The following is a 57,671-nucleotide window of genomic DNA, read 5'->3' on the forward strand; positions in this document are numbered from 1 at the left end:
TTTATGCAACGCTAGTGATTATATGCGAATCTATGTAATCATGTCATTTTTCACCTTTCATTCAAATACACACTTGAACGTTTGAATATATCTGGTATGATATTCCTAAACAGTTGAAGAAAAGAAGGGATATCACATGTTCGATTACGATGCGATCGTGATTGGTGGCGGTCAGGCAGGACTTGCGATGGGCTATTATTTGCAACGGATGAATAAACGGTTTGTCATGATAGATCAACAAGCACGTGTCGGCGATAGCTGGCGCAAACGATACGACACGCTGGTCTTGTTTACTCCTCGTCGTTTCAATGACCTTCCCGGCTTCCCTTTTTCTGGAGATCGGAATCAATTGCCTACGAAAGATGAAACGGCTGATTATTTGGAAGCTTATGCCAACCATTTCCAATTGCCGATCATGCCGGAAAAAACCGTGGTACGTGTAGAGAAAACGGAGTCAGGCTTCCAAGTATTCACGACGGATGAAGTGCTGAGCGCTCCCTCTGTCGTCATTGCCACTGGCCCCTTTCATACCCCGTACATTCCGGACAAACATATGGAGCTTGCCCAAGACATCGTTTCTCTGCATACAGCTGATTACCGAAATGGGCTGCAGCTGCAGCCGGGTCCCGTCTTAGTCGTGGGCGGTGGAAACTCCGGGGCGCAAATTGCGGTAGAACTGGCTGCTTCTCGTCCGGTTATCCTGTCGATGGGACAGTCACGGTCCTTCCTTCCCATCACGATCATGGGGGTGTCGATCTTCTGGTTGCTGAAAGCAGCGGGTCTTTTGACGCTCCCAGGTACCAGCTGGATCGGAAAGCGATGGAAGCAGCGACCTGATCCGATCTTTGGCTATGAAAAACAGATGCGAGAGCTGGAACGGTCTGGAAAGCTGCGGATTGCCGAGCGTACACTCTCCATACAAGGTGACCTCGCTACGTTTTCTGATGGGGAACAAGCCAGCTTCTCCAATGTCATTTGGGCAACCGGATTTCGTCCCAGCTATGAGTGGCTGCACGTACCTGGCGCCTTGAACGATGCAGGACGCCCTCTTCACGAAAGAGGGATTTCCCCGATTAAAGGCCTCTTTTATATCGGTCAGCCTTGGCAGCATAGTCGCACCTCCGCTCTGCTGGGAGGTGTTGGTGCTGATGCAGGCTATCTGATTCAACATATGGATTAGCGAGAACAATCCTGATCGAGTAACACAAAGAAAGCGAGCCCGTTTCAGGCTCGCTTTCTTTAATTGACCATCCGAAGACTTACAGCTTGATCGTGATCAGCTTCAATTCGGTCATTTCTTCAACCGCATACTTGATGCCTTCGCGTCCAAAGCCGCTCTCTTTGACACCGCCATACGGCATGTGGTCTACGCGGAAGGTCGGAACGTCGTTGATCATCACGCCGCCAACTTCCATCTCGTCCGCTGCTTTCATCGCCTTGTGGATGTCTTTGGTGTAAATACCGGCTTGCAGACCGTATCGAGAGTCATTCACGCTCTCGATCGCCTCATCGAAGCTTTGGAAAGGTGTCACTACCACGATAGGGCCAAAAACTTCCTGGCACGAGCACTTCATGTCACGCGCTACGTTCGTCAAGATCGTTGGAGCAAACAAACGGTCAGAAACCGGCTTGCCGCCTGTCACCACATTTGCTCCTCTGGAGATCGCTTCTTCCACCCAGTCCGTCATACGCTGATGGTCTTTGGGAGAAATAAGCGAGGACATATCAGTCGCTTCTTCCAGTGGATCTCCGAGCACCAGCTTTTCAGCTGCTGCCTTAAACGCCCCGAGGAATTCCTCGTATTTGCTCTCATGCACATAAACGCGCTGCAAGGAAATGCAAACCTGCCCACTGAAAGAGAAGCCGCCTATGACGCAGCGATCGATCAGAGCTTGGTTGATCTCTGCCGTTTCATCGATAATCAGGGCTGAATTGGAGCCAAGCTCCAGTGTTACCCGCTTCAATCCAGCCTTGTTTTTCATCGCGATGCCTACTTCCGGGCTACCTGTAAAGGTGATGGCCGCGATGCGGTTATCCTGGACGAGCTTCTCACCAACGATAGCACCTTTTCCAGGTAAAATGTTCAAGGCTCCTTTTGGCAAGCCTGCCTCTGTAAAAATTTCCGCCAACACGAGGGAGCTAAGCGGTGTTTGGCTTGCTGGCTTCAGCACGACCGTATTCCCTGCTGCAAATGCAGGTCCCAGCTTGTGGGCTACCAGATTGAACGGGAAGTTAAACGGCGTGATTGCCCCTACTACACCGATAGGCTTGCGGACCGTAAACGCAAGTCTCCCCTCTCCGCCAGGTGCTGCATCCAGCGGAATCGTCTCGCCATGTATCCGCTTTGCTTCCTCAGCAGCGAATTTGTAGGTCTGAATCGTCCGCGCGATTTCCGTTCTACCTGTGCGAATCGGTTTGGCTGCTTCTGTTGCAAGGATTTGCGCCAGTTCCTCCTGACGCGCCTCCATAATGGCGACTGCTTTCTCCAGAATCGCAGCCCGTTTGCTCGCAGGCATTTTCGCCATATCCTTGCTTGCTTTACCCGCAGCTTCGATCGCTTCATCTACATCCGCTGCATCCGCCTGCCCAATCTCTGCGATGAGTTCGCCAGAGAAAGGAGAATACAGGGGTTGGTACTCCTTTGCTTCTTTCCATTCTCCATTGATGAACAAATGTTTTTTCATCCTGCTTCACCCCATGCGAGAGATTAGTTGGTTACGTATATGCCTTTCAGAACATCGGTCATGATGTCCAAGCCTTCCTGCAGTTGCTCATCTGTGATGACCAGAGGTGTCAGGAAGCGCAAAATGTTGCTGTGCACACCAGCAGACAGGACAACGACACCATTTTCATAGCAGCCTTTTGTCAGCTTGCCTACCAATTCCTTCGCCGGAGCACCGGTTTGCGGATCTACGAACTCTACTGCGCACATCGCTCCGAGACCACGTACGTCTGCGATTACAGGGAGTTCTTTTTGCAGGTCACGGAAATGCTTTTGGATCGTATCACCAATGATTTGTGCGCGCTCTGCCAGGTTTTCACGCTCCATTTTTTCAATGACAGCCAGAGCCGCTACGCAACCGAGTGGGCTGCCGCCGTACGTGCCACCGATTTCTCCTGCCGTCGGTGCGTCCATGATCTCCGCACGCCCTGTAACCGCACTGATTGGCACACCTGCTGCGATGGATTTGGACATGGTGATGATGTCAGGCTCGATCCCGAAGTGCGTGGACGCAAACATCGAACCAGTACGGCAGAAGCCTGTTTGAATTTCATCAGAGATAAAGAGAATGTTATGTTTTTTACAAATGTTGTAGATGCCTTGGACAAAAGAGACTGGAGGAATAACGAAGCCACCTTCTCCTTGTACCGGCTCCATGATCACCGCAGCCAATTCCTCAGGGGACACTTCTGTCAGAAGGAAGTCTTCAAATTGATTGACGCAGTATTGAGCGTATTCTTCTTCCGTCATCCCCACTGGTTTGTTTGCCATGTAAGGGAACTGGGCTTTGTAGGTTGCTGGTGCGAATGGACCCATTTTGTATTTGTAAGGCTTCACCTTGCTCGTCAGGGACATTCCCAAAAGGGTGCGACCATGGAAACCGCGAGTAAAGGAAACGATTCCTTGGCGACCTGTGTATTTGCGTGCGATTTTTACCGCGTTTTCTACCGCTTCCGCTCCACTGTTGGCAAACATCGTTTTCTTTTCAAAGCTGCCCGGCGTGATTTCAGCCAGCTTTTCAGCCAACTGCACGTATGGCTCATACATGGCTACGTGGAAGCAGGTATGGATGTATTTGTCCAGCTGTTCCTTCAGCACATTTACGACCTCGGGAGCACAGTGCCCCGCATTAATAGTGCCGATCGCACCAGCAAAATCCAAGTACGTATTGCCATCTACGTCATGAAGCAAAGCTCCAGATGCCGTCTCAACGACTACTGGTGTGTTGTTTCCGACACCACTTGGTACTGCTTTTTCTCTTCTGGCAATAATAGACGCGCCCTTAGGACCTGGCACACCTGCAGATACATTGACGAATTTACGCTGTTTGGACATTCGATCCAACTCCTTTAGATAGGAAATGAATTAAGATTGATGAATACCTTCAGCTTTTTATTAATGCAAAAAGCATGCCAAGCACTAAAACCCGATAAAAGCTCTTTGTCTTGGCATCCTTTCCACCCCGTTATCCAAATTTGAATTAAAATCGCCGAATATCTCGATTCAATATTGAATTAATGAATTCATTTATGAATCAATGGCGAATTTGGTATTTTTGCAGCTTGCGAACGACAGAAGGCTGGCTGATTCCCAGCATTTGGGCCATCTCTGCCGTAGTCCTGCATCGCTCTTCGGCATACCTCATCCACTTTTCTTCCACCTGCTCCAGCGCTTCCTTCAGCGAAAAGCTGGTCATCATCGGGTCGATTTCCGTCTGTTCCGAGTATCCTGTCCGAACCTCTGGCGGCAAATGAGCAATCGTGATGTTATCCTCGTCGGTTGTGACCACCATGCGCTCCAGTACGTTTTCCAGCTCTCGAACATTCCCCGGCCAGTCATACTGCAGCAATGCAGCCGTCGTAGCTCCATCCAATCGCTTATCCAGTCCGTAACGCTCGTTCAGGTTGCGCAGCACGACCCTGATTAGCGCTGCAATATCCTCAGGACGCTCCCGAAGAGGCGGCACTTGTATCGGCACGACGTTCAGCCGGAAATAGAGATCCTGTCGGAACTTCCCTTCCTTCACCATCGCTTCCAGATTGCGGTTCGTCGCTGCGATTAAGCGAAAATCCACTTCGCGATAAGTCGTACTGCCGATTCGCTGCAGCCGTTTTTCCTGAATCACCTTCAGCAGCTTGGCCTGCAAGGTGAGCGGCAGCTCCCCCAATTCGTCCAGAAAAAGGGTTCCCTCATTTGCCATCTCGATAATACCCTGCTTTCCGGTCTTGCCTGCACCGGTAAAAGATCCAGCTTCATACCCAAAAAGCTCAGATTCGAGAAGTCCCTCTGGAATGGAGCCACAGTTGATCTCGACAAATTGTCCACCTGAGCGGCGACTATTGCGGTGAATATCCTTGGCGATCACATTTTTCCCTACGCCAGATTCGCCGAGAATGAGGACATTCGAATCGACGACAGACACTTTTTTGATCAATCGATTGATCGCAAGCATGGCTTCACTTACGGCGACGACACCATCCTGACTCTTTTCGCGCAGCTCTACTATCTCGCTCTCGAACTGTTTCAGCTGTTGATTCATACTCTCGTAGCGCTGCTTTAATTCCAGAATCTCAGTCAGATCGTGTGAATAATTGACGACCGCGATTAATTTTCCTTCTGTAGAGTATATAGGATAGGCAGAGACCATCAACTGCTGGCCCTTTCTGGTTTCCTGCAGGATCGTTTGCGGGATTCGCTTTTGCATAACCATGTGGGTGACAGAAGGGTAGAAAATCTTTTCTTCCTCCAATTCGATCACATTACGCCCCAAAAGCTCTTCCTTGCTTCTGCCGTACATCTCTTCACAGGAATCCCCAATCAGTCGGATGAATCCTTCGCCATCCGTGATGATCAGATGATCGCGAGAGGTCTCGACAATCCCCTCCAGTACCTGCTTGAGCCAAGATTCTTCTTGCTCGATTTGCTGGTAGACGTGCATGAAATCACACCACCGTTTCCTCATGTTGTTGAACAGCATCACCATCTGCGTACGGTCGTCAATCCCTTGTCTGAAAGGTATCGATGGCCTGATTGCAGCCTTTACGGAAAAGCCATCTCCCGGAAATGAGAGATGGCTTTGTACGGTTGATCGTCTAGTCTTCCATCGTGGAGAGATCGCCAGTCGGAAGACCCAATTCCCACGCCTTCAGAACACGGCGCATGATTTTTCCAGAACGAGTCTTCGGAAGCTTGTCACGGAACTCGATTTCACGCGGTGCTGCATGGGCAGCAAGTCCTTCCTTCACAAACTTACGGATGTCTTCCATCAGTTCTTCACTTGGCTCAAATCCATCGCGCAGAGAAATGAACGCTTTGATAATTTCCCCGCGTACCGGGTCAGGCTTGCCGATGACACCTGCTTCCGCTACTGCCGGATGCTCAACCAGCTTGCTTTCGACCTCAAATGGTCCTACGCGTTCGCCGGAAGTGTTGATGACATCATCGATTCTTCCCTGGAACCAGAAGTAGCCTTCTTCGTCCTTGTAAGCAGAATCGCCCGAAACATACCATCCTGGAATATTGAAATACTCCTGGTATTTCGCTGGATTGCTCCAAATCTGTCTCATCATCGCTGGCCAGCCTGTGCGAATGGCAAGATTCCCCATCCGGTTTGGCGGCAATTCATTGCCCTGATCGTCGATGATCGCGGCGTAAATACCTGGGAATGGTTTGCCCATAGAGCCAGGTTTGATTTCCATGCAGCGGAAGTTGGAGATCAGTTGACCACCCGTCTCGGTCATCCACCAGTTGTCATGAATCCGGTGGTTAAAGGCCCGAAGTCCCCAGTATACGACTTCTGGATTGAGGGGTTCGCCGACACTCAGGACGTGGCGCAGGCTGGAGAGGTCAAATTGCTTGATCACTTCGTCGCCAGCTCCCATCAGCATTCGGAATGCTGTCGGGGCACTGTACCACACCGTTACCTTGTACTTTTCAATCGTTTTGTACCAGTCCTCCGGCGTAAATCTTCCACCCCGTACAACCATCGTAGCACCGTTTAACCAAGGTGAAAAGATCCCGTAGGAAGTGCCAGTCACCCAGCCCGGGTCTGCCGTGCACCAGTATACGTCGTTCTCTTGCAGATCCACAATCCATTTACCTGTCTGCAGGTGCTGGATCATGGCATTATGAACATGGAGTACGCCTTTTGGCTTGCCTGTCGATCCAGACGTATAGTGAAGGATCATGCCATCTTCGCGGTCGACCCACTCAATCTCAAAATCAGATGTAGCGTCCGCCATCGCTGCCTCAAAGCTGACTTGCCCTTCCTCCAATTCTCCCTTTGCTCCGACCAGAATCACGTGCTTGAGCGCAGGCAGGTCTTTTACAGGCACGCGAGACAAGAGAGCTGGTGTCGTGACGATCGCCACTGCTTCACTGTTTTCCAAGCGATCGCGCACAGCAGCTTCCATGAAAGCTTCGAATAACGGTCCGACAATCGCGCCGACTTTCAAGGTTCCTAAAACGCTTACATAAAGCTCCGGCGTACGAGGCATAAAGACAAAAACGCGATCTCCCTTGGCAATACCCAAGTTGCGAAGAACGTTACCAAACTTGTTCGATAATTCACTCAACTGGGCAAAGGAGTAGCTTTCTTCTCGGACTGCATCACTATATAGCAAGGCTGTCTTATCTTTGCGTTCTGTCAAAAGATGACGATCAATGGCTTCATAGGCCATGTTCAATTTACCTGTTTCATACCAAGTAAATTCTTTTTCTACATCTGCCCAATCGAAGTTGGCGTATGCTTCGTCGTAGTTTTTCAGGTTAAAGTTCCCTGGTGCTACTGGGATTTTTTCTACTTTCATGAGCCCACTCTCCTTATACTCCTCATGGAATCTTTTTTACTCAACTTTCATAATATTTCTTTCTTTTTGTCAAAATTCCTGCTTCCATAATCCACCTTCTTCAAACAAGAATAAAATCTAGTATAATGAGCCTTGCTGACAATAAACCTGGAGGTGACAGACAAATGACCTGGATGTTCCTTATTGCTGCTGTCGCCCTTCTTTATTTGCGCGCAAACCGAAATACGCACGATCTCCAAACCAAGCATATTTCCGTCTCGCTTCAATCTTCTGCACACGTTCCGAAACCAGACGATTATGAACCGATGTCGGTTTTGCATTTGTCTGACTTGCATATGGAAAACCTATCGATCGATGCTAAACGGATCGTTGCTGATTTTTCAGATCACAATCCGGACTTGATTGCCATTACAGGCGATTTGCTGGATCGCCATAAAAATATTCCCAAGGCTGTCGCGTATGTAGAAACCGTTATGCAATTAGCTCCAAAATACGGAACCTTCGTCGTATTTGGCAACCACGACTACGTTCTGTCTCCGCCCAAGCTGGCGCAGCTGAAAACAGAGCTGGAAAGACTAGGCTGCCATGTATTGATCAACGAGCATGTAACCCTGAATCATCACGGTCAGCCCTTTCACATCATTGGTGTCGATGATTTTGCGACGCGCCGCAGCAGACTCGCGCGTTCGTTCCAGCAGGTGCCTGACAAGGGTGCGAGATTGGTCCTCACCCATGACCCGAATATTGTGCTTCATATGAAGGATTATCCTTACGACTACTTGCTTTCTGGACACTTTCACGGCGGACAGATCCATTGGCCCAAGCCGTATCATCTCGCGAAGATGGGCAAACTGCCCAAGTTAAACATGGTCAAGGGCTTGCATCGTGTGGATGGACGTCCGTTTTATATCAGCGAAGGATTGGGTCAAACCGGCTTGAATGTGCGCCTTCGTTCCCGCCCTGAGATTACGCTGCACACGTTGACGAGCAGTCCTTCTGTAGCCGAGGAGTTCCGATCCGTTGTTGCAGCCACATCGAAAGAAACTGCGCCCACACTCGCCATCGAGTAAGGTATAATAGCCTTACTCGATTTTTTATATCGACACAAAAAAGCATGGAGGACAGTCATGGACTGGCGAAATAAGGTCGAAAAAATTGCGCAATCTACGAACCTGCCGATACGTTATTTGGAATGTTCAAACCATGAAGTCGATCAATTGCATATGGAACAGGAGAAAGACGGTTGGGAAATCTGCAATGTCACACGAATGGATGACCGCACTATAGGGGTCATGATTCAGCCCGAGCACTGGCATCCTTCTGCCCGTTCTTTATTGGAGCTTCTTTTTACACCCATATCCAACGTGGACCCTTTCACAGGATGGTTGGTACAACTTCTGGAGGTCCCTACTACTCCGCCCCCTCGCTACGTTCGCGAGCAGGCATGGCGTGATCGGCGGCTATGCTTTTTCCTGCAGAGATGCCAGACGGAGAGCCGCATGGACATGGAATGGTCAGCCCTACAACCACTGTTGAAGGATTTTTTTCCCGGTGCCGACGCTTCACTCCAGCTCGTCCCACTTCAACCGGAGCTTTGCTTGTTGCTCGTCCCTCTCTCGTATTTGGATACGGACAACAAACTAGAACGTGAGATTGCTCTGGAATTAGCATTCGGTTTACATGAAATGCTCTCTTGCGAATGGATGGAAAAATTCAGGGTGCTTGTCAGCCTGCCAATCGAGCAGCCTGCTTCTGTTGGAGTATCGTTTCTCCAATTACATACCCTTTCTCTTGCCCTGCAACGATTTTGTCCCAAGATCATGGTTGCAGCGAGCTGGCAATACCCGTTGGAGCGCTGGGCATCCACTCTTTCACCAGAGACGTTTTCTCAGGTAGTGGATGGCTTGTCTGCTGTACTTCCTTTTTCTCCGTTAACCCATGAACAAAGAGAAACCCTTGAAACCCTATTCGCTCGCCAATTAAATGTAAGCGAAGCAGCTCGTCAGCTATTCTTGCACCGAAATACGCTTTTATATCGATTGGACAAGATCACCGAGGCCACAGGACTTGATCCGCGCCATTTTCCAGACGCCGTCCTGCTTCAGCTCCACCTCCTCTTTCGTCGGAATTGACTAAATATTTTGTGCATTATACCCGTAGTACTCCGAACCTCTAAACAGTACGATACAGATAGACACCAACGAATCTGCCTGCCTTATTTGATGGAGGAGGTGCCTTTTCTTGGCCAAAGTAACCTTGAATCACGTATATAAACGCTTTGCCAACAACGTGGTCGCAGTCGATGATTTTCATTTGGACATCCATGATCAGGAGTTTTTGGTTCTGGTCGGTCCCTCTGGCTGTGGCAAATCGACGACTCTGCGGATGATTGCCGGTTTGGAGGAAATTTCGGAAGGGGATCTGTACATAGGTGATCGGCTTGTCAATGATGTAGCGCCCAAGGACCGCGATATTGCGATGGTGTTTCAAAGCTATGCGCTATACCCCCATATGAATGTCTATGAAAACATGGCTTTCGGTCTCAAGCTGCGCAAATTCTCCAAAGCCGAAATCAATCAGCGGATCGAGGAAGCCGCAAGAATCCTGGATATTTCACATCTCTTGGACCGCAAGCCCAAGGCCTTATCCGGGGGTCAAAGACAGCGTGTCGCGCTTGGCAGGGCGATAGTCAGAGAACCGCAGGTATTTCTCATGGATGAGCCGCTTTCCAATCTGGACGCCAAGCTTCGTGTGCAAATGCGCACGGAGATCCTCAAGCTCCACCAACGATTGAATACAACTGTCATTTACGTTACCCATGACCAGACAGAAGCGATGACGATGGGAGATCGCATCGTCGTGATGAAAGATGGCCTGATTCAGCAGGTCGCCACGCCTCACGAAATCTACAACCACCCGGTCAATCAGTTTGTGGCCAGCTTTATCGGCTCACCCTCGATGAACTTTTTGAACGGAAGGCTGGTAGAAAAGGACGGCCAGCTGCACTTTGAAGGCGAGCACATACATTTACGCTTACCGGACGACAAGGCAAAAGTTCTCCGCGATCGGGGTTACGTAAACAAGTCTATTATTTTCGGGATTCGCCCAGAGGATATGTACAGCGATCATCAATTTCTGGAAGCCAATCCGTTCGAAAGCTCGCTTGATGCGCATATCGATGTGGTCGAAAACATGGGCTCCGAGCTGTATATTTACTTCAATAACATTGGGCGTACACAGATGGTCGCCCGCGTGGATGCCCGCGAAGGGTTAAAGCCCCGGATGAGCATTCGGCTGGGACTGGATTTGTCCAAGTGCCATGTATTTGACAGTGAGACGCAAGTAGCTGTATTCTAATAGTCAAACTGAGAAGGAATGTCTTTTCCCGGCATTCCTTTTCCTCTTTTTTCGGCATGAAAGAAGAGTGTAAAAAGGAGTGGAGAGAGAACATCATGTCTTATCAAATCGTCTTTTTTGACATCGACGGAACATTGTTAAATACAGAGCATATCATTCCATCTAGCACGGTTCACGCTGTACAGCAATTGAAAAAGAACGGTGTTCACGTCGCCATTGCCACTGGACGATCTCCCTACCATTTGCAAGCGGTCGCGCAGCAGCTAGAAATCGATTCATTCGTCAGCTTCAATGGCTCCTATACGGTTCACCAAGGCAGACTGGTTCATCACACTCCACTTGCCTCGCAAACCTTGGACCGCTTGGAGATGTATGCCGGTCAAAACAATCACCCTATGGTCTTCCTTAGCGCGGATTCGTGCTATGCCAATACAGAAAACCATCCGTATGTGCTGGAGTCCTTCGACTTTCTCAAATTGCCCAGCCCTGATTACCGCCAGAAATATTGGCAGGAAAAGCCGATTTACCAAGCCTTTCTATATTGCAACGAAACAGAGGAACGTCCCTACCTGGAAAATTATCGGGAGGTTTCCTATGTACGCTGGCATCCGCAGGTGCTGGACATCCTGCCGCCTCAAGGCTCCAAGGCCCGCGGAATCGAAGCCATGCTCCGGCATCTCGGCATGACCGCATCTGATGCAGTCGCTTTTGGCGACGGCCTGAACGACAAGGAAATGCTTTCCTTTGTAGGCATGGGAGTCGCGATGGGGAATGCGCACGAGGAATTGAAGCCACTTGCCGACATGGTCACGCAGCACGTCAATGAAGATGGTATTCATCACGGTTTAAAACAGCTTGGTTTGATCTAAAATGTAACTTTTTCCTTCATAAACACTCTCTCCATGCACACGCTATAAGCAGATAGCATAGAGGGAGTGATTTTTTTTGCGCATCTTGCCCCCGCTTGTCGTTGCCCTTGCCTTGATCGGATTGGTCGTGGTTCCCATGCGCAGCCAGAACGCCCAACAGGAGATGCGCGAACCTCATCCCCGAGTCACTTCCCGTGAAGCGTCCATTCCGCGTATCAACTACATTGAACAAGTCAAAGACATTCGCCGCAATCTGGAGAAGAAAGCACATATTCAAACCCTGCACCACAATTCGCGGGACCGGAGTCATTACGTGGAGCATGAGATCGTAGTGAGATTTCATCCCCGACCGGATCAAGCCAAGATTGAACAAATGGCCGCCTCACTGGATGCAAAGATAAAGCGTGATTTTGGCAAATTTCTCATCCTAAAATCGAAAAGCCTCTCAACCAAGGAACTGATGAAAAAATTGGCGGAGCACCCGGATTCTGTCTACGCCGAACCCAACTACCTCCTTTTGCCAAACCGCAAACCCAACGATACGTACTATACGGAGTATCAATGGAACCTTTCCTTGATCGGGATGGAACAGACGTGGGATGTGAGCAAGGGAAGAAATGATGTGATCGTGGCTGTTGTGGATACCGGTTTAGACATGGACCATCCCGAGTTTGCCGGCAAGCTCGTCGAGGGCTACAACGTCCTGGAAGACAACCATACTCCTCAGGACGACAATGGTCACGGAACCCACGTTTCGGGCGTCATCGCAGCCAAAACAAACAACGAGGATGGCATTGCCGGAATGTCCTGGAACAGCAAGCTGATGCCGATCAAAGCCATTGGTGCGGACGGCTCTGGTTCTGCAGTCGATATCGCTCAGGGCATTTATTGGGCAACGGATAACGGAGCCGATGTGATCAATCTGAGTGTCGGGAATTATACCTCCTCTGCCGCTCTGAAAGATGCCTGTCGCTATGCTTATGATCGAAATGTCATCCTGGTGGCTGCATCTGGCAACGATGCAACGGATCAGCCAAGCTATCCTGCAGCCTACGAGGAAGTACTCTCCGTCGCTGCTGTCGATCATCTCAAGGAGCGCGCCGATTTCTCCAATTTTGGGGACTACATCGATGTCGCTGCACCCGGTGTAGACATTCCGAGCACCTATATCTACAGTGATTACGCGTCCTTGTCCGGCACCTCTATGGCCTGCCCGCATGTTGCCGCACTGGCATCGTTGGTGCGCTCCGTCAATCCGCGCATGAAAAACAGTGAAATCATGGAGCACATCCGAAATTCGGCTGTAGATTTAGGCCCTCCTGGACACGACCAGCTATACGGATACGGAATGATTGACAGTGCACAAACCATTCGCAAGCTGAAAGCTGTAGAACCCAAGCAAGAATCGAAACCGAAATCTGTCGGAGGCCTGCTCAACAAATTCCTGCTGCGGCTTCGCAATGGATTTTAACCCCTATCTAGTTGCTGCATCTGTGGCCATGAACGAGGAGGAATTACCCATGAAGGCTTGCATTGTATTCGCGCATGATGGCAACACCAGCTTTAACCATGAGATTCTCAAACGCGTAACGGATGAATTCGAGAAGCATCAAATCGATTACACGGTGCGCGACTTGTACGAGATGAACTTCCAGCCAGTCTTCAACCAGTTGGACATGAAACGCGTAGAAAAGGGAAATGTAAGTAGTGATATTGAGGAAGAGCAATCCCTCATCACGGATTCGGATCTGCTCGTCATGATCTATCCCGTCTGGTGGTGGTCCGCCCCCGCCATCATGAAAGGGTATGTGGATCGAGTCTTTACAGACGGCTTCGCATTTCACTATGAAGCCAATGGACCCGTAGGCCTTTTGAAGAACAAGCAGGCTCTCGTCTTTACCACTACCCGAGAGTCTGCTGAAGAAATGGCAGCCCAGGGAATGGACACCGTAATCAGCAAACAAATCGTGGAGGGCACTCTCCAGATGATCGGCTATGAGGTAGCCTACCAGAATTTCGCTGCTGTTCCGTACGTCGATGATGCCACTCGCAAGGGGATGCTTGATTCGATCGGTGAAAAAATCGCTGCATTACGTCAGCCAGTCGGTGTCTAGTCCTTATTTAAGAATCAGCGGAACAAATAAAGAAGCACAGGCTGTTACGCCTGTGCTTCTTGCATCCGTTTTTTGGTGATATAGTCGGTTTCGTAATATTGGAGCTCGTCACGCATTTGCTCGAACACCTTGGACAGGGATAGAGTCAGCTGTTCAAGTTCAGGTGTTACTTTTTTACGAAAAATAATGGAATCTTGATTCGTATAAGCATATCTACCATCTTCGTCGTATACTTCGCCCTTCGGATAGTAGAAATTGTTAATACAGCTATGGTACACCTGATACAAGACCTCTTCTGCAAACTCCTCGTTAAATCGTGCTCGGCGCAAGGAAACCCCGAGCCTTTCGTACGCATTTTCACAGTATACCAGCAAGTGCCGCAGGTCAGAAAGGTAATTGCGATAGTAGGATTCATATTCCTCTGGGTCACCTGACTGAGCCACGAGGCTGTTTAAGGTTACTTGGTTCAAATAGCGTTCCAATTCCATGCTGACCTTTTTCAACTTCGTATACGTCTCTTCGCACAATTGTTTCAGATGAGCTGCTGACATAATGTCCCCCTTGCGTTGAAGAATCTGCCTTTTTTAAGTAAGTATAAGGATAGTTTCTTTGTAACACAAGGATTTCTTTTCAGAAAATATTGTCTATCCCACCACTGATTCGCTAGTAGGATGGCTTGTTTTCCTGTTTTGGTACAGATAGATCAGGTATGAAACAAACAAGCTAACCATTGTCATAATCGCGAGGATGATCAAGTCCTGAGACAATGAGGATATCCCGTGACCTTTGGACAAGATTTCTCTCGTACCATCCAAGAAATAGGTCAATGGCAAGGATTTACCAATAGCTGCGATGTATCCCGGCATCGAAATAAAGGGCCAGGTGTAACCGGACAGCATGAAGGAAGGTACGGCAATCAGCATCGCAATCTGTGTAGACTGCAGCTGATCCTTGAACATAAACGAGATCATGTAACCGATCGCCAGTACAGCCAGGTTGAAGAATGAAGCAATGATCATCAGGTCAACTGTACTGCCGTAATACGGGATGCCAAAGCCCTTCAGTAGTAAGGTGAAACCAAGGAACATATTCAAGGTTCCAGCCAGGAAGTATGGCAGCAGTTTACTTGCCGTAATTTCCCAAAAGCAGTATTTGGCTAGTGTCTCCCGCCAGGTGCCGTCTTCTTTTTGTTGTGTGACGGAAAGCGCGATGCCTAAAAAGAGCACCTGCTGCAGAACCGTGCCAGCTAAGCCGAAAACCATGAAGGACAGGTAGCTGAAAGTAGGATTGTACAAAACACGGTAACGAAAATCGATGCCCGTATAGAGGGCTTTCCTCTCTTCCCCCCAGCTTCCGCTTGCCTCCAGCTTTTTCAGAGTAGCCCCAGCCGAGACGGTTTTGATCACGCTGTTGGCTGCTCGCACCGCCGTGTTGGAGATCATGATATTGCTGCCGTCAATGACCGTCAATACTTCCGCTGCCCTGCCTGCCTTGACGTTCTTTTCCAGGTCTGGCGGGACGATCAAAGCGATCTGAGCTTCGCCTTTGTCTACCAGCGACATCGCTTCCTCTTCGGTATCCACCCTCCCGATCATGCCGAATGTGTCATCAGCGACAAATCCACGATACAATTCTCGACTGAGCTCTGTATGATCGGAATCCACGAAAACAGTTGGAATCGACATGACTTTTTTCTCACTGTAAAGGAAGCCAAACAAGGTCAGATACATGATCGGCACGATGAATACAACGAGTCGAATTGTTTTATTGGTAAATAATTTTTTCCATTCCATCCAGAACAGGTGGGAGAAGTTACTCACCGAGACCAGCTCCTTCGATCCCCCACTCCACAGTCAAGCCTGGGCGTATGTTCGCATCCGAAACGATTATTTTGACCGCAAAAGCCCGAATATCGCGATCACCGAGTTCTTGTGTCGCCTTTTTCACTGCGAAATCTGCCGCTGGAGCAATCGTGACCACTTTTCCTTCTACCTCCTGCTTCAAGGCAGGTACCGACAGCTTGACCGAATCTCCTGTTTTCAAATTCGCCAAGGCGTATTCATTCACATAAAATTTGACGTAATTATCCGCTTTGACCTGAATGGTGGCCACCGTGAAGCCTTGCGCAACCAGCTCGCCTTTTTGCACAGCGATGGATTTGACGATTCCATCGACCGGGGCAGTGAGCTTCGTGTTGTTCAAATAGGCTTCGATCTCATCCAGGGCACCTTTCGCCTGTTGGACGCCTGCTTCAGCAGATTTGACATCCAGCTGCTTCAAGCCTACCTGTCCACGACTGGCTACAGCCTGATCATAAGCCGCTTTTGCCTGATCCAGCTGAGCCTGTGAGGCGTCTACCTGTTCGCGTCGCGCTCCGGATTGGGCCATTTTCAGCTGTTCATCCGCTGCCTTCAGCTCAGCCTGTGCTTTCTCGTACTGCATCTGCGCTTCTTCCACTTTTACCTGCGGAACAGCCCCTTCGACCAGCAGCTTCTGCATCCGATCCAAATTGGCTGCAGCGATTTCGTTGGAGGTTTGAGCCGCCTGCAGCTTAGCTTTCAGCTGGGAGATCTCTTCCTGACGCGCTCCATTTTTGTTGGCGTCCAGTTGGGCTTTGGCCGATGCTACTACCGCTTGCGCCTGGTCGACCTGCGCACTGCTGGAGCTGTCCGTCAAAGCAACGCCCTTTTTGGCTTGTTCCAGCTTGACCTGTGCCAATTGATAGGCCGCTTGCGCCTGTTCTTTCTTGGCGAGAAGCTCGTCGCTGCTCAAGGTCGCAACCAATTGTCCAGCCTTGACCTCATCGCCTTCTGCCACGCTGAGCTGTTCGATCGAACCTCCCATTTTAAAGGAAAGATCCACTTCTGTCCCCTCTACTACACCTGTCATCGTTTGGGAATGCCCCGCGACATTGCCTACACCAGGTCCCATCAAAAGCGTACCCAGTACTGCTATACAAGCTACAAATCCTGTTACCCCTATCCAAGCTCGTTTGTTCTTCATCTCTCTTGTTTCCCCTCACTCGTACATATTCATCACATAAAACTCTCGAATTTTATCGACACTTCTACGCTTGCAGTGCACCATCAAGCATCAAGAGAAGTGTTCGTCTGCTAGCCTCAATATCGACCGGTTCATTCCGAAATTGTTTGCGCAAGGCTGTGAATCCTACCATTCCGAAAATGGCGGACGCCAGTGTCTGAATATCAACATCCTGCTTGATGTACCCTTGCTGTTTCAAGTCCTTCATGTACATTTCCATCGTCGAGAAATAGTTGGTCAGGAGCTTGCCGGCAAACTGATTTCGTTGTTCATCCGTGGTGAAAATACTCAACAAAAGAAAGCAAAGCTCCCGATTCTCGGAAAAGAAGTGAAGATGACCATCCAATATACTCATCATGCGATCCTCAAGGGAAAGAGCATCATTTTGTATCACGCTGTCCACAGAATAGATCAGCATCTTCACGCCTCTTTCGACTACGTACCAGAATAGCTCCTCTTTCGTAGCGAAATGATAATACAGGGTTCCTTTTGCCACCTGGGCCATCTCGGCGATGCTATCCATCGTCGTTTCACTATACCCGTACTGAGAAAAGGCTTTTAGCGCACCCTGCGCAATAAGGTCTTTTTTTGAGGACATCACTCCCACACTCCTACGTTCGTTTTCGAATTGAACTGACTGGTCAGTACAAAAATTAGTTTAGACGTTCTTCCAAGATTCGTCAAGAAGCAAGTAATCATTCCGCACGAAAAAAGGAGATCATCCCAAGGTCAGCTTCTGACACTTGGGACAATCCCCTTTCATTCGTCGATGATTTGCCGATACGTTGCTTCGGTAGCAGGCATCGGTTCAACACCGAGATGTTCCTTGAGCTTGTTTACACATTTTTCATACCAACGAATGGCCTGAGTTCGGTTGTTCTGCAGAAAATAAGCACTCATCAGCAGGCGATAAGCCTCTTCCCAGCAATCATCCACACGCAGGATCGCCTCGCACCAGCGTATGGTTCTTTCCCACTCCTGACGTTCCAGGCCAATACGAGCCAACCTTTCCGCGCCTCGTAAAAACAAAACCTGCAACCGGTCACGTTCGGTCTGACACCATTCCTCATATCGACACTCTGGCAGGTACACACCTTGATAATACCCCAACCCTTTCTCCAGCAGGATGGCCGCCTGGTGCCTGTCTCGCTCTTCCAGCCCCATCGTAACCAAACGATCAAACTCCTCTACATCGATATGGTAGCCTGATGCCAGATTAAAGCCATACGATCCACCATGACGTTGAATGAAAAAGGCATCTGTGCGAGCTGCTCGATTCGGTTCCAATGCTTTATGGACAGCATTCAGCGCTACCTTGAAGTCACGCAGGGCGGACTCGTCATCTAGACTGTCCCACAACTGTGCAATAATCTCTTCACGTGCAAGCAAATGATGCCGCTTCGTAATCAAGAGCTGGAATAAAAGCTTGGCCTTGCCTCGCTGCCATGCCTTGTCTGATAGCTCCTGCTCGCCCAGCCAGACGCGAAACTGGCCTAACGTTTGGATACGCAGTGTGTAGCCAGGATGAAAGCTGACGTTTTGCAGACCTAAGTCACTCAGGAGCTGCGAGACATAATCCGGAGAAACCTGCCTGCGCTTGGCTTCGATCAGAATCGGCATGAGCTTCTGCACATCACGCGGCGTGAACATCGTAGGCCGTTGCAGCAGAAAATCGTATTCGCCAGACTGCATCAAGGACATAGCATGCGTCACCGCAGGGATGAACAGCTCCCACTGCTTGCTTTGATAAGCCAAGTAACTGAGCCAAAGCTGGCAGATGACGACCCCGAAGCTGTCGCCGCAATGACTAAGGCGATCCGCGCAATCCCGTATCACTTCCCTCGCCTCGTCTTCCTTGCCGCTGGTTGCATAGGCAATCCCTACAGCTAGCCGAACCAGGCTGTTCAGCCAGTCGTCACGCATCGCTTCTGTCTCCTGCATCCCTCTTCTGCCATACTCCAGAGCTTGTTCCAAAGCCTTTTCCTTACCGTAGAGCATGGTCAAGCCGAGCAGAGTTTCTGATTTTCCACGGGTGGAATTCAGCTCCTCCATCATTCGCAAGCCTTTCTCATAGAGCTCGCGAATCTCATCAAAAGGCAATTCGTGGCTGATCAGGGCAGCATGTGCTTTTCTCACATAACCATTCGCCTCGACGAAAGGAGAATGAGCAGCTCTTCCCAGCTCAATCGCGGTCTCAGCCGTCGCCCATCCTCTCTCCCATTCCCCGTTCAAGGCAAAGACGAACGATAGGAGCAAGGAAGTTTCTCGATAGGAGCGTGTCAAAGCTGGGTGCTTCGTCTGCTCCAATGTCCATTTATTCTCCAGCAGAGTAATGGCGGATTGAAGTCGACCCGTTCGGAAAAGCAGGCGCGATTCCAGCTCCACCTCGGTCTGCTGCTCCAGCTCCTGACTTCGTTGATACCAATAGCTCGCTTGCTTGGCATCTCCACGATTGGTGTAAATCTCCGCAAGAAGCCGGTATAGTCGTGGTGCCACATCGTCCTTCTCCGGAATATCTGCCGGCAAAAGCTGGATTGCCCGCTTCAGCAGCTCCTCTGCTCTCACGCTTTGAACACTGTCCAGATGGACGCGAGCCAATCCTTCCAATCCACGGCACAGACCCAGACGGTCGTTTTTTTGCTCACATCGATCAATAAACAGCTGGTACGAATCAAACGCTTGCCGGTAAATGCAGCGATAGCGCTCTACTTCAGCCTGATAAAACCATAACCAATGCTCCTGATCCTTGATGGTGCCAGGAAGCGTATTCGTCCAATGATACAAGATATCGAGCTTACCATTGATGAGCAAATTTTCGGCCGTCTGAGCCAGCCATTCGCCCAACAGCTCCCAATCCTCTGCCAATCGTAAACATTCGAACGCCTTGCTGGTCTCCCCTTTTTGCTGATACCAGCGGGCCGCTGCATGATTCACCTGCAAAAAAGTAGAGGTATCTGAAGCCAGCTTGCTCGCCAACAGCCTGCGAAACAACGGATGAAAATGATGCTTCCCGTCTACGTCCTCTGAGAGAAAGAGATGGCACCGCAACGCTTCGTGAAGAAGAGCAATACTGGCATCACCAAGCACCTGTCGGCAATCCTCTTCGTCAAAATCTTCGAATACAGCAGACTGAATCAAGAACCCCTGCATATCCTCATCGAGCTTCACCCATACCTCTGCTTCAAGCAGATACATCAACCGGGACAGCTCACGCAGACTTTCCGATACGGAGGTTCCCCTCGCTACCCTCTCCCCGAACGAACGCAGGGCCATTATCCACCCTCGAGCGACCTGCTCGACACGATCCCATTCTTCTCTGTTCAAACTCAAATCGTATTCATCCAGATAAAAGGTTTCGCTCTCCTCACGTGAAAAAGCCAGATCGGCTGTCGTCAGCTCCAGACACTCCCCGCGGACAGCCATCAAATCGAGCTGAGGCCAGGCTGGTCTGATCCTTGATAGAATCACCAGCTTGCCCTGAGGGGGAAGCTGCATGGCCACTTGCTGCACAAAGCGATCGACATCGCTTCCCATCTGCACCTGTTGATAGTGATCCAGTACAATAGTGGGTAACAGTGGACGCGAAATACACTCCTGCAAAAACAGCTCCGCCATCTCTTGCCAGCTGATCGGTTCGACTTGACTCCTAGAGAACGTCAGCTTTTCCAGGAGGATGTGACCAAACTCAGGCTGATTCCGACGTATGCTATGCAATAACCCGAACAAAAAGCAATTAAAATCCGCATCTTCTTCACCCAGGAAATACCAGCTGGCGCTAATCCGGGCATCAGTTAGATAAGTGGATAGAGCGGTCGTTTTTCCGTAACCGATCTCGGCATGGATCAGACATACGGAGGCATGCGAAATCAACCGCAGTTTTTTTGCCAAAGCGGGTCGACGCAGCACATATGTCTTTTGCATAGGAGGGGTAATTTTCATTAGAGAAACTTGTGTCATATCCATCTGCTGCACTCCTCACCGATTCTCCTGTTCCTTTAAAAAAATGTATTCCCCATCTGCCTTCATAATCCTGCCTTGGACAAGATAGAACCTCTTCGCATTTTGGTCCTGATCCTGGCTTTGCCACTGAAAAAAAGCCACCTAGTCAACAGGTGGCCTGTTAATCAACGAGATTATACCCTTTTACCGTGTAGCCGATATCGTTGATCAAGACTTGGAAGGCCTCGTCACTGACCTCACCGCCTTGTTCAATCTGACTGTGCAAATTCGAAATCCTATCATAGATTGCCGGATTCGTACTTACATATAAGATATTGAACCGCGATTGAGTCGCCAGTCGTACGCGCATCCGATCCACTACTTTCTTTTGCAGGGAATCTGTATGACCATTATCGATGCGAACAATGGATCCTGGTCGATGAGGAATAGTGGGATGGGGGTTTACTTCGTCAGGCTTTGGCGTATCGATCGGCAGAACACCTACCAGGAGCGTATCTTTGTAAGCCAGTACCTTGATATCCACTACTCCAGGCAGATCTTCAGCAAATTTTTCCAGCCTAGCCACCAGTTGTGGCTCACGATTGTGTACGATTTTTTGCCCGATCATGCCTGCAGGCCCTTTATCCGTTCCGGTGTTGTCGTTGCTCAGATTGATACCAAATGCATCATACTTTGCCTGATTTCCATTTCGGTCTTCCGTTCCCATCTGTTTATTCGGTGAACAGCCAGATAGTAGCCCGACTACGAGGAGACATACACATGTACCCTTTACAACTTGTTTCACCCAAAACACCTCCTGCCCATAGTTTGGTGTGCAGGAGGTGTTCTTACTCAGCGTTCTGTTTCCTTTTGATGGTTAGTTTCGTTTCGTAAATACGCCTTCAACAATTTGTTCTTCGCCGTCTTTCGTGGCTGTCATTTTGTAATAATCAACAATGATTTTGTCCATCAGTTCAAATTTGAAGCTGCCATCGGACTCCACTTTCACATCGAAATCCTTATCATCCAATGTAACGGTCAGCTCGGAATCTGGGTCTGTCTTTCCAGTTATGGAGTAAACACCAAGTCCCATCAGATTCGCACTCTTCGCAGTGATGGATTCAGAATCGACGATTACCTCGTCTGTCTCTATTGGTGCTTTAGGCGCTTCAGGCTTTTGTTCCTGTGGCTGTTCTTTCGGATCATCCACTTTTGCGTCAGTCGCCTGGTCTGCGATCAAGACGGCTTGTGCCTGCTGATCCCAATTGACCTCATACTCGAGTGCTTCCGCGATAAAACGGACGGGAACCATCGTGCGTTGATTCACGATCTGGGCAGGAACATCCAGTTTAACCGTTTCGCCATTTTTACGGGCTATTTTCTGGGATACGACGAGTCTGACCTGATCGTCCCCTTTTTTGATCAAGACCGTACGTGTTTCCTCATTCCAATCGACATCAAAGCCAAGGCTCTCAGCGATCGGGCGAATCGGCACCAGCGTGCGATTATTCTGCAAGATTGGCTTTTGATCCGGGAAAACGATTGATTTCTGGTTGTACTCGACTTTAATCGCAGTTGCAGCCGAAGCAGCGGGAGAAAATGCAGCCATGGGCACCAACGCCACTGCAAGCAAAAACGCCGTTAATTTTTTCATCTATTCTCACTCCGTTCCAATAAAATGGCTCGTTTTTTAATCTACTATACGCCGTTCTTCGTTTCAAGCAATTCCTGATATTCCCTCTACCTTTTCAATCCCTTGATCCTTAATACCTCGTTCGTTCGAACTATTTTCAAATTGTTACAAAAATGAAACCATCTTGCTACAAAAAACCGTTACAATAGACATACAACGACGACATTTTCACCCCGAAAGAGGCGGAGACTTATGAAAAAAATACTTCCTTTCCTCATCCTGGCCCTGTTATTAACGATCATCCCCCCGGGTGGAAGTTCCGCCAATACTTCTGTCATTCAATTGGGAAGCGACGTACTTTTTACTCAATTTCACCAGGTTATTGAAGACAAAAAAGTGGGACTCCTCACCAATCAAACCGGTATAAACGGTAGTGGTGTCAGCACGATCGACATGATCCGACGGGATTACTCCGTCACCTTGACGGCACTATTTACACCTGAATACGGGCTGAACGGAAAAACACCACCAGACGACCCGAACACAACCTATCTGCATCCTGTGTATGGAGTTCCAGTACATAGTCTGACAGGTCCAGAGCCTCAGCTGACAAAAGAGATGCTTCAATCGATGGATATCTTGCTAGTGGACCTGCAAAATATCGGAACCCGCCATGATTCCTATTTATCTCTCATTCATTCTTGCATCACGGCCGCAAAAGAACACGATAAGCCCATTATCATCCTGGATCGTCCAAACCCGCTTGGTGGAATGATCGTCGATGGCCCGGTCTTAGATCCTGCCTTCCTTTCAGAAGTCGGGGTGGACACATTGCCATTGACGCACGGCATGACAATCGGCGAACTGGCCCTTTTCTTCAACCGAACTATTGGTGCGGATGTGACCGTCATCCCGATGGCTGGCTACAAACGCAGCATGACGTATCAGGAGACCGGACTCGTCTGGTTCCCACCATCTCCACAGCTACCGGATCTGAATGCCGTCTTGGGCTATCTGGCCACAGGGATCGGAGAAGGAACCAATCTGCAGCACGATGACAGCTACAATTGGATGGGGGCTGAAGGAATTGACGCCTATCAATTTGCCGATCTGATGAATGCCAGCCTGCTGCCGGGAGTAGTTTTCTTTCCAGAAGAACGAGAATCAGCCGGTGGGGTGCGCATCCAGATCATCGATCCAAGACTGTTTAATCCAGCAAAGACGGGAATCTACGCACTTGCTCATGCGGAAAAGCTCAGTGATGTTGTGATCCAAACCGGCAGTTCTGAACACACTCTCTTTGACCTCAGAATGGGAACGAGCAAGGTCGGAGAAATGCTCAAACAAGAAGCCAGTCCGAAGGAAATCGAGGCAACCTACGTACCGCAACTTGCACAATTCTTATCGCTGCGTGTGCCCTATCTGATCTACAATGAAGAGCATTATTACCCAACTATGCCGATTTCCTTGAAACAGCATGTTTCTCCTGCTCCTACGCCTATTCAGACACCGGAAGCAGATGGGAATATGACAGAAACGGCTCCAAAGCCCGACGCGATGCCAGCGGTACCTAATCCTGCCAAGCCGGGAAGCGAAGGCAGCGTGCAACCTGATCAGACGAATGGTTCAAAACCGTCCCAGCCACAAGTACAGCAGCCTGCTGCATCAACACCTGTACCAGGAACGCCAACGCCAGAGTCACCACCTGCGAAGGCTGCTGCACCTGCCCCGAACCAGAATCCGGCTCCACCTGTTGCAGAAAAAGTCGCCTATCTGACGTTTGATGATGGTCCTTCACCTGTCACCTTACACATCCTGGAGACGTTGAAATCCTTTGATGCGAAAGCTACCTTTTTCGTAGTAGGTCGAAGCATCCCTGGCAACGAGGAGATTCTGAAGCAAATTGTAGCAGAAGGCCATAGCCTGGGCGGCCACTCTTATTCGCATGATTACCGATATCTGTATGAGAGTGTAGACGCATTTTTTGCAGATATGGAAAAGGGCAACAAACTTATCGAAGACGCCACAGGCGTAAAGCCTGCACTGTTCCGTTATCCTGGCGGCAGCACCAACACGATCAGTCTCAAATATCAGGATCCCAAGCATTACAACAATAACCATACCGTCATGGCAGCCATCAAGGAAGAGTCCAACAAACGCGGTCTTACCTTTATCGACTGGAATGTCACCAATGGGGATGCTCGGAGCAATCGCTATACGGCTACGGAAGCGCTGGCGCAGATCAAGCAACAGGTCAAAAACCAGAAAGAAATCGTGGTCCTGATGCACGACACGGCTACCAAATCCGCTACCTCTCAATCCTTGCCGCAAGTTATGCAGTTCTTAAAGGAGAAAGGGTATCATTTTGAAGCCATCTCCCCTGATCGCCAAACGATCTCGACAGTCAAGTAAGGGCGCACCACGATCGAAATTGGAGAACCCGCTTTCGGCACAGTTGACCGAAGCGGGTTCTCTTTTTAATGATGGAGTTACGATTATTGTGAGGCGAGGACTTCGTAGCGTAAACGCAGCTCCCGCTTCAGGATCTTTCCACTCGGATTGCGAGGCAGGTTCTCGGCAATCACGACATATTTTGGTGTTTTGAACGAGGAGAGCCTCTCTTTGCAGAAATCCAGCAGTTCCTCGGAGGTTACGACCTCGCCAACCTTTGGAACTACAACAGCCGTGACAGCCTCGATCCAGTACGGATGCGGCACCCCGATGACAGCTACCTCGGAGACCTTGGGATGCTGATAGATCATTTCTTCGATTTCCCTGCTGGCGATGTTCTCCCCGCCGGACTTGATCATGTCCTTCTTCCGATCGACGACGGTAATAAAGCCTTCCTCATCCATGATTCCCAAATCACCGCTATGAAACCACCCGCCTTCGAAAGCCGCTTGCGTCTTTTCGGGGTCGCGGTAATAGCCAAGCATGGCGTGACTTGTACGATGAACGATTTCTCCGATTTCTCCTCGCGCGACTTCGTTTCCGTCATCATCCATGATTTTCGTCTCTACATTAAGCGCTGGCTTCCCAGCAGAGCCTGCCTTTCGAATCTGCTCCCCAGGCTTCAGCACGGTAGCCAGCGGCGCTACCTCCGTCTGTCCGTAGAAGTTGTAGAACTGCGCTCCAGGGAGTCGTTCCCCGAGCTCTTTGAGAATCTCTACCGGCATGATAGCTGCCCCATAATAGCATTTTTTCAAAGAGCTTATATCACGCGTGGCAAAATCAGGCGAACGAAGCAAGGCAATCCAGACCGTCGGAGGGCAAAACAATTGTGTTGCCTGATGCTTTTCTACGGTTGCCAGCATCAGTCCAGGTGTTGCCTGCTCCAGAATGATTCCGCTTCCCCCCAAATAGATATACGGTCCAAGAAAGCAATGAAGCTGCGCACTATGAAAAAGAGGCAGAGCATGAATTGCTACATCCTCTTCTGTCATTCCGCCATCGATAATGGTGCTGACATACTCGGTAATGATGCTTTTATGTGTCAGCATCACGCCTTTTGGCTTGGATTCCGTACCACTGGTGTACAATATCTGCGCGATATCGTCATCCTCCAGTTCTACTTCTGGCTCCTCGCTCGCTTCGTTGCTAATCATCTCGCGGAAGGGAATCCACTCTCCCTTCTGAAGCGCAGGATTAGAGATCAGAGAGAGCAGCCCCGGAGTAATCCCTGTTTGTCGAAGCGCTTCTTGGGCTACGGACAGAAATTCTGGAGCGACGAAGCACGCGTTTGCCTCGGAATGCCCCAAGATAAATGCGACATCATCCGCATTCAGCATGTAGTTGATCGGCACCATGATGACTCCTGCTTTCGCAAGGGCAAAGTTGAGGATGGCAAAATCCATAGAATTGCGAGAAAGCACTGCAGCGCGGTCTCCTTTTTTCAACCCTCTGCTGATTACAGCATGCGCAGTCTGATTGACCAATTGATCCAATTCACGGTATGTAAGCACTTCTTCTTCAAATTGCAGCGCTGTCTTGTCTGGGTAGCGCCCACGACTTCTGCGAAGAATGTCCCCTAACGTATTTCGCCTTGCCCGCTGGATTTCGGTCATCTACATGCCTCCTTACTTGTATTGATTCTATTATAATCGATTATTCGGTTTAATGTGTATATTCTGACAATAATAAGCAAAAAAAAGCGGCAACCTCCTCTGCTAGGTTTGAAGCTGCCGCAGGCCCCAAGAATCAAGTCCTTACGTACAGGATATCTCATTTGCCCTCTACCATCGACATTGAATCTGCTGGTTATAGAGGGAAGATCAGGGATTTACTCTCGAATGAGTGTGTAAAGCAGTCTGATTAATAAAATGACGACACCGCAGAGCGTTGTCGTCAAAAGATCCCCATTTGTTGCACCAGCACCAGGCGAAGATTTGGGTCTATATGTAAAGTATGGCTATTCCTTCATCATTTCTTCTTATAGTATAAAATGCCATTTGATTCGAATCCTTCTAACTCCCCTTGCCCTACCAAATAGCGCAAATAGGCATTGGTTTCCCCCAAGATAATCCACTGATTAAAAGTGGGTAGCTCTTTCTGGAACAAGCTCTCCGCTAATTGGTAAGCAGTCTTTTCCCCTTTTGCGTGGTCCATCACAATAGCCATCCGAGCTTGGTAATGCTGGACCAATTCCTCGATGCGTTCCTGTGCGTCATGAAAAACGGGGCCATGCCCTGGCCATACTTGCGAAATCTCCATTTCCTGCATCTTCCGCAATGTAGTCAGAAACGTTGCCAGCGGATTTTCATCTCCGTACCCGTGATAGGATATATACGGGATCGTCTCTTTGGTAAAATGATCGCCTGAAATCAGAATTTTTTCGTCGGCATTGTAATAGCAGATGTGTCCCGGCGTATGTCCCGGCATGAGCATCGCTTCGAAATTCAGCTCACCGATCTGGAATTGATCTCCGGCCTCAATCCGTTCAAGCATCTGAGGGTACGGGGTGATCGGCTTTACAGAGGCTGTAGGGTTGCCTACCAGCTCGCTGACCATGGCTTCTGGCAGACCACAGCTTCGATAAAAGGTGGAAAACCCTTCCTCGCTCCAGGTAAAGCGGGACAATTCCTCCTCCCGATCACTGAGATACAAGGGGGCATTCGTCCATTCCTGCATGACCCCTGCAAATCCGAAGTGATCGGCGTGGTGATGCGTGAGATAGATGCGGGAGATATCATGGCCAGGCGAGATGCCATGCTTCGTAAAAGCCGCTTCCCACGTCTCTTGAGTGACATGTCCATTAATTCCAGTGTCGACAACCACCCATTTCCCTTCTGTTCGGGCAAGATAGCAATGTACGCTGTCGTTCCAAATCGGGAGGGGGATCGATACCTGATAAATGCCAAATTGTTCCATCTCTTCTACCTTCCCATCTGCTCGTTTATTTCATCGCTTGTTGGAATGCTTCGGTCAACCGTTCCATCCCCAATTTAATTCTCTCTGGATTGGAGTTGGTGAAATTCAGCCGCATCGTATTTTGACGAGGGGAATCTACATAGAACGGCGCTCCCGGAATAAAGGCAACCCCGTGAGGAACGGCCTTCGTCAATAATTCCGTGGCATGAATATTCTCGTCAACCTCTAACCAGATGAACATGCCACCTTTGGGTTCAACCCATTTGCACGAATCCAGCTTTTTCAGATAATCCTGCATGACCAGCATGTGCTGGTGGTACTGCTGGCAAAGCATGCGGATGTGCCCATCCAGATCAAAATCATTGAGTAGATGATACAGCGCTTGTTGATTTAACGGGCTGGACATGAGATCTGCAGCCTCTTTGATTTGAGTCAGCACCTTCATGATTGGCTGGGGTCCTGTCACCCATCCTACACGTAAGGAAGGCACCACCGTTTTGGAAAAGGAGCTGGTATAAATCACATATTTCTTTTCCGTATCCATCGCAGCGATGGGTGTGTAGGTCTCTTCGGCATTGAACTGCAGCTCACCGTACGGATCATCTTCCAAAATCAAGGTATTGTGCTCTTCTGCCAGCTTCAGCAAGGCCACACGACGTTCATTGCTCCACACTTTTCCTTCAGGATTCGAGAAGGTTGGTACGACATAAATAAACTTCGGCTTGTATTCTTTCAGCTTTTTGGCGAGGTCCTCAGGATCCATTCCATCTTTGTCGCTTTGCACGCCGATAACCTTGGCTTCATAGGATTCGAATGCCTGAACAGCTGCCAGGAAGGTTGGGTTTTCAGTCAGCACGACATCCCCAGGGGAGAGCATGATTCTGCTGAAAAGATCGATCGATTGCTGAGAACCCGTTGTCAAAAGCACTTCTACTGGTGCTGCTTGGATGCCCTTGGCTTTCACTCGCTCGCTGATTTTTTCACGTAATGGCATAAAGCCTGAAGTCATCCCATACTGCAAGGAAGACTTGCCGGATGCAAAAACCTTATCAAAAGCCTGTTCCAGTTCAGCTTGAGGAAAGTAAGGCTCGTAAGGGAAGCCACCTGCGAAAGAAATCACGTCATTACCCTTTGCGATAATTTCAGATATCTCGCGGATTGCGGATGATTTGAACATTTTAACGCGATCTGCAAAGCGATAGTCCATGCTAGAACTCCCCTTTTGTTCATTTTATTTGTAATTGTCTGACATAGGCATGGTTTAACTGTAGAATAAATATGACGCAATGTCAATTATCTACTTGTGAACCTGACCAGGACGTCGAAAAAGACGTAAAAAAGCGAGTAGATCAGGTCTACTCGCTGTTCGTATTATTCTTTATGGCGGAGGGAGAGGGATTCGAACCCCCGTGACGTTGCCGCCTAACGGTTTTCAAGACCGCCCCGTTATGACCACTTCGGTATCCCTCCACGTTTTCAAGACAAGATTTACTATAGCACACCCGCTAGATTCCATGCAACTATTTTTCTACATTTTTCTGGCGTTGTCTGAAGCTGGCACAACGCCAGAAAAACGGAAACCTGATTCGCTATTTCTTCATCACAACAAGCTTGCATTCTGTCAGCTCTTCCATCGCGTATTTGACACCTTCACGCCCCATGCCACTCTCTTTGACCCCGCCATACGGCATATGGTCTACTCGGAATGTAGGAATGTCGTTAATCATGACACCACCTACATGAAGCTCATCAGCAGCCAGCATGGCCGTACCCAGATGATTCGTGTAGACTCCAGCCTGCAACCCATAGCGCGAATCGTTGACCAGCTCGATGGCATGCTGAACAGAATCAACCGGATTGATCAGGACGACAGGACCGAACACTTCCTGACAAGATAGTTTCGCATCTTCAGGAACGCCAGTCATGACTGTCGGCTGCAGCATGCGCCCTTCACATGCTCCTCCACACTCTATTCTGGCACCCTGCAAGGCGGCTTCCTCGACCCAAGAGAGCACTCGCTGAGTCTCATTGGGATGGATCATCGCTGAATAGTCCGCATCCTCGGACAGAGAATCTCCTCCCCGAAGCCTTCGAGTTTCTGTGACAAAACGGCTGACAAACGGCTCGTACAGCTCTTTGACCACATAAATTTTCTGTACAGATATGCACACCTGTCCAGAATAGGCAAAGGCACCAAAAATACAACGGGGAATGACCTCTTCTAAATGGACATCGCGATCTACAATGACAGCAGAATTAGAACCTAGCTCCAACGTCACCCTTTTCAAGCCAGCACGATTCCGTATATCCATACCGACTGAAGGGCTTCCTGTAAAGGTAATAGCTTTTATTCGCGGGTCCTTGACAAGCAGATCACCCACGCTGCTTCCACTGCCTGTCACGATATTCAGCGCACCTGCTGGCACCCCTGCTTGCTCGGCTATCTCGGCCAAAAATAAGGCAGACAGTGGTGTCTGCGAGGCGGGCTTCAGAACTACCGTGTTTCCTGCAGCTAAGGCAGGTCCTACCTTGTGGGCGACGAGATTCATGGGAAAGTTGAAGGGCGTGATGGCTCCGATGACGCCCAAGGGCTCTCGAACCGTATACGCCACACGCCCCTCTCCCCCTACAGCAGCATCCATAGGGATTGTCTCACCGTGCAGGCGCTTCGCTTCCTCGGCTGCGAATTTGTAGGTTTGTATGGTACGAATGACCTCTCCTCTCGCTGTCTTGATGGGTTTTCCTGCTTCCAGGGCGATCATCCTCGCCGCTTCTTCCATTCTCTCACCCATCAGGATCGAGATTCTTTCCAATAGGGAGGCTCGCTGATAGGCGGGCATCCTGCGCATCAGGGGAGTTGCTTTTTGTGCTGCTGTTATCGCCTGTTCTACGAGCCTTTCATCCGCCAAGGATATTTGGGCAATCTCGTTGCCACTGTAAGGTGCGTAAAGAGGGGCATACTCAGTGGCGTACATCCACTGCCCGCCGATATAACATGCTTTTTTCACAAGCGAATCCTCCTAGCTGATTGGGCTATCGGGTCCAAACGTATCCAGTTTGCCTACAATTCTGAAACTTCGCACCACTCGATCAAGGTCAAGGCAAAAATCTCCGCACAATGGAAAATGTCATCCAGCACAATATATTCGTTGGGGTAGTGTGCAACCTGTGTGACACCAGGACCTACCACAATGGATGGCGTATCGGCCAATGCTGTCAGGAGTCCACCATCCGTTCCCCAAGGAGAGGCTTCCACTACGGCTCGCTGACCAGTCGTTGCCACAAATTGCTTATGCAGGATTTCCATCAAGGGGTGATCCTCCTCCACGGAGCCTGGTACCCAACGTGCCCCGTACCATTCCAGCTCCACAGGATTTTCAGCAAACCACGGATCGATCTCGGCAAGACCTCTCAATGCTGCTTCCATTTCCGCCTTGGCATCGTCCATCTGCTCACCCGGCGCCACGCCCATACGCCCTTCCAGCTTGACCAAATCAGCTACGGAAGACGGCCACTTGCCCCCTTCGATCACCCCGATGTTGATCGGAATCGGAATCGGCAGCTTGGCATACAAGGGGTCAGTCATCCGGTCGTTACGCTCTTTTTCCAGCTGTCCGACTGCCTGTACGACCAGCAGGCTTTTCTCAATAGCACTTACCCCTTCATAGCGGGTTCCGCCATGGGCAGAGCGTCCCTTCACCAACAGCCTGAACCACATGGACCCTTGTTGTTTCGGGAAAATTTTCATATTGGTCGGCTCAGGGATCAAAGCAGCATCTGCCTTGTAGCCGCGCAGGATGGTTGCCAGTGTGCCTGCCCCACCGCTCTCTTCTTCGACCACGCTCTGGAAGATGACATCTCCCTTCAGCTTGACGCCAAGCGCCTGCAAAACCTGGATAGCCAACAGGGATGACAAGTTTCCACCCTTCATATCTGTTGCGCCACGTCCAAACAGCTTGCCATCCACGACTTCCCCGCTGAATGGAGGATGTGTCCACTGTGCTTCGTCACCCTCGGGGACGACATCGACATGTCCATTCAAAATAATCGAGCGTCCACCCCCTGTACCCTTCCAGACACCAACCACATTAGGACTTTCCTCGAATGTTAGACGAGGCGAGACAAAATAGGGATGCCGTACGAGTTCATCGCCACCCATCACCCACAGATCGACATCCAGTCCCATTGTCGCCAGTCTGCTCGCAATAGACTCCTGGATGGATTTCTCCGCGCCGGACACGCTTGCGTGGCGCACCCACTCCTGCAGCAGCGTAATAGCCTCGTCCCGCTCTTTGCGTAACTGCTCATGGATGAGCGATTGCCATTTGGTCATTGATTCATCCTCCTGCCTATGGATTATTCGGACTTGTCCTTTTGTATTCATCCTATGCTGGACATGCCTAGCGGAAGACCGCAACATCTCCCTCGATTTTCAACTCTGCCCCTGTAGCTCCGATCACATCAGCTACACAGTACGGGTACATTACCTCACGCAAATAAAGACCGTCTGGCAAGACCTCCATCACTGCCATATCGGTTATAATCAGGTCTGCGGCATGCTGAGCTGTCAGCGGCAGAGAACAATCGCGGACGATTTTGGATCTGCCGTTCTTGTCCAGATGCGTCGTTACGACCAGCACCTTCTTCGCCTTTTGCGCAAGCTCCATGGCTCCGCCCATGCCCGGTACACGCTTTCCAGGAACGATCCAGTTGGCGATATCACCGTTTTGACTGACTTCGAGCACACCGAGAATCGTCATGTCCAACAGACCTCTGCGAATGATGGCAAATGCAGTGGCACTGTCAAAGAAGGAGGCACCTTGCGCCAGCGTGACGGGAAAACCACCAGCATTGCACAGCATCGCGTTTTCTTCTCCTTTTGCCGGACTTGGCCCTGTACCAAGAATGCCGTTCTCCGCATGGAACATCACGCGTTTCTCCGCTGGAATAAAATCAGCAACCAGCGTCGGGATTCCGATGCCGAGATTGATAATCATCCCGTCTTCGATCTCCTGGGCTGCACGACGAGCAATCCGCTCGCGATATCCTTCCGTTTCTTTTACTTCTCCCACGCCCATTGCCAATTCACCCCTTTGCTTTGCACGATATAGTTCACGAATACGCCTGGTGTTACGATCTCTTCCGGTGAAAGCTCGCCAATCTCCACGATTTCGTCCGCTTCCACAATGGTGATATCGCCCGCCATTGCCACCAGCGGATTAAAGTTGCGAGCACTTGTATCAAAGACGAGATTTCCAAAGCGATCAGCTTTTTTGGCATGAACAATCGCTACTTCCGCCGTAATTGGCGTTTCCAGCAAATATTCCTTCCCGTTCAGGCTGATCTTCTGCTTGCCTTTTTCGGCAATCGTCCCGATACCGACATCGGACAAAATACCTCCAAGTCCGACTCCACCAGCTCGCACACGCTCGGCCAGAATTCCTTGCGGGCAAAATTCTACCTCCAGCTCACCGGCAGTCATTTGAGCACCCGCGTTGGGATTGGAACCGATGTGGGAAGCAATGACCTTTTTGACTCGTTTCTCCGTCACCAGCTTCCCGATCCCGATCCAGGGAAAAGCTGTATCGTTGCTGATCAGGGTGATATCGCGAATGCCTTTGTCCAGTATGGCTTGAACAAGGGTAGGAGGATTTCCTACCCCGCCAAAACCACCTGCGAGCAGGGTCATTCCGTCGTGAAAATAGGCTGTAGCTTCTTCTAAGGATATGACTTTCTCAAATCGGGTGGTCATGATGACTCCTCCTTCTATCCGATCAAGGCTTTCTCTTGTAGCTCCTGCTGCACGGCGAGGATGGCGTCACGCAAAATATGGATCAGCTCATCGATCTCCTCAGTCGTGATCGTCAGCGGTGGCGAAAGGATGATGGAATCGCCTGCAACCCCATCCAAACCTCCTATGGCTGGGTAGACGAGCAACCCTTTTTCAAATGCCTTTGCGATCACTTGTGAAGCGACACCTGCCGAAAGCGGGAACGGCTCTTTGGTATCCTTGTTTTTTACGAATTCCATCCCACAGAGCAATCCAAGACCGCGTGTATCCCCGATCAGCGGAATTTCCTCTGCCAGCTGCTCCATGCGTGAAAGCAGATAAGCTCCCTGCTGGGCGGATTTTTCAATCAGCTGATGCTTCTCGACGTATTTCAACACAGCGAGGGAGACTGCCGCAGACTGCGGATTGGCGCTGTATGTGTGTCCAGCCATGATCAGACCGCTGCCCTTGCTAATTGTCTCGATGATCTCGTCGGATACGATGGTCGCCGCCATTGGCGTATAGCCGGCGCTCATCCCTTTTCCGAGGGTCATCAGGTCTGGCACTACGCCCCAGTGGTCGATCCCAAATGCTTTACCGGTACGGCCTACTCCTGTCATTACTTCATCCGCGATAAACAGCACCTCGTACTGATCACATATTTCTCGAATTCTCTGAAAATAACCATCCGGCGGCACTACTGCCCCACCGGAAGCTCCAATAATCGGTTCAGCGATAAACGCAGCAACCTGTTCGGACCCGACACGTTTTATCGCCGTCTCCAACTCATTCGCACACTGAAGTGCATAATCCTCCAGGCTGATGCCTTCCGGGCGACGGTAAGGATACGGTCCAGTAATCGCTGGATAATCCTCCAGCAGCGGCACAAAGCGTTTGCGGCGAAGCACATGCCCAGACATGGAGAGTGCTCCCATCGTGATACCGTGGTAGCTCATCCAGCGGGAGATGATCCGATTTTTTGTTGGTCTCCCTTTTTCCTGCCAGTATTGAATCGCGATTTTTTGTGCGGTCTCTGTCGCTTCCGAACCGCTGCTGACAAAAAAGCTCCAATTGAGGGACCCAGGTGCCCATTCAGCCAGCTTCGCTCCCAATTCCTCTACAGCGTCACTGCTAAAATGAGAACGGTAAGCAAACGATACTTCTTTGGCTTGCGCGTACATGGCCTCAGCCACTTCATCGACTGCGTGACCGATACTAGCTGTCACTGCTCCTCCACAACCATCGATGTAGCGTTTTCCCTCCTGATCGAACAAATAAATTCCTTTCCCACGAGAGATAAACGGATATGTCTTACCCAATTCAGGCTTGATTACATAGCTTCTTGTCATGACTAGCCACCTCTCCTTCTCCTTCCATCCTATCTGAGAGTGGCAAGATAGCCATCCGACTGGCTGGCAAAAAAACATGGTCAAGTGGCGAAATCTTTTGTACATTTTGTATAATGAGCTTTCGAGAGGAGGAAGGTTACGTATGTCAATTACCATTCGCGAGGCTTTGCAACTGCCTGATATGGTGCAGACGAGACTGATCGCCGGGGCAGGCGGACTGGGTAATCCGATTCGCTGGGTGACGATCGTAGAGGTGCTTGAAGACCCCAGCCGCCTGCAGGAAGGAGAATTCCTGATCACGACAGGATTTGGCCTGGATGGCGACGAAAAACGTTTAGCCTCCTTCATTCCTTCTCTGGCGAAGCAAAATCTGAGCGGCGTTGCTATCCATACAGGTTTTTACTTGCGCGAGATTCCGGAAGAATTCGTCAGGCAGGCGGACTATTATCGACTGCCACTCATCGAAATACCTGTAGAGATCAATTTCTCTACCATTACCAAAGCCATTCTGCAGCCGATCATGAATCGCCAGTTCGAGACATTGGCCTATTCTCAAGCCATTCATAATCAAATGATCGAAGCTGCTCTGTCCAAAGGTGGATTGGCGGCCATCGTCAAGGAGCTGGCCAAGCTGACGGGTGGTGCGGTGAAACTCGTGGATGCACTGGGGTTTGAAGTGGTGCAACACGGCAATCGCCCACTCGATCAAGCAGAAGAAGAAAAGGAAAGTGCACATGCAGTAGCGATACGTGCCAGCCGGGAGCACTTCGGCAGCCTGACTCTTACCAAGCCAAAGCAATTGTGGAAAGAGCTCGATGACGTGGCCCTGCAGCACGCAGCTACATTGTGTGCCCTGGAATATGTAAAGGAACGTGCCGTATCTGCTACGGAGTGGAGACTGAAAGGTGATTTTGTTGAAGAGCTGCTCAACGGCAAAGAAATGAACGAATCAGAGCTGGAGAGCCGCTGCCGCATGCTTGGATACCCACTGCATGGCAGGCATCTGGTTGCAGCCGTCAGGGTTGATGTCACAGATGCCTTTGCAGCAAGCGAGCTTCATCAGAACGCGATCACGTTGATGCGACGTCTGTGTGACCGTCAGCAGCGCTCCTACCTGCTCCGTGAGCGACCTCACAGCTTGTATTTCGTCTTTCCGGATGATCGGACGAGCCTCCTGCTTCTGGAGCAGTTTGCTTCACGCTGGGCACAGCTCCATCCTGAACAGCCTGTCCATATAGGTGTCAGCAATCCCTGCGAACAGCTGACCGATGTCAATCGCGCGGCTGAACAAGCCTTGTTTGCCTTGCAAGCTTACCCATTTCTCGCCGTATCTCCGTCGTTATTGCGATACAGCGAGATGCAGGGCTATCAATTTCTCTTCCCGTATCATCGCAGTCAAGAAAGCCTGATGGGTTTGTGGAAGCCATTGCTGGATCCTCTGATCCGCTACGACACCAAGCACAATCAGCAGCTGCTGGAGACTTTGGACGTCTATTTGCAGCATAATGGAAACGGCTTGCAAACCTCCCAGGCTCTCTTTATTCATCGCCATACGCTCAAATATCGGATCACACAGATTGAAGATAAAACGGGCTGCCGCCTGGAGGATGCCCATCAGCGCTGGCAGCTTCATCTGGCCTTGATGGCTCGACGTCTCCAACAGCATTTATACCCCCCTCAGTCGTAGCCCGCCCCCGCTAATCAGTTCTTGGTAGGACGCAGTGGCTTGACCCAAATATTCATGTCCTCAAAACCGGAAAAAATGGTGCAATTGTTGATGAGTCTGCCCCGGTATTGATAGCCCATCTTGGCTGCCGTCACATTCATGCCGGCCGATTGCGCCCGTGTCAGCGTATACAAATAATAGATCCCTTGGTCTTCCATCCTTTGCTCCAGCTCTAGAAAAAGGGGCTGGAGCAAGCCCTTTCCAGCATGATCTGGGTGAGTCGCACAGTCTGTCATTTCAGCCGAGCCAAAGCGAGTGGACACTTCAGCAGATGCCGCGCAAGCAATTTTCCCTTGCTCTTCTACGACAAAATAACGGGTCCCTTCCTTCATCGTTTCGCGAATATATGCTGGATCATCCATCGGTGTCGGATAGGTCGCAAATACAAGCGCATATAGACGTGCCAGCTCGTCCGCATCTGCTTCAGTTGCTTCACGCATGCTGTAACCGGGAGGCAGCTCCTTTGTGATACTACTTCCCGCCTTGGACAAGCTGAGTGCCAGGAACTCCTCTGCCAGCTGTGGTGCAACCGAGGTTGCCCGCTCCTCCGTCATATAGAAAGAGAGCATGTGCGCATTCTCTCCATGAAAAAAACCCTCGATGGTGCCTTCGTGTCGGTAGCCAAGCGCTTGCCACGCTTCTACGTCCTCTTTTTTCGCGTAAACGATTACCTTGGAAGCATCCGTTTCTACAGCCTGTTGACGAAGCATTTGATCTAATTCATTGATGTGCTGACGATCGTACACATGGAGTTTAACACGCTTGTTTTGGCGATCCAGTACCAAATCTCCTGTTTTGATCATTTCCGTCATTTCCAACATCTCAAGCCTCCCCCTTCCGGTACTTCTACTTCTCATTGTAGCGGATCTGTGTGTGACGTCATCCGCCACTCTGTACAAAACCGTTCTAGGTAATCGTTGAGGGCCATATTCACGCTTTCAACATAGTATGAATCAACTGTCTGGTTGGGAGGAGGGGGGTTGAGATGAGTTTCAATAGCAGCAACGATTTCGCGCTAGTCTTAGTTTTATTCGTCCTTCTGGTGATCGTCTTATGTGCGATCAACTAATACTTTTGGCAAGGCCCCTCTCCATTTGTGGTATTGAGGGGCTTTTTACATATGCATGTAGAGAGGCATACGCACTTGAAAGGAGGAAGCCTCAGATGTCCCCCATCATTTATGCCCATCGTGGCGCCTCCGGTCAATATCCGGAAAATACCATGGAATCCTTCCAGGCTGCTGTAAAAAAACGAGCAGATGGAATTGAATGTGATGTGCAATTGACGAAAGATGGCAAGGTTGTCGTCATCCACGACCATCGCCTTGACCGAACCACCAACGGCTCCGGACTTGTCAGCCACCACACCCTGAGTGAGCTGCGCCAATTTCGAGCGGATAAGGACTCCCCCCAGCATTTGCCGAAAGCACGCATCCCAACCTTGCGTGAGGTTTTTCAACAGTTTTCAGATTCTTCCCTCTGCTTTAGCATTGAAATGAAAAATTTGCTCTATCCACAGCCTCAGCTGGAAGAAAAACTCATTGAACTCATTCGACGCTATCAACTTTCTGAAAGGACCGTGATCTCATCCTTCAATTTTGACAGCCTGGCCCGAATCAAGGAACTGGACCCCTTCCAGGCTACTGCTCTGCTCTATGTCGGATCACTTCCAGCACCTTGGGACATCGCCACGCGTTACCAGACGGATGAGCTTCATGTACCCCTGGACCAGCTGAGTCCTGATTTGGTCAAACAAGCACACGAGCACGGATTTCCCGTCATCGCCTGGACTGTTAACAACGAACGTGAGATGAAAGAGTCCTTCCGAATGGGAGTAGACGGGATCATCACCAACTACCCGGGGCGAGCACGGAAGGTAGCTAGAAGTCTGCGCGTGCAGTAACATCGAATTCCGCTGCCGGGATGCTTTCGGCCGCCATGTTTATGGCGCTCCATAAGAAAAATAGCTCTCCTCATTGCCCAGCAAGCAGGCAAACAGGAAAGCTATTTCTTTTTGCTCCGTTTAATTGGCATCAGGGACATAAAACTTCCCTTGCCAGCTATTACGGCGCTTCAATTCTGCATCGATACCGTTCAGCACTTCCCACTTCTTGCGGCTCCACATCGGTCCGATCAACAAATCCGGCGGTCCGTCGCCAGTCACGCGATGCACAATCATTTCAGGCGGCAGAATCTCCAACGTGTCTGCAACCAGATTCGTATACTCCTCCTGAGACAGGAAATCGAGCAAACCAGCTTCATATTGTTTCACCATCGGCGTTTTGCGCAACAGATGAAGCAAGTGAATCTTAATCCCCTGCACGTCGAGATGAGCGACTGCATTGGCGGTCTGCATCATTTCTTCGTGTGTTTCCCCAGGAAGGCCGTAAATGATGTGCGAGCAGATGCGAATGTTGTGCTTACGCAGCTTCTCCACAGCATCCAGATAGCATTGATAATCATGTGCCCGGTTAATCAATTGCGCTGTGTGCTCATGGATCGTCTGCAGTCCCAGCTCCACCCACAAATAGGTGCGCTCGTTCAGCTCCGCCAGGTACTCTACGACCTCGTCAGGCAGGCAATCGGGCCGCGTAGCGATCGATAGGCCGACTACACCTTCTTGCTTCAGGATGACCTCATACATTTCACGCAGTTCTTCTACAGGTGCATACGTATTGGTGTAGGCCTGGAAAAATCCAAGATATTTGGCTTGTGGCCATTTTTCATGCATCCTGTTTTTCACATCATGAAACTGGCGCTCCAAATCCATGCGTCGGTCTCCGGCGAAGTCCCCTGAACCTCGGGCACTGCAGAAGGTACATCCTCCTGTAGCGACCTTGCCATCCCGATTGGGGCAGCTAAAGCCTCCATCAAGAGGCACCTTGAAGATTTTCTCCTGAAAGGTGCCTCGCAAATGGTAGTTCCATGTATGATAACGTTTGTCTCCCCACAAGAGTGGAGTATCGTTGTTCGTTTCTTTGCTTGTCGTACTCATCGTATTGCTCCCTCCTCGCGCAGCTGTTGTGTCCGCATAGCCACTGTTCTGCTAGCTGCCGCTGCGGGCCTACCAAGGCTTATTGAATCTCCCTGGCTCCCGATAATGAATCATGTTATGTTCGACCATCAAGTCATTATACCAAACCTGTGTTCCTTGGTTCCAGTAAAAATCCGAGGAAAGCTGGGCAAGGGTTGGCAGTCAACTCCAAACGAAAATCCCCCTGAATGCCCAAATGTTTGTCTGGCATACCCAGGGGGATGAAGGACTTGTTTTATTTCATGCGATCCGCAATGCTGTTCAAATGGATTTTAAGTAACTAGTTATTTGAACTGATTCAGGTTGTTTTGCGCAGATTTGTTTTCCGGATTCAGCTCGACGGCTTTTTGAAATGCCTCTTTCGCTTTCTCGCGCTCCCCGGTAACATCGTAGCAGATACCTAAAATATTCAAACCGCTTGACTTCTCTTTATTGTCCTTTGAAGCGTCCACGTATTTTTGAGCATAAGTTATAGCCTCTTCGTACAGCTGCAATTTCGTTAAAGCTGCAGCTAGTCCATAATTTGCGCGATAATACGAAGGATCCTGCTCGAGCGCATCTTCGAACCAAGTGACGGCAGTGTTCAGATTAAGTGTCTTGCCGCCGGTCCCGTTTAAATACATATTTCCGATCCAGGCCATACGGTCCGCAATCATGTTTTTGTACGGTCCCTCTGCCGCTACCTTCCACTCGCCATTTTCCACTGTTACCGAGCGTTTGACCGTGGCAGCTTTATCCTTGTTCTCGATAGCGTCATGACCATTCTCGATAACATCAAACACGACGGTATCGCCGTTCTTTTCAGCTTGTTTGACCTCAACTTTTTTTAGTTTTGTTAACTGCTCATTGAGTTCCATAAACTGAACGAACTCATCTCTCGTCGTGGCTTGCTTGTCCGACTCTAAAAGCATAGCGTAAGCAGCTTTGTAGTCCTCGTTTATGATATTTGCGTAGTATGCTTCCAAGGTCTCTTTCGGATCGCCCTTCGGAGAACAGCCAACAATCGTGATAACCAATGCGAGTAAGATCATGGATAACGTGATTCGTCTCATAGCGCACCCCTTCGTTTTGTAGGTATTTGATGATACCAAATGCTCTCAGCTGGTAGCTCGTCTACAAGAAACAGATCTTCCTTGAGAAATTCTCTATCGATGCTTATTCAGGCAGATTAACCATCTTTTAGAAGAATGTTTTACCGAAGTATTGATTGACGTATTTAAACATTCCTACACATTGAAAAAAAATAACATCCTTTGCACTCAGTTGATTAGTTGAGTACGCAGGAAGTCCCGTTATTGTGTTTATACAGTTGTCAATCCCGACTAAAGGATGGCGTCCCAGGAGAGATTCGAACTCCCGACCGTACGCTTAGAAGGCGTATGCTCTATCCAGCTGAGCTACTGGGACAGTTTTGGAGGGAGTACCCGGATTTGAACCGGGGGTGAAGGTTTTGCAGACCCGTGCCTTACCACTTGGCTATACTCCCGTAAGATGGGGCGATCGATGGGACTTGAACCCACGAGTGCCGGAGCCACAATCCGGTGCGTTAACCCCTTCGCCACGACCGCCATGTTCGATGTTGATGATTGGTTGCAAACCTTTTATTGGCAGGGGCAGTAGGAATCGAACCCACACCAAAGGTTTTGGAGACCTTCGTTCTACCTTTAAACTATGCCCCTCTAATGGTAGCGGTGGAGGGGCTCGAACCCCCGACCTTTCGGGTATGAACCGAACGCTCTAGCCAGCTGAGCTACGCCGCCGCAAAACGTGGAACCATTGTATGAAAACATATGGCGGAGAGTGAGGGATTCGAACCCTCGCTACGCTTGCGCATACTAACGGTTTAGCAAACCGTCCCCTTCGGCCTCTTGGGTAACTCTCCATATGATATGTACCGTTTATCAGGTACGCTACTGCCGCTCCATTTCTTTTAGAGGCGACGAAATTTAATATAGCACAGGCTAAAACGAATTGCAACAGGAAATGCTAAATAATTAGCTGTTCTTTCCAACCCACACCCCCATTCCCACTGAAAGGAAACCTTATGATACGTGCTGTTAGTTACAATATTCACAGTGGTCGTGATCTATTCTGGAGAAAGCGACTGGACCAAATGGCAGCAAGTTTTCAAGAATGGAACGCTGATGTGATCTGCCTGCAGGAGGTTCACCAAAACAGCAAATACGGGTACCAAGCTCGCTTTCTTGCGGACCAGCTGCGCTATCAGTTCCTGTTTGCGCCGTCAATCCAGATCGCGGATGGCTTTTATGGAAATGCCATTCTTACTCGCCTTGCCTGCACGCGTTTCCAGACAGTCTTTTTGCCAGCAAAGAAAGAAAAACGCACCTTGCTTCAAGCATCACTCGTCTGGCAAGGAAGAGAATTCCTGGTTTGGAATACCCACTGTAGTCTTCAGGCAACAAGCCGCTCTTCTCAACTCCAGCTGCTGAGGACATTAGCCCGGCAAGAGCAGGAGACTCCCCTGCTATTATTTGGCGACTTTAATGCTCCAAACATCACCTTTGCTCCATTGCTGCGTGACTGTGCATGGGAACTAGGCAAGGAGAGCTTGCCTACCTTGCCTGCTTTTCGCCGACGGCTTGATTACATCTTCGCCTCTCCACATTGGCAGGTACATGATTTTACACTCTCAAACATCGCTTGGTCCGATCATGTACCGGTCATCGCGGAGCTTGACTGGCGGGAACGGCCACACCCAGTTCCTGTAAAATGAAGGATAGCACATCGATTAGTCGCGCAGGTACATCGAAGCGGTTGGACGCGCCTGCAATGAGCAGCGGGATGAGCGAATCCTGTTTATGCAACGAACCGTGACTTCCGCCCCCCAGATGCGTTGGGGATAGCTCCGATAGGAATTGATACCCCGGTGCAGCTGTCAGGACGACGACCGGACATGATTGGGAAAATAAGGAGCCATACAAACGGGAAAAGGCATCCGGGTAGCTGCTGAACAGGATTTTCCCTCCATCTTCTTGCAGTTCCAGTACACTCATGTCCCCTTCCATCCCCCATGCTACCCCATAGATGTCGGTACAGCTTCCATTTTTCCAAAACCGAAGCGTCTTATCACCTCCACCTCGCCTGACGACTACCTGCTCCCCTTCTCTCCAGGCGATCAAATCGATGCGCGGGTCCTGGGTAACAGCTTCCACTACCTCGGTTTCAATGGTATGCTTCCCAACCGGGTACAAATAGGTCATTCGCTCATTATTGCAAATGATGACATCTACATCATCTGTCAGCTCCGCCCCCAAACGATGAATGGAAAAATGGTTTAGAAGGGTATCCAGTGAAATGTTGTGATCCTTGCTTTGCCCGATCACCGTTTGACCATGATCACTAATCAAAAGGATGACGTTCCTCTCCAACGCTTGCTCCCAAGTCTCAAAGCTGTCGAGAAACCGCGCCAATTCTTGATCTACTTTCGCCAGATGGGAAACAGCCTCATGCGGTGACTTATGTAGCTTGTGGTCGTTATCCGGCAGATAGACCAAGGTAAAGTGGGGCTGCTTACCGCTTTTGAGGACTTCGATCAGGACATCGATTGCATATGTATCGTTAATCCCGTAGCTCTCCATCATAGACTGGGCAAAATTCCAGGTAATCGGTCGAAAAAGCTCTGGCCGAACCAGTGTACCGAGGCTCATGATCGTAGGCCCGCTCACCTTTTCATTGAGCTTGAAGCCTGTCGCAGCATCCAGTACTGGTGGCATATGTACCTTGTGCTGTTTATGACCGCGGTGTGCAATGACGTTGATGGATCCGGACACCAGCTTGTTTTCCTCGAGGATCTCATGGATCGTTTTCACGTCACGGCTGAGATGCCGTTCATTCAAATCAAAGAGGACGTTGCCAGCACAATGTGAAAGCCCGATCCTTTGTACCGGCAGAGAACCGTTAATATAGTTCACCATCTTCTTTTGTTCGGGGTCGTACCAGACCAAGCCAGGTACCTTGTGACGGTCCGGATAGACTCCCGTGATCAACGAGCAGTCAATCGACGCTGTCATGGTCGGAAAAACCGTGACACAATCCGAAATATACTGTCCCCGTTCCATCAGAAACTGTAATCCTGGCGCCTGTTTGGCAGCGATGCATTGCTCGAGCACTTCCGGCATCATAGAGTCTATCAGGAAGAGAATAACCTTTTTCAACTCTGCCACCCCTCGTCCTTTTTTCTTGCCGCAACTGTTAGGGTTTGATTGTTGAAAGGATGCTATACGCCTGATTGTGAAAACCTCAATCCATGCAATTCCCGCAAAACAAAAGCAACCCCCTTTACCGAAGAGGCAAAAGGGGCGAATTTCCCTATTTCATTGTATAGAAAAGGGTCAGATTATTGCCTGATTGTTCAAGCTTCAGCGACGGGTTTGCTTCCAGGTACGGCGCCAGCGGGATATATTCTTCTTCACTGGTTATTTCTTCATCAATCAGATGGGCAAGAACGGCAGCACGAATGTTCAGGCCATCATTTTCTCGCTTGAACAAAGGGTGTACGGTCGGGAAGAAAATGCCGTTGATCACGGTATCCCCATCCTGGTCGCTTAACTGCAACGATTTGACTCCCAGTGATTGCAGGGCTTCCACCACCTGCGCTGCATCATCCTCCACGACAATGTCTGGTTCCAGACCCACATGATTGACGACTGTGTGCTTCGGCGTGAAGTACTCATTCAACGTCAGCTTGAGTGCATCTCCTTCAGAGAGCAGCATGACTTGCTGCGCACTGCCTTTTCCATACGTTTTGGTTCCGACGAGTTTAGCTACCTCATGATCCCGCAATGCCCCAGCCAAAAGTTCTGACGCAGATGCGGAGCCGCCGTTTACCAAAATTCGGACTGGGATGCCAATATCTCTTCCATTGCGTACCCAGGTTTCCACTTCCACACCATTGCGGTTCGTGGTATACATCAGCAGGCCCTCTTCCATAAACAGGCTTGCAATATCTCTTGCCGAGGACAGATAGCCACCGCCGTTATCCCTGAGATCAAGAATCAGCCCTTTGAGCGGCTTGCCTGTTCGCGCAAATGCAGTCAAGTAATCACGAACCTGGTAAGCCCCGTCCGATCCAAAGGTTTCCAAGCGAATATAGCCAACCGGTTCATTGGCAAACAGCTGTCCTTCTGCTTCAGGCAATGTCAGCATGGCTCGTTTCAGACGCACCTGCAATTCCCGGCTCTCGGACGCACGGTACACCGTCAACAACGCCTCGCTACCCTCAGCACCTTTGAGATACGCGTATGCTTCCTCAAAGCTCTTGTCCTCAAGTTTAATATCATCTACCTTGATGATTCGATCGCCTCGCTGAAGCTCAGACGCTGCTGCTGGTGAATCCGCTACGATTTCACGAATGATAAAAGCGCCATCCTGCAATCTCAGACGAAAGCCAAATCCGACAAATTCATTTTCCACACTGGATTGAAAGTATCGAAGCTCATCATAGGTAAAAAATACGCTATGAGGATCGTCCAGGCTCTCCAGCATCCCATTGATCGCCCAGTAGTTGAGCGTCGTGGCGTCAAGCCCTCCCTTTCGTTGCCATTCCGCCAATCGCCGCTCCAGTTCATGGAGCGTATCATCTTCGGAAGAATACAGCAGTTTCATCTGTTTTTCCTCTTCTGCCATTTTGCTTGCTAGCTGCAAAGCCCCCTGTATCAATTGCTTTTCATCCGGTCTGCCGAGATGACTTTCCATGATATTCCAGAATACCTCTTCTGTCTCCGTAAAGGACGGCTGTTCGGCGGACACGGACAGTGCGAGGCTCAAGAACATGACCGCTGCCAGGAGAATGTGCGAGATTCTCTTCATCGACTCACCTCATTTTTTACCTGCTCAGGAATCGTGACTTTTACGTTGGCATTGTACTCGTAGATGTCCGTACCAGAGTAGGCTACGTATTCCTGGCTTTCGTAAATTTCTTCGTACCGCCAGAAATGTTGAATCAATTGATCACTTTCACGGTCGATATAGTACTTGTTCATGTACAATGGTGCGCTCAAGATTTTGCCTTTTCCCAACACTACCTGACGTCCCTTTTCTTCCAAAAACGGCCGTGGTATCCATTCCGTGATGACGTCGTAGCGTCCATAGGACTGCTTGTAATAGCGGGCATTCAGATCGCGAATCCGCTCGTTGATGTTTTTGGCACCCACCCATTCATGCAAAAAGTCGAGTTTGTTTATCCGGTTTTTTACCCATTGCTCACTTTCAGAATCATAGGTGTAATGGATTCTATCCTTCGTATCGGTGTAAGAGTCCATGGGGTCCAAAATTCGTTTATAAGGAGATTGGAAGTACCCGGTGGTCCGACTAGCTTTCTTTTCCCGATCGATATCCTGCGTGTACTTGAACAGGTAGCCGCTGAGTACAGACTCTCCCTTGACCTGCATGGTGGACGCTCTGTCCATTTTGCGCAGGCTGTAGGCGAGATCCAGAGCAATAGCGGACTGCTCCTTTAACGAAGAAATATCTTGCTTCAGCAGCTTCACCAGCTGCACCATCCGCGTATCATTTTTGTAAGGCGACAGAGATGTGACCAGCTCTTCCGCTTCAGCCATGCGGTCCTGTGCGATCAAATAGTACGTCACATTGGTCAGCGCCTCATGGTTTTCAGCAGCGAATGAACGATATCTGGTCAATGCATCGTCGATCTTCCCTGCTTTTATTTCCAAAGCAGCAAGATAGATCACAAGCGATTCCCATTCATCCGTGTCTTCCTTTACTTTTGACTCGTAGGTAGAGAGCCGTTCCAATACCTTGCCATATATTTTGGAATCTGAAGAACCCATCTGCAGCGCAAGATCATAGACGTTTGCGCTAAGCAATTGCAGCGTTTCCGGCAGGATGATTTTATCCTCGAAATACGCGTCGATTGCCAGAAAGGCTTCATTCAGATTGTCTTCGAGCGTAATGTTCGGGTCCCAGCTCAGATAGTAGTGAGCGCCAATCTGGTTCGGAAAGGATCTTGTCTCCAATTTGCGCAAATCGCTGTACGTCTGCTCGGAATCCATCTGATTGATAATCGCATCAACAGCGTCCACATACTTTTGTTCTTCCACCGATTTCTGAGCGGTGTAGGTTGCAAATAGCGGAAATACATCCTGAATCTCTGGAACCATCGGAAACTTTTGACCGTCGTAGTCAAGCAAGGGAAGAATCGGGTCCTGCATCAGATACTGCATCAAACGGTCTGCGGCAGCTGCTGCTTCCCCTCGTTTCAGCTTGTCGTTCTTTTCTCCTTCCAGCCATCCCCAGCTTTTTACTTCCTCCAATGCAAGCGAGCTGTCCTCTCCCATCGTGAACATCAGCAGCAACTTGGCTGCCTCGTCCTGAGAGATGGCTTGATTTGGACTCATATTTTCGCCAGGAAAGACCGTCTGGATCGAGCCTGGACCGTAAAGCCGATCCAGCAAAAAGGAAACGCGCAAAGTCGGGCCGTACATCCACGTAAGGCGATCCACGTCTTTATAAGGCAGATAAGGTTCGGCAAAGCCTTCCCCTTTCGACAATTCCGCATGTTCGGACAGGAATGTCAGCGGGTATAGCTGATATTGGCCGCCCTGGTATACGCGGTCCAGCATTGCCACAAATTCCGCACGGGTCATTTCCCGATTGGGGTAGAAGTGAGGAACCTTGCTACCTGCAGCAAACAAGCCGGCCTCAACACCTCGAATGATGGATGAGCGTGCCCAATGCTTGCTGATATCGTCGTAGGGAAGAAAGCCCCCAGCAGCAGAAGCCACGCCAGGGGTGATTGTGAGCATACTTGTGACAAGTACCCCACACGCAAACGTCAGTATTCGTTTTCGCACATGAAATCCTCCTACTATTCGGTTGGTAGGCCGTTCTGTTAAATAAATTGGAATGGATCGGTATGTGTACGAGAGGCGATGACCTCCGTCTCGTATCCATGCTCCTTCAGACGTTCCTGCAAGTAGGCGGATAGTTTATCCTTCATGATCTTCTCAATGTTATGCCCCGCATCGATGATGGACAGACCATCTGCCTGGGCATCATGTGCCGTATGATAGCCGATATCCCCGGTCAGGTAAGCATCCGCTCCGCGGAAAATCGCTTTGGACGCAAATGAGCTTCCATCGCCACCGACGACAGCAACCTTTTTAATCGTACCATCCAGATCACCGACTACGCGAACACCCTTCAAAGAAAAGCGCTGCTTGACCAGCTCAGCCAGCTCTCTGAGGCTCATCGGTTGCGGGAGATTGCCGATTCTGCCGATTCCATAGCCTGTACCTGGCATATCCAGCGGAATGATATCGTACGCGACTTCCTCATACGGGTGAGCAGAAAGCATCGCCTTGATGACGTCCGATTGACGAGATGCAGGCATAATTAGCTCCATTCGCACCTCTTCCACCTTTTCCAGCTTTCCTTGCGTTCCGATGAAAGGCTGTGTTCCTTCAGAGGGCAAAAAGGTACCGACTCCCTCCACCTGGAAAGAGCAGTGATCGTAATTACCGACCTTCCCCGCCCCTGCGCCGCAGACGGCTTGGAAGACGGCATCTCGGTGGCTCTTTGGAACGTAAACAACCAGCTTTTTCCACGCATCGCGATGAAGAACATCCAGCACCTCGACATCAGCCAAACCGATCGCTTCAGCCAGCCAGTCGTTCATGCCCCCTACTGCCACATCCAGATTGGTATGCGCTGTATATACGGCGATATCATGCTTGATCAGCTTTTCGAAAACACGTCCCGCTGCAAGATCGGTACGGATATTTTTCAATGGACGGTAAATCACAGCGTGGTGCGCCACGATCAGATCCACACCTTCGGCAATCGCCTCATCCACGACGGATTCGAGTACGTCCAGCGCGATCATGACCTTTTTTACCTTTTTTTGTAAAGTACCTACGTGCAACCCGATTTTATCGCCTTCCATCGCCAAGGCTTTGGGAGCCAGACGCTCTACTTCTTGAATGACTGTTTGTCCATGTGCAAACATGCTAACACCCCATCTATCCATTCAATTTCGCTCTCAATTTGCTTTAAGCGCTCTTTGGCTTCTGGTTTATCTGAACGCTCAAGCTGAGTCCGTACTTTGGTCCACTTCTCTCTTTCATGCTGCCATTTGGTATGCAGCTGAGGCGGCTTCTCCTGCCAGAGAAATGGGCCGATGCGAACCAGCTCTTCCAGAGTCCGATCCGTTTGTGCATAAGGCGCATTGGCATCTCCACGCTCTGCTACCAGGATCTCATAAAGAATACCGTCTTCCTCCAATATGGTTTCGCTTACGAGTTGCCATTCGTTTTCCAAAAACCAGTGTCTCACCAGCTCTTCCCCTACATTTGGCTGCAAAATCAACCTTTTTACACCTGTCAATTTTTCTTTTCCATTTTCTAATATGGAGGCAATCAGCTGTCCACCCATCCCGGCGATGCAGACTACCTCTACTTCCCCAGGGTTGATAACCGCCAAGCCATCTCCTTTTCGCACAGAAGCACGGTCTCGTATCTGCAAGGTATGTATTTGCTTCAAGGCTGCCTGATAAGGTCCTTCGTTCAATTCACCGGCAATCACGAAGCTGGCAATATCCTCTACAAGTAAATAAGAAGCCAACAACGCATGATCCGATCCGATGTCGGCGACGCGGGCTCCTTTAGGACAATAGCGGGCAATCGTCTCTAGCCGCTTTGAAATTGTTACAAATGTCATCGTCTATTTCCACCTTCCATATCCTATATTTTACCCTATTTGCTCGTCATTGCCCAATCATAATTCCCCCCTTTTCATAGCCATATTACGACAAAATCCCTGCCATTTCATACATGGCAGGGACGCTTAGCTTCGAATATTTACGAACAGCCGATTTCTCGAGCAATGACATTGCGCAGAATTTCAGAAGTGCCTTCTCCTATTTCCAAAAGTCTCGCATCGCGGAAAAAGCGCTCCACTTGATATTCACGCATATAGCCATAACCACCGTGTATTTGGATCGCCTGATGGGTGACGGACATCGCCACCTCAGAAGCGTACAGCTTTGCCATCGCCGCTTCTTTGGTAAAGCGCCTGCCGTTTTCTTTCAACCATGCTGCTTTGTACACCATATTGCGCGCCAATTCAATCTGCATCGCCATATCGGCCAGCTTGTGCTGAATTGCCTGAAAATGGCTTAGCGTATTTCCAAAAGCAGTACGCTGCTTGGCGTATTGCAGCGCCTTTTCGTACGCTGCCTGAGCGATTCCGACGGCCATCGCTCCAATACCGATCCGACCGCCATCCAAGGTAATCAAGAACTGTTTGAAGCCCTCACCTTGCTTGCCCAGGATATTCTCTTCTGGAATCCGTATATTCTCCAGCACCAGCTCTGTGGTGTTGGAGCTATGCAAGCCGAGCTTGTCATAATTAGCCAGCACTGAAAAGCCTGGTGCATCCGTCGGCACGATAAACGCTGTAATCCCACGAGAGCCCTTCTCTTTTTCCGTAACAGCCGTCAATGCGAGGAAAGACGCATAAGAAGCGTTGGTAATGAAGCATTTTGAGCCATTGATCACCCACTCGTCTCCCTGAAGCTCCGCTGTCGTCTTGGTTCCGCCTGCATCGGAGCCCGCATTCGGCTCTGTCAGCCCAAAAGCCCCCAAGCTCTCACCGCTGCATATTTTGCTCAAGTATTTCTCTTTTTGCTCCTCCGTGCCGAACAAATGCAACGGGGCTCCACCCAAGGATATATGCGCAGAATAGGTGATTCCCGTCGAACCGCAAGCACGGCTCAATTCCTCCACCACAATCGCGAAACTGATGGCATCTGCACCAGCCCCGCCGTATCTTTCTGGAAAAGGTAGCCCCATCATGTTCAGATCAGCAAGCTGCCGAAAAATATGAACAGGAAATTGCTTGGTTTGATCACGTTCATCTGCACCAGGAGCCACTACCTCATCCGCAAATTCCTTCATGACTTTTTTTAGCATTTTTTGTTCAGAAGTCAAATCGTAGTTCATTCATACCCCTCCATGTAAACGCTTTAGCATAGGTTGGACAAGGATTTCAAGATTTCGACTGAGCGTTTGTTCAGAATTGTATCCCTATTATACACCATTGTTTCCCAGATGTGTTGTTTTTTCCTTCATCCATTTTAGGACAAACGAAAAAACACGCCTAATTGCGGCGTGTTCCCAAGATCATGGCTCCCAAAAAAGAGATTGCTGCCAATATGTAACCTACATTGTAAGTAGGAAATCCAATCATGAATCCTACTGTTTCGGCCCCAAGGAAAAAGCCAGCCAACAGGACACCAATCAATACCATCCACTTGTTATCCACTTGCGTCACCTCTGTCTTGCATGATGTCATGCTCAGGCGCTACAGCCGCAGCCAAGCATACCAGTACCCTCTTGTGAAGAAAAAGAAGGCAGAAGCCAAAAACACTTTGATAAACAGCAACAGCTGAATCAAGTCCCGCAAGGCATCGGGGATGTACAAGGACTGAATTTCCGCACCAAAGAAGCAGAGCAGTCCGCATATGGAAAATACGCCAGCCCATTTCGGATTCGCTTGATGCATCATGAATCCAAGTCCTGTCAGGATAGCGGCCAGAGGTACCCAATACAGCTCAGCCAGCCACCAGGTATATTCCTCCCCTACCCGGTCCTTCGTTGCGATCCCATAAAGCAAAGCCAAACCGAGCATACCGCAATAAAGCAAATAGGTAAAGCCGAAGACAAAAGCGTTCGCGCATAAAAAGACGCAGAGGATGCCGAGATAGATCAGGATAAAGGCAAGGGAGCCATTCAACTGGAGGATGCTGTAGATGCCTCCCCAGATTAAAATCAGGAAGCATAATCCGAGAAAAAGATGGGTCAATGGCACTTGCGAACGGCGAAAAACAAATGCCAGTATATAGAAAACGAGTGCAAAACAAGCAAAGATGGTAATTTGCATTGGGGTTTGAAAACGGTTAAAATGAAAAGCAAGTAAGATCAAACCAGCGATAATAAAGGCGCCGACTAGCCAAGCCAGGATCATTTTTCCGGTAACCGGAGAAACCTCCCGTCTCGCATACGCATAGGCTACATCCGTCGCACTCCCTGTACCGGTGGTTTTTCCTGGTCGAGCAACTGACGAATCAGTCCCGCTTTTTCCTTGCTTACCCGTGGTGACCGGAGTAGCTGGTCGATCCCCTTCTGTATACAGGTTTAAAAGGAAAATGCAGTAATGTTCAGGCAGCAAATGATTGCGCCGCCAATTCTCAATTTCCGCTATGATGGTTCGTTTGCGCTGGTCTTCCAACGCGGCCCCTCCTTTATTGACGGAACTGTCGTCATTACATATGTAAACATTCCGATAGAAAAATAAAAGCCTACGTCGGCTGTACGTAGGCCACATACCTTATATCGGTTATTCGAGGAAATCTTTTAAGCGTTTGCTTCTACTCGGATGGCGAAGCTTTCTTAAGGCTTTAGCTTCGATTTGACGAATGCGCTCACGCGTAACGCCAAACACTTTCCCCACTTCTTCTAATGTACGGGTACGGCCGTCATCCAATCCAAACCGCAAGCGAAGTACGTTTTCTTCGCGATCTGTCAGCGTATCCAGCACGTCTTCCAGCTGCTCTTTCAACAACTCATAAGCCGCAGCATCGGAAGGCTCGAGCGCATCCTGATCTTCGATAAAATCTCCCAGGTGTGAATCGTCTTCTTCCCCAATTGGTGTTTCCAACGACACAGGCTCCTGTGCGATCTTCATAATTTCGCGAACTTTCTCTGGCGTCAGATCCATTTTTTCAGCAATTTCTTCGGGCATGGGTTCCCTGCCCAATTCCTGCAGCAGCTGTCTGGAAACACGTATGAGCTTGTTGATCGTTTCCACCATGTGCACCGGAATCCGAATCGTACGTGCCTGGTCGGCAATCGCACGCGTAATGGCTTGGCGAATCCACCAAGTGGCATACGTACTGAACTTGAAGCCCTTGCGATAATCAAACTTCTCTACCGCCTTGATCAGACCCATATTTCCTTCTTGAATCAAATCAAGGAAAAGCATACCGCGTCCTACGTAACGCTTCGCGATCGAGACAACCAAACGCAGGTTGGCCTCAGCCAGGCGACGCTTTGCTTCTTCGTCACCTTGCTCAATACGCAGAGCCAGTTTAATCTCCTCTTCAGCGGAAAGCAGAGGAACACGACCAATTTCCTTCAGATACATACGTACAGGGTCATTGATCTTGATTCCAGGTGGAACGGAGAGATCATCGAAGTCGAATTCATCGTTGTCTTCGTCTTTCAACTGCATCTCATGGGGTTCATCATCGTCTTCGCTCTCGTTGTTTATCTCGATTCCCTGATCGCCCAGATATTCAAAAAACTCATCCATCTGATCCGAATCTTGTTCAAAACCAGCAAGGCGATTCGTAATTTCCTTGAACGACAACGCGCCTCTTTTCTTACCTAATTCGACTAATTGTTCCTTCACTTGTTCGATGGACATTGCTTCCATGTCAGAAGTGATGTTTTGTTTGTTCATCTACTATCCCTCCTTCCCCGGGAATGATCGGAAGCTACCCTTCTTTTAAAGCATTTTCCAATTCAAGAATCTTCATCCCTGTAACGGCTGCTTGAATTTCCAGTTGTTTGCGCGCATCCTCGCTGTCCGCTGCGGTCGCTTGGAGGTGTAAGCTCCGCTGCTCTTCGCGCAATCGTTCCAACTCGGCACGCTTCGGGTAGTTATTCACTTGTTTGATGTAGTCGCCGATCTCTAAATCAGATACGTCTTCCTTGCACTCCATCATGGCCAATCCCGAGGCTAATTGCTTTAATGAATCGTCCTGCACATAATGTATAAACTTTCCAGGGTCCTCAGGGTTTCCCTCTGCGTAATAGGCGTACAAGTACGCGGCCAATGCATCGTGTTCGTCCACCTGAAAATGGGCGTTACACTCTTGTTGGACGCGAGTAGCAATATCTTCGTTGCGCATCATGTAGTAAAGTAGCATTCGCTCTGCCGTAAAGTAAGCGGGTGGCAATGATTTCGCGAGCGTAACTTTGCCATTATTTATACTATTATTCCATGCTGGCTCTACTTTATCCCTTTGCCGATCACTTTTTTGTTGCCTAAAAACACGTTTGGACTCCCATTTTAAATCATTGAGGGAGAGTGAATGCTCTTCCGCCAATTGGCGCTGGTACAGATCCCTTTCGATTGGGCTGTCCAGATCATTAATGATTTCTAGTGCCTTCGCAATAAAGCGGGCTTTGTCTGTCTCATCGTTTATTACGATTTGTCCCCGTAAATGTTTCAATCGAAAAGCAGTTACTGGCATGGCTTGCAGCAAAACCTGCTGCGAAAAGGCATCCGCTCCATGCTGACGAATGTAATCATCCGGGTCTGTGCCCTGTGGCAATGGCGCCACACGTACGGTCAATCCAGCTTGCTGCAAGATGTGAATCGCTTTGCTGGTTGCTTCCTGACCAGCGGCATCACCGTCGTAACACAGTACAACGGAATCCACATTGCGTCGAATGATACGGGCTTGTTGTTCGGTCAAAGCCGTCCCCAATGTGGCAACACCTGTTGTAAACCCGGCCTGCCATGCTGACACGACGTCAACATACCCTTCAAACAACAATGCCTGCTTCTTCTTTCTTATGTATGGGCGGGCACGGTGCAAATTGAACAGGGTAGCGCTTTTGTTAAACAGTACGCTTTCCGGGCTGTTCAGATACTTCGGCTGTGATTTGGCTTGCGAAGTGTCGAGCATTCTTCCGCCAAATCCAATGACGTTGCCCTGTGAATCATGGATTGGAAACATCACGCGGCCCCGAAAACGGTCAAAAATCTTGCCGCCATCACTCTTGGCTAACAGCCCTGCTTCCACCATCACATCGAGAGAAAAATTTCTTTTCTTCAAAAACTGTGTGAGGAAATCCCAGGAATCCGGGGCAAAGCCAATCTGATATTCGGACACGGTTTTCATGGACATCCCGCGCTGGGTGAGGTACTTCATCGCATCCACCCCATACGGCGTCTCTGTCAGCACGTATTGGTACAGCTTGGACGCGAGCTGATGCGCTTCCTGCATCAGATGCTTCAAACGTTTTTCAGGCGAGTCCTCTTCATGCTTCGACTGGAACTCGGGCATCGGTATTCCGGCACGATCTGCCAGCTTGTGCAGGGCTTCCGGAAACGTCAGCTGCTCCAGGTTCATTAAAAAGGAAAAGACATCCCCACCCGCTCCACAACCAAAGCAATGATAAAACTGTCGCTCTGCATTCACGTTGAAGGAAGGACTCTTTTCTGAGTGAAACGGGCATAACCCCAGATAGGCACGACCGCTTTTTTTCAGTTGCACGTACTCTCCTACAACATCAATGATGTCGACAGCGGAACGCACTTGATTGACAAACTCATCGGAAGTGTGACCAGCCATCTCTATCCACCTTTTAAGGAGAATCGCAGAATAAGTTATTCGTCAAAATTCGTCAATTTCCTTCTTTGGTTCACACTTCTTTTCCACATTTCTACTTTGCCACATTTCAGCAAGCGGTAAACGCGCATTCCCATCAGCCTTGGGAGTCTTACTCCATCATCATTTCTACAAAAAACGCCAAAATCCTTCCTTCGACCTATTTCTTGTCTCTTCGCATGTTATTTTTGCGAATGATCTCCAAAATGATGTTGGCTGTTTCCTCTACCGCCTTGTTGGACACATCAATGACAGGACAACCAAGACGTTCGATAATTCGCTTGGAATACGCAAGCTCCTCGGCAATTCGATCCAAATTCGCGTAATTCGCCTGTGCTGTTAGTCCTAGTGCTTTTAGCCTCTCTGTGCGAATGCCGTTCAACTGCTCCGGATTGATGGTCAGCCCGATACAGCGCTCAGGCGGCAACTCGAACAGCTCCTGTGGCGGGTCTACTTCTGGAACGAGCGGCACGTTGGCTACCTTCAGTCTTTTGTTTGCCAGGTACATGGATAAAGGCGTTTTGGAAGTGCGCGATACTCCGATCAGCACCACGTCTGCTCGCAAAAGTCCGCGCGGATCGCGCCCGTCATCGTATTTGACAGCGAATTCGATGGCGTCGACTTTGCGGAAATACTCTTCGTCCAGTCTGCGAACAAGCCCAGGCTTGCCAGTCGGCGGCTCCTGCAGCATGTTTTGAAGCGTATGCATGACTGGCCCCATGACATCGATCGCCGGAATTCCGTATTTTGCAGCCTGCTCGATGATGTAGGCATTCAATTCCGGGATGACGAGGGTGAAGACGATCATCGCTTTGGATTCTCTGGCCGATGCAATGATTTCGTCAATCGATTCTTTATCTTCAATGTAGGGATACTTCTGCACATCAATACTAAATCGGTCAAACTGACTGGCTCCTGCGCGAACAACAAGCTCGGCTGTCTCACCGATGGAGTCTGAGACCACGTAGATGAGTTGTCCTTGTTGGTTTCCTAGCATCGCTTCTCCTCCTACACTTTCGGTTCGCTACCCAACTCTACAAAAGCTTTGGCAATCGTCGTTTTGGTGACACGTCCGGTCAGCTCCATATTCCTCGGATCCTCTGCACTTGGGTGTACGACTGGCAAGGAGTCAATCTGGAAATCGATCAACTTCTTGGCTGCTGAAAAGAGGGTCTCTTCTGGCCCACAGGTAATGATGTTGGGCATTCTCGACATGATGATGCTGACGGGCACATCCTCCAGCGTCTTGTTCCCGAGTGAAGCTCGCAGCAAATCCTTGCGTGAGATCACCCCAGCCAGATACCCTTTCTGGTTGACGACGAACAGCGTGCCCACATCCTCCAGGAACAAGGTCACGATCGCATCGTAAGCGGAGGCTGATTCGGAAACAACAATCGGCATCGCTTTATATTCGTTGACGCGAAGCTTGTGAAGACGTTCACTAATAACCGAGCTTGCGGGTCGTCCGGCATAAAAATACCCGACCCTTGGTCTGGCTTCTAAATACCCTGACATGGTAAGGATGGAGAGATCGGGACGCAAGGTTGCACGAGTCAGGTGGAGCCGATCTGCAATCTGCTCTCCCGTAATCGGTCCATCATCCTTCACTATTTGTAAGATCTGCTCTTGTCGCTTGGTAAGCTCGATGGTTAATCACCCCGGTTCTATCCTGTTACCTTCTCCTAGTATTACTCTATTCGTGCAGATTTTCCTTCTTTCACAGCAAAAACGGTCAAGACCATTTTTGCTGATCGCAAGCGATGTCTATATTTAATGAAAAACGTCGAGACGTTTTTCACAAAAAGCTGCCCCCGCTCGAAATTTTGGCGGAGGCAGGTCTGTTCAATTAGGCAAAAACGAGTTTGGCGAAATCCGCGTAACCGAAAATCAGGCGGGACAGTCTCAGCAGCAAGCCGAGCCTGTTGGCACGTACAGCCGGGTCCTCAGCCATGACCATGACTTGGTCGAAGAAGGATTTGATCGGTTCTTTGAGCGTTGCCAGCGATGCAAGCACCTTCTCCTGATCATCCAAGCTTTCTATTTCTTTACTAACGGATTGGTAGGCGGTATACAGATCGCGCTCGACCTGTTCTGCGAACAATGACTCGTTCACATCGTCAGCTGTCGCTTTTTGCGCGAGGTTGTTGACGCGGTTAAACTGTTCGACGATGAGTTTGTACTCCTCATCAGAAGCAACAGCAGCCATGAGCGCTTTCGCTTTGGCCAAAACAGCTGGTACCAAAGAGACATTAGCAGAGAGGACTGCATCTATAACGTCATAGCGAATGCCGTTCTCCTGCAGGACATTTTTCAGGCGCAGTGCAAAGAAGTCGATCAGATCTTTCTTTACATCTTCTGCCGTGCGCTTGTTGACACCTTGTTCAGCATAAGCGGAAAGAGCAGCGTCCCAGAGCTGTTCAAGGGATAGTGTCCAGTTGCGTTCGATCAGAATCGAGACGATACCTGCGGCCATGCGACGGAGTCCGTAAGGGTCCTGGGAGCC

General features: G+C 49.7%; 47 protein-coding genes and 7 tRNA genes (1 of these 54 running past the window's edge). 12 read left to right on the forward strand and 42 right to left on the reverse strand.

Annotated features, from left to right (window positions below; all coding sequences use genetic code 11):
- Positions 1–136 precede the first annotated feature (136 nt).
- Positions 137–1,180 (forward strand): flavin-containing monooxygenase, encoded by a 1,044-nt coding sequence (locus EDM52_RS00835; protein WP_122907149.1) that lies wholly within the window; start codon positions 137–139, stop codon positions 1,178–1,180.
- 79 nt (positions 1,181–1,259) lie between these two features.
- Here EDM52_RS00835 and EDM52_RS00840 read toward each other — a convergent pair whose 3' ends face one another.
- From EDM52_RS00840 to acsA, 4 genes are all read right to left on the reverse strand, one after another.
- Positions 1,260–2,684, reverse strand: coding sequence for an aldehyde dehydrogenase family protein (locus tag EDM52_RS00840; RefSeq protein WP_122907150.1), 1,425 nt, complete (start codon positions 2,682–2,684; stop codon positions 1,260–1,262).
- 23 nt (positions 2,685–2,707) lie between these two features.
- On the reverse strand, positions 2,708–4,057 hold the full coding sequence (gene gabT / locus EDM52_RS00845; RefSeq protein WP_057133810.1) for a 4-aminobutyrate--2-oxoglutarate transaminase: 1,350 nt from the start codon (positions 4,055–4,057) through the stop codon (positions 2,708–2,710).
- Positions 4,058–4,256: 199 nt separating this feature from the next.
- Positions 4,257–5,660, reverse strand: a complete 1,404-nt coding sequence (locus tag EDM52_RS00850; RefSeq protein WP_183184751.1) for a sigma-54 interaction domain-containing protein — start codon at positions 5,658–5,660, stop codon at positions 4,257–4,259.
- Positions 5,661–5,814: 154 nt separating this feature from the next.
- The gene (gene acsA / locus EDM52_RS00855; RefSeq protein ID WP_122907151.1) at positions 5,815–7,530 is read right to left on the reverse strand and encodes an acetate--CoA ligase; all 1,716 of its coding nucleotides are present in this window, start codon (positions 7,528–7,530) and stop codon (positions 5,815–5,817) included.
- 164 nt (positions 7,531–7,694) lie between these two features.
- Here acsA and EDM52_RS00860 point away from each other — a divergent pair, with 164 nt between their 5' ends.
- The 6 genes from EDM52_RS00860 (at position 7,695) to EDM52_RS00885 (ending at position 13,870) form a co-directional block, all read left to right on the forward strand.
- Complete coding sequence (locus EDM52_RS00860) at positions 7,695–8,600, forward strand: metallophosphoesterase (protein WP_122907152.1); 906 nt, start codon at positions 7,695–7,697, stop codon at positions 8,598–8,600.
- A 57-nt stretch (positions 8,601–8,657) separates the two neighbouring features.
- A complete protein-coding gene (locus EDM52_RS00865) occupies positions 8,658–9,662 on the forward strand; it encodes a PucR family transcriptional regulator (protein ID WP_122907153.1) in 1,005 nt (334 codons plus the stop codon).
- A 109-nt stretch (positions 9,663–9,771) separates the two neighbouring features.
- Positions 9,772–10,887: an ABC transporter ATP-binding protein gene (locus tag EDM52_RS00870; protein WP_122907154.1), complete on the forward strand. Its 1,116-nt coding sequence runs from the start codon at positions 9,772–9,774 to the stop codon at positions 10,885–10,887.
- Positions 10,888–10,982: 95 nt separating this feature from the next.
- Positions 10,983–11,756, forward strand: a complete 774-nt coding sequence (locus EDM52_RS00875) for a Cof-type HAD-IIB family hydrolase (RefSeq protein ID WP_057133883.1) — start codon at positions 10,983–10,985, stop codon at positions 11,754–11,756.
- Positions 11,757–11,832: 76 nt separating this feature from the next.
- Positions 11,833–13,227 carry a S8 family peptidase gene (locus tag EDM52_RS00880; protein ID WP_122907155.1) on the forward strand — a complete coding sequence of 465 codons (1,395 nt, stop codon included), beginning with the start codon at positions 11,833–11,835 and terminating at the stop codon, positions 13,225–13,227.
- Positions 13,228–13,276: 49 nt separating this feature from the next.
- A complete protein-coding gene (locus EDM52_RS00885; RefSeq protein ID WP_122907156.1) occupies positions 13,277–13,870 on the forward strand; it encodes an NAD(P)H-dependent oxidoreductase in 594 nt (197 codons plus the stop codon).
- A gap of 44 nt (positions 13,871–13,914) precedes the next feature.
- Here the strand turns inward: EDM52_RS00885 and EDM52_RS00890 are convergent, their stop codons facing one another.
- From EDM52_RS00890 to EDM52_RS00920, 7 genes are all read right to left on the reverse strand, one after another.
- Positions 13,915–14,421, reverse strand: a complete 507-nt coding sequence (locus EDM52_RS00890) for a DUF3907 family protein (RefSeq protein ID WP_122907157.1) — start codon at positions 14,419–14,421, stop codon at positions 13,915–13,917.
- Positions 14,422–14,514: 93 nt separating this feature from the next.
- A complete protein-coding gene (locus tag EDM52_RS00895; protein ID WP_122907158.1) occupies positions 14,515–15,690 on the reverse strand; it encodes an ABC transporter permease in 1,176 nt (391 codons plus the stop codon).
- Positions 15,683–16,873, reverse strand: coding sequence for an HlyD family secretion protein (locus tag EDM52_RS00900; RefSeq protein WP_122907159.1), 1,191 nt, complete (start codon positions 16,871–16,873; stop codon positions 15,683–15,685). The genes EDM52_RS00895 and EDM52_RS00900 overlap by 8 nt, the downstream gene beginning before the upstream one ends.
- 64 nt (positions 16,874–16,937) lie before the next feature.
- A complete protein-coding gene (locus EDM52_RS00905; protein WP_245996413.1) occupies positions 16,938–17,510 on the reverse strand; it encodes a TetR/AcrR family transcriptional regulator in 573 nt (190 codons plus the stop codon).
- A gap of 161 nt (positions 17,511–17,671) precedes the next feature.
- Positions 17,672–20,875 (reverse strand): AfsR/SARP family transcriptional regulator, encoded by a 3,204-nt coding sequence (locus tag EDM52_RS00910; protein WP_122907161.1) that lies wholly within the window; start codon positions 20,873–20,875, stop codon positions 17,672–17,674.
- Positions 20,876–21,032: 157 nt separating this feature from the next.
- Positions 21,033–21,656: a YhcN/YlaJ family sporulation lipoprotein gene (locus EDM52_RS00915; protein WP_122907162.1), complete on the reverse strand. Its 624-nt coding sequence runs from the start codon at positions 21,654–21,656 to the stop codon at positions 21,033–21,035.
- Positions 21,657–21,728: 72 nt separating this feature from the next.
- A complete protein-coding gene (locus EDM52_RS00920; protein WP_122907163.1) occupies positions 21,729–22,505 on the reverse strand; it encodes a copper amine oxidase N-terminal domain-containing protein in 777 nt (258 codons plus the stop codon).
- A gap of 231 nt (positions 22,506–22,736) precedes the next feature.
- Here EDM52_RS00920 and EDM52_RS00925 point away from each other — a divergent pair, with 231 nt between their 5' ends.
- Complete coding sequence (locus EDM52_RS00925; RefSeq protein ID WP_122907164.1) at positions 22,737–24,896, forward strand: exo-beta-N-acetylmuramidase NamZ domain-containing protein; 2,160 nt, start codon at positions 22,737–22,739, stop codon at positions 24,894–24,896.
- Between the two features lie 83 nt (positions 24,897–24,979).
- Here EDM52_RS00925 and EDM52_RS00930 read toward each other — a convergent pair whose 3' ends face one another.
- The 9 genes from EDM52_RS00930 to EDM52_RS00970 form a co-directional block, all read right to left on the reverse strand.
- Entirely contained in the window at positions 24,980–26,548 is a 1,569-nt protein-coding gene (locus tag EDM52_RS00930) for an acyl-CoA synthetase (protein ID WP_122907165.1), read from the reverse strand.
- 355 nt (positions 26,549–26,903) lie between these two features.
- Positions 26,904–27,851 (reverse strand): MBL fold metallo-hydrolase, encoded by a 948-nt coding sequence (locus tag EDM52_RS00935; RefSeq protein ID WP_122907166.1) that lies wholly within the window; start codon positions 27,849–27,851, stop codon positions 26,904–26,906.
- Between the two features lie 25 nt (positions 27,852–27,876).
- Complete coding sequence (locus EDM52_RS00940; protein WP_122907167.1) at positions 27,877–29,058, reverse strand: aminotransferase-like domain-containing protein; 1,182 nt, start codon at positions 29,056–29,058, stop codon at positions 27,877–27,879.
- A gap of 174 nt (positions 29,059–29,232) precedes the next feature.
- Positions 29,233–29,321: transfer RNA gene (locus EDM52_RS00945), tRNA-Ser, on the reverse strand.
- A gap of 119 nt (positions 29,322–29,440) precedes the next feature.
- Positions 29,441–30,859: an aldehyde dehydrogenase family protein gene (locus EDM52_RS00950; RefSeq protein ID WP_245996414.1), complete on the reverse strand. Its 1,419-nt coding sequence runs from the start codon at positions 30,857–30,859 to the stop codon at positions 29,441–29,443.
- A gap of 53 nt (positions 30,860–30,912) precedes the next feature.
- Positions 30,913–32,184 (reverse strand): peptidase, encoded by a 1,272-nt coding sequence (locus EDM52_RS00955; protein ID WP_122907168.1) that lies wholly within the window; start codon positions 32,182–32,184, stop codon positions 30,913–30,915.
- A gap of 67 nt (positions 32,185–32,251) precedes the next feature.
- On the reverse strand, positions 32,252–32,929 hold the full coding sequence (locus EDM52_RS00960) for a 3-oxoacid CoA-transferase subunit B (RefSeq protein ID WP_122907169.1): 678 nt from the start codon (positions 32,927–32,929) through the stop codon (positions 32,252–32,254).
- Positions 32,911–33,603 carry a 3-oxoacid CoA-transferase subunit A gene (locus EDM52_RS00965; protein WP_122907170.1) on the reverse strand — a complete coding sequence of 231 codons (693 nt, stop codon included), beginning with the start codon at positions 33,601–33,603 and terminating at the stop codon, positions 32,911–32,913. The genes EDM52_RS00960 and EDM52_RS00965 overlap by 19 nt, the downstream gene beginning before the upstream one ends.
- Before the next feature lie 14 nt (positions 33,604–33,617).
- Positions 33,618–34,970, reverse strand: coding sequence for an aspartate aminotransferase family protein (locus EDM52_RS00970; RefSeq protein ID WP_122907171.1), 1,353 nt, complete (start codon positions 34,968–34,970; stop codon positions 33,618–33,620).
- A 142-nt stretch (positions 34,971–35,112) separates the two neighbouring features.
- Here EDM52_RS00970 and EDM52_RS00975 point away from each other — a divergent pair, with 142 nt between their 5' ends.
- On the forward strand, positions 35,113–36,657 hold the full coding sequence (locus EDM52_RS00975) for a PucR family transcriptional regulator (protein ID WP_122907172.1): 1,545 nt from the start codon (positions 35,113–35,115) through the stop codon (positions 36,655–36,657).
- A gap of 14 nt (positions 36,658–36,671) precedes the next feature.
- On the opposite strand, the gene ablB is transcribed toward EDM52_RS00975, so the two are convergent.
- Complete coding sequence (gene ablB / locus EDM52_RS00980; protein WP_122907173.1) at positions 36,672–37,517, reverse strand: putative beta-lysine N-acetyltransferase; 846 nt, start codon at positions 37,515–37,517, stop codon at positions 36,672–36,674.
- Positions 37,518–37,681: 164 nt separating this feature from the next.
- Between ablB and EDM52_RS25585 the strand changes: the two genes are divergently transcribed.
- Both EDM52_RS25585 and EDM52_RS00990 read left to right on the forward strand, forming a co-directional pair.
- Positions 37,682–37,765: a YjcZ family sporulation protein gene (locus EDM52_RS25585; protein WP_122907174.1), complete on the forward strand. Its 84-nt coding sequence runs from the start codon at positions 37,682–37,684 to the stop codon at positions 37,763–37,765.
- Between the two features lie 95 nt (positions 37,766–37,860).
- Entirely contained in the window at positions 37,861–38,598 is a 738-nt protein-coding gene (locus tag EDM52_RS00990; RefSeq protein WP_057133893.1) for a glycerophosphodiester phosphodiesterase, read from the forward strand.
- A 120-nt stretch (positions 38,599–38,718) separates the two neighbouring features.
- On the opposite strand, the gene mnmL is transcribed toward EDM52_RS00990, so the two are convergent.
- The 8 genes from mnmL to EDM52_RS01030 form a co-directional block, all read right to left on the reverse strand.
- Positions 38,719–39,690 (reverse strand): tRNA modification radical SAM protein MnmL/YtqA, encoded by a 972-nt coding sequence (gene mnmL / locus EDM52_RS00995; protein ID WP_057133843.1) that lies wholly within the window; start codon positions 39,688–39,690, stop codon positions 38,719–38,721.
- A 323-nt stretch (positions 39,691–40,013) separates the two neighbouring features.
- Positions 40,014–40,781 (reverse strand): tetratricopeptide repeat protein, encoded by a 768-nt coding sequence (locus tag EDM52_RS01000; protein WP_122907175.1) that lies wholly within the window; start codon positions 40,779–40,781, stop codon positions 40,014–40,016.
- A 278-nt stretch (positions 40,782–41,059) separates the two neighbouring features.
- A tRNA-Arg gene (locus tag EDM52_RS01005) sits at positions 41,060–41,136 on the reverse strand.
- A gap of 5 nt (positions 41,137–41,141) precedes the next feature.
- A tRNA-Cys gene (locus EDM52_RS01010) sits at positions 41,142–41,215 on the reverse strand.
- 6 nt (positions 41,216–41,221) lie between these two features.
- Positions 41,222–41,297 (reverse strand) — tRNA-His (locus tag EDM52_RS01015).
- A gap of 37 nt (positions 41,298–41,334) precedes the next feature.
- Positions 41,335–41,408: transfer RNA gene (locus tag EDM52_RS01020), tRNA-Trp, on the reverse strand.
- A gap of 4 nt (positions 41,409–41,412) precedes the next feature.
- A tRNA-Met gene (locus EDM52_RS01025) sits at positions 41,413–41,489 on the reverse strand.
- Between the two features lie 31 nt (positions 41,490–41,520).
- Positions 41,521–41,611 (reverse strand) — tRNA-Ser (locus tag EDM52_RS01030).
- Between the two features lie 162 nt (positions 41,612–41,773).
- On the opposite strand from EDM52_RS01030, the gene EDM52_RS01035 reads away from it, so the two are divergent.
- A complete protein-coding gene (locus EDM52_RS01035; protein WP_276531687.1) occupies positions 41,774–42,463 on the forward strand; it encodes an endonuclease/exonuclease/phosphatase family protein in 690 nt (229 codons plus the stop codon).
- Here EDM52_RS01035 and EDM52_RS01040 read toward each other — a convergent pair.
- The 13 genes from EDM52_RS01040 to glyS all read right to left on the reverse strand — a co-directional run.
- Positions 42,411–43,913: an alkaline phosphatase family protein gene (locus EDM52_RS01040; RefSeq protein ID WP_251247968.1), complete on the reverse strand. Its 1,503-nt coding sequence runs from the start codon at positions 43,911–43,913 to the stop codon at positions 42,411–42,413. The two genes, EDM52_RS01035 and EDM52_RS01040, sit on opposite strands and share 53 nt — an antisense overlap.
- A 145-nt stretch (positions 43,914–44,058) precedes the next feature.
- Positions 44,059–45,558: a S41 family peptidase gene (locus tag EDM52_RS01045; protein WP_122907176.1), complete on the reverse strand. Its 1,500-nt coding sequence runs from the start codon at positions 45,556–45,558 to the stop codon at positions 44,059–44,061.
- Positions 45,555–47,561, reverse strand: coding sequence for an S-layer homology domain-containing protein (locus tag EDM52_RS01050; protein WP_122907177.1), 2,007 nt, complete (start codon positions 47,559–47,561; stop codon positions 45,555–45,557). Before EDM52_RS01050 ends, EDM52_RS01045 begins: the two co-directional genes overlap by 4 nt.
- Positions 47,562–47,599: 38 nt before the next feature.
- The gene (locus tag EDM52_RS01055) at positions 47,600–48,715 is read right to left on the reverse strand and encodes a Nif3-like dinuclear metal center hexameric protein (protein WP_122907178.1); all 1,116 of its coding nucleotides are present in this window, start codon (positions 48,713–48,715) and stop codon (positions 47,600–47,602) included.
- The gene (locus EDM52_RS01060) at positions 48,679–49,425 is read right to left on the reverse strand and encodes a tRNA (adenine(22)-N(1))-methyltransferase (protein WP_122907179.1); all 747 of its coding nucleotides are present in this window, start codon (positions 49,423–49,425) and stop codon (positions 48,679–48,681) included. Before EDM52_RS01060 ends, EDM52_RS01055 begins: the two co-directional genes overlap by 37 nt.
- 140 nt (positions 49,426–49,565) lie before the next feature.
- A complete protein-coding gene (locus EDM52_RS01065) occupies positions 49,566–50,708 on the reverse strand; it encodes an acyl-CoA dehydrogenase (protein ID WP_122907180.1) in 1,143 nt (380 codons plus the stop codon).
- A gap of 157 nt (positions 50,709–50,865) precedes the next feature.
- Entirely contained in the window at positions 50,866–51,060 is a 195-nt protein-coding gene (locus EDM52_RS24320; protein ID WP_148038721.1) for a hypothetical protein, read from the reverse strand.
- A gap of 9 nt (positions 51,061–51,069) precedes the next feature.
- Entirely contained in the window at positions 51,070–51,996 is a 927-nt protein-coding gene (locus EDM52_RS01070; RefSeq protein WP_122907181.1) for a hypothetical protein, read from the reverse strand.
- A 108-nt stretch (positions 51,997–52,104) separates the two neighbouring features.
- A complete protein-coding gene (gene rpoD / locus EDM52_RS01075; protein WP_122907182.1) occupies positions 52,105–53,229 on the reverse strand; it encodes an RNA polymerase sigma factor RpoD in 1,125 nt (374 codons plus the stop codon).
- Between the two features lie 34 nt (positions 53,230–53,263).
- Positions 53,264–55,132 carry a DNA primase gene (gene dnaG, locus EDM52_RS01080; RefSeq protein ID WP_122907183.1) on the reverse strand — a complete coding sequence of 623 codons (1,869 nt, stop codon included), beginning with the start codon at positions 55,130–55,132 and terminating at the stop codon, positions 53,264–53,266.
- 196 nt (positions 55,133–55,328) lie between these two features.
- A complete protein-coding gene (locus EDM52_RS01085; RefSeq protein ID WP_122907184.1) occupies positions 55,329–56,165 on the reverse strand; it encodes a pyruvate, water dikinase regulatory protein in 837 nt (278 codons plus the stop codon).
- An 11-nt stretch (positions 56,166–56,176) separates the two neighbouring features.
- Positions 56,177–56,815 (reverse strand): transcriptional regulator CcpN, encoded by a 639-nt coding sequence (ccpN, locus tag EDM52_RS01090; RefSeq protein WP_122907185.1) that lies wholly within the window; start codon positions 56,813–56,815, stop codon positions 56,177–56,179.
- Between the two features lie 199 nt (positions 56,816–57,014).
- Positions 57,015–57,671, reverse strand: partial view of a glycine--tRNA ligase subunit beta gene (gene glyS / locus EDM52_RS01095; protein ID WP_122907186.1) — the 3' end only. The gene runs 1,416 nt beyond the window's last position; 657 of the gene's 2,073 nt are visible here — the last part of the coding sequence; the start codon falls outside the window, past its right edge; the stop codon is at positions 57,015–57,017.

This window comes from Brevibacillus invocatus (genome assembly GCF_003710915.1).
GTDB lineage: Bacteria > Bacillota > Bacilli > Brevibacillales > Brevibacillaceae > Brevibacillus > Brevibacillus invocatus.

Bases quoted from the DNA above. Each gene is read 5' to 3' on its own strand.
- EDM52_RS00835 (WP_122907149.1), top strand. From the start codon at position 137: ATGTTCGATTACGATGCGATCGTGATTGGTGGCGGTCAGGCAGGACTT.
- EDM52_RS00840 (WP_122907150.1), bottom strand. From the start codon at position 2,684: ATGAAAAAACATTTGTTCATCAATGGAGAATGGAAAGAAGCAAAGGAG.
- gabT (WP_057133810.1), bottom strand. From the start codon at position 4,057: ATGTCCAAACAGCGTAAATTCGTCAATGTATCTGCAGGTGTGCCAGGT.
- EDM52_RS00850 (WP_183184751.1), bottom strand. From the start codon at position 5,660: ATGCACGTCTACCAGCAAATCGAGCAAGAAGAATCTTGGCTCAAGCAG.
- acsA (WP_122907151.1), bottom strand. From the start codon at position 7,530: ATGAAAGTAGAAAAAATCCCAGTAGCACCAGGGAACTTTAACCTGAAA.
- EDM52_RS00860 (WP_122907152.1), top strand. From the start codon at position 7,695: ATGACCTGGATGTTCCTTATTGCTGCTGTCGCCCTTCTTTATTTGCGC.
- EDM52_RS00865 (WP_122907153.1), top strand. From the start codon at position 8,658: ATGGACTGGCGAAATAAGGTCGAAAAAATTGCGCAATCTACGAACCTG.
- EDM52_RS00875 (WP_057133883.1), top strand. From the start codon at position 10,983: ATGTCTTATCAAATCGTCTTTTTTGACATCGACGGAACATTGTTAAAT.
- EDM52_RS00885 (WP_122907156.1), top strand. From the start codon at position 13,277: ATGAAGGCTTGCATTGTATTCGCGCATGATGGCAACACCAGCTTTAAC.
- EDM52_RS00890 (WP_122907157.1), bottom strand. From the start codon at position 14,421: ATGTCAGCAGCTCATCTGAAACAATTGTGCGAAGAGACGTATACGAAG.
- EDM52_RS00900 (WP_122907159.1), bottom strand. From the start codon at position 16,873: ATGAAGAACAAACGAGCTTGGATAGGGGTAACAGGATTTGTAGCTTGT.
- EDM52_RS00905 (WP_245996413.1), bottom strand. From the start codon at position 17,510: ATGTCCTCAAAAAAAGACCTTATTGCGCAGGGTGCGCTAAAAGCCTTT.
- EDM52_RS00910 (WP_122907161.1), bottom strand. From the start codon at position 20,875: ATGGATATGACACAAGTTTCTCTAATGAAAATTACCCCTCCTATGCAA.
- EDM52_RS00920 (WP_122907163.1), bottom strand. From the start codon at position 22,505: ATGAAAAAATTAACGGCGTTTTTGCTTGCAGTGGCGTTGGTGCCCATG.
- EDM52_RS00925 (WP_122907164.1), top strand. From the start codon at position 22,737: ATGAAAAAAATACTTCCTTTCCTCATCCTGGCCCTGTTATTAACGATC.
- EDM52_RS00930 (WP_122907165.1), bottom strand. From the start codon at position 26,548: ATGACCGAAATCCAGCGGGCAAGGCGAAATACGTTAGGGGACATTCTT.
- EDM52_RS00935 (WP_122907166.1), bottom strand. From the start codon at position 27,851: ATGGAACAATTTGGCATTTATCAGGTATCGATCCCCCTCCCGATTTGG.
- EDM52_RS00940 (WP_122907167.1), bottom strand. From the start codon at position 29,058: ATGGACTATCGCTTTGCAGATCGCGTTAAAATGTTCAAATCATCCGCA.
- EDM52_RS00955 (WP_122907168.1), bottom strand. From the start codon at position 32,184: ATGACCAAATGGCAATCGCTCATCCATGAGCAGTTACGCAAAGAGCGG.
- EDM52_RS00960 (WP_122907169.1), bottom strand. From the start codon at position 32,929: ATGGGCGTGGGAGAAGTAAAAGAAACGGAAGGATATCGCGAGCGGATT.
- EDM52_RS00965 (WP_122907170.1), bottom strand. From the start codon at position 33,603: ATGACCACCCGATTTGAGAAAGTCATATCCTTAGAAGAAGCTACAGCC.
- EDM52_RS00970 (WP_122907171.1), bottom strand. From the start codon at position 34,970: ATGACAAGAAGCTATGTAATCAAGCCTGAATTGGGTAAGACATATCCG.
- EDM52_RS00975 (WP_122907172.1), top strand. From the start codon at position 35,113: ATGTCAATTACCATTCGCGAGGCTTTGCAACTGCCTGATATGGTGCAG.
- ablB (WP_122907173.1), bottom strand. From the start codon at position 37,517: ATGTTGGAAATGACGGAAATGATCAAAACAGGAGATTTGGTACTGGAT.
- EDM52_RS25585 (WP_122907174.1), top strand. From the start codon at position 37,682: ATGAGTTTCAATAGCAGCAACGATTTCGCGCTAGTCTTAGTTTTATTC.
- EDM52_RS00990 (WP_057133893.1), top strand. From the start codon at position 37,861: ATGTCCCCCATCATTTATGCCCATCGTGGCGCCTCCGGTCAATATCCG.
- mnmL (WP_057133843.1), bottom strand. From the start codon at position 39,690: ATGAGTACGACAAGCAAAGAAACGAACAACGATACTCCACTCTTGTGG.
- EDM52_RS01000 (WP_122907175.1), bottom strand. From the start codon at position 40,781: ATGAGACGAATCACGTTATCCATGATCTTACTCGCATTGGTTATCACG.
- EDM52_RS01035 (WP_276531687.1), top strand. From the start codon at position 41,774: ATGATACGTGCTGTTAGTTACAATATTCACAGTGGTCGTGATCTATTC.
- EDM52_RS01045 (WP_122907176.1), bottom strand. From the start codon at position 45,558: ATGAAGAGAATCTCGCACATTCTCCTGGCAGCGGTCATGTTCTTGAGC.
- EDM52_RS01055 (WP_122907178.1), bottom strand. From the start codon at position 48,715: ATGTTTGCACATGGACAAACAGTCATTCAAGAAGTAGAGCGTCTGGCT.
- EDM52_RS01060 (WP_122907179.1), bottom strand. From the start codon at position 49,425: ATGACATTTGTAACAATTTCAAAGCGGCTAGAGACGATTGCCCGCTAT.
- EDM52_RS01065 (WP_122907180.1), bottom strand. From the start codon at position 50,708: ATGAACTACGATTTGACTTCTGAACAAAAAATGCTAAAAAAAGTCATG.
- EDM52_RS24320 (WP_148038721.1), bottom strand. From the start codon at position 51,060: ATGACATCATGCAAGACAGAGGTGACGCAAGTGGATAACAAGTGGATG.
- rpoD (WP_122907182.1), bottom strand. From the start codon at position 53,229: ATGAACAAACAAAACATCACTTCTGACATGGAAGCAATGTCCATCGAA.
- dnaG (WP_122907183.1), bottom strand. From the start codon at position 55,132: ATGGCTGGTCACACTTCCGATGAGTTTGTCAATCAAGTGCGTTCCGCT.
- EDM52_RS01085 (WP_122907184.1), bottom strand. From the start codon at position 56,165: ATGCTAGGAAACCAACAAGGACAACTCATCTACGTGGTCTCAGACTCC.